General features: G+C 55.9%; 57 protein-coding genes. 47 read left to right on the plus strand and 10 right to left on the minus strand.

Annotated elements, in window-relative coordinates:
- Positions 1-602: 602 nt before the first annotated feature.
- The 3 genes from PGY33_RS10960 to PGY33_RS10970 form a co-directional block, all read right to left on the minus strand.
- Complete coding sequence (locus PGY33_RS10960) at positions 603-740, minus strand: helix-turn-helix domain-containing protein (protein ID WP_330673827.1); 138 nt, start codon at positions 738-740, stop codon at positions 603-605.
- A 242-nt stretch (positions 741-982) separates the two neighbouring features.
- Positions 983-2,038, minus strand: a complete 1,056-nt coding sequence (locus PGY33_RS10965) for a type IV pilus twitching motility protein PilT (protein WP_118761154.1) — start codon at positions 2,036-2,038, stop codon at positions 983-985.
- Positions 2,039-2,201: 163 nt separating this feature from the next.
- Positions 2,202-2,507 carry a phage holin family protein gene (locus PGY33_RS10970; protein ID WP_118481242.1) on the minus strand — a complete coding sequence of 102 codons (306 nt, stop codon included), beginning with the start codon at positions 2,505-2,507 and terminating at the stop codon, positions 2,202-2,204.
- 276 nt (positions 2,508-2,783) lie between these two features.
- On the opposite strand from PGY33_RS10970, the gene PGY33_RS10975 reads away from it, so the two are divergent.
- The 17 genes from PGY33_RS10975 to proS all read left to right on the plus strand — a co-directional run bounded on the left by PGY33_RS10975 (position 2,784) and on the right by proS (position 21,797).
- Complete coding sequence (locus PGY33_RS10975) at positions 2,784-3,521, plus strand: WecB/TagA/CpsF family glycosyltransferase (RefSeq protein WP_117751751.1); 738 nt, start codon at positions 2,784-2,786, stop codon at positions 3,519-3,521.
- A gap of 5 nt (positions 3,522-3,526) precedes the next feature.
- Positions 3,527-4,297, plus strand: coding sequence for an FAD-dependent thymidylate synthase (gene thyX, locus PGY33_RS10980; RefSeq protein ID WP_270478628.1), 771 nt, complete (start codon positions 3,527-3,529; stop codon positions 4,295-4,297).
- 30 nt (positions 4,298-4,327) lie between these two features.
- Positions 4,328-5,233: a DUF2156 domain-containing protein gene (locus tag PGY33_RS10985; RefSeq protein ID WP_270478630.1), complete on the plus strand. Its 906-nt coding sequence runs from the start codon at positions 4,328-4,330 to the stop codon at positions 5,231-5,233.
- A gap of 6 nt (positions 5,234-5,239) precedes the next feature.
- On the plus strand, positions 5,240-6,040 hold the full coding sequence (locus PGY33_RS10990) for a GNAT family N-acetyltransferase (protein WP_270478632.1): 801 nt from the start codon (positions 5,240-5,242) through the stop codon (positions 6,038-6,040).
- Between the two features lie 14 nt (positions 6,041-6,054).
- Complete coding sequence (locus PGY33_RS10995) at positions 6,055-6,606, plus strand: DJ-1 family glyoxalase III (RefSeq protein ID WP_270478634.1); 552 nt, start codon at positions 6,055-6,057, stop codon at positions 6,604-6,606.
- Positions 6,572-7,165 (plus strand): 5-formyltetrahydrofolate cyclo-ligase, encoded by a 594-nt coding sequence (locus PGY33_RS11000; protein ID WP_270478635.1) that lies wholly within the window; start codon positions 6,572-6,574, stop codon positions 7,163-7,165. The genes PGY33_RS10995 and PGY33_RS11000 overlap by 35 nt, the downstream gene beginning before the upstream one ends.
- A complete protein-coding gene (locus PGY33_RS11005; protein ID WP_270478637.1) occupies positions 7,152-8,042 on the plus strand; it encodes a CPBP family intramembrane glutamic endopeptidase in 891 nt (296 codons plus the stop codon). The genes PGY33_RS11000 and PGY33_RS11005 overlap by 14 nt, the downstream gene beginning before the upstream one ends.
- Before the next feature lie 24 nt (positions 8,043-8,066).
- The gene (gene mltG, locus PGY33_RS11010; protein ID WP_270478638.1) at positions 8,067-9,320 is read left to right on the plus strand and encodes an endolytic transglycosylase MltG; all 1,254 of its coding nucleotides are present in this window, start codon (positions 8,067-8,069) and stop codon (positions 9,318-9,320) included.
- Positions 9,313-10,545, plus strand: coding sequence for a peptidase U32 family protein (locus tag PGY33_RS11015; RefSeq protein WP_270478640.1), 1,233 nt, complete (start codon positions 9,313-9,315; stop codon positions 10,543-10,545). Before mltG ends, PGY33_RS11015 begins: the two co-directional genes overlap by 8 nt.
- A gap of 266 nt (positions 10,546-10,811) precedes the next feature.
- A complete protein-coding gene (trpS, locus tag PGY33_RS11020; protein ID WP_270478642.1) occupies positions 10,812-11,822 on the plus strand; it encodes a tryptophan--tRNA ligase in 1,011 nt (336 codons plus the stop codon).
- 18 nt (positions 11,823-11,840) lie between these two features.
- Positions 11,841-12,929 (plus strand): MraY family glycosyltransferase, encoded by a 1,089-nt coding sequence (locus PGY33_RS11025; RefSeq protein ID WP_117491700.1) that lies wholly within the window; start codon positions 11,841-11,843, stop codon positions 12,927-12,929.
- Entirely contained in the window at positions 12,922-14,070 is a 1,149-nt protein-coding gene (gene wecB, locus PGY33_RS11030) for a non-hydrolyzing UDP-N-acetylglucosamine 2-epimerase (RefSeq protein ID WP_118358843.1), read from the plus strand. Before PGY33_RS11025 ends, wecB begins: the two co-directional genes overlap by 8 nt.
- A complete protein-coding gene (locus PGY33_RS11035; RefSeq protein WP_270478644.1) occupies positions 14,067-14,861 on the plus strand; it encodes a hypothetical protein in 795 nt (264 codons plus the stop codon). Before wecB ends, PGY33_RS11035 begins: the two co-directional genes overlap by 4 nt.
- Before the next feature lie 107 nt (positions 14,862-14,968).
- Positions 14,969-16,225, plus strand: a complete 1,257-nt coding sequence (locus PGY33_RS11040; protein ID WP_270478646.1) for a methionine gamma-lyase family protein — start codon at positions 14,969-14,971, stop codon at positions 16,223-16,225.
- Between the two features lie 513 nt (positions 16,226-16,738).
- Positions 16,739-18,493 (plus strand): threonine--tRNA ligase, encoded by a 1,755-nt coding sequence (thrS, locus tag PGY33_RS11045; protein WP_270478648.1) that lies wholly within the window; start codon positions 16,739-16,741, stop codon positions 18,491-18,493.
- A 95-nt stretch (positions 18,494-18,588) separates the two neighbouring features.
- The gene (locus tag PGY33_RS11050; RefSeq protein WP_270478649.1) at positions 18,589-20,358 is read left to right on the plus strand and encodes an S-layer homology domain-containing protein; all 1,770 of its coding nucleotides are present in this window, start codon (positions 18,589-18,591) and stop codon (positions 20,356-20,358) included.
- Entirely contained in the window at positions 20,358-21,797 is a 1,440-nt protein-coding gene (proS, locus tag PGY33_RS11055; RefSeq protein ID WP_118647379.1) for a proline--tRNA ligase, read from the plus strand. Before PGY33_RS11050 ends, proS begins: the two co-directional genes overlap by 1 nt.
- A gap of 335 nt (positions 21,798-22,132) precedes the next feature.
- On the opposite strand, the gene PGY33_RS11060 is transcribed toward proS, so the two are convergent.
- The 4 genes from PGY33_RS11060 to PGY33_RS11075 all read right to left on the minus strand — a co-directional run bounded on the left by PGY33_RS11060 (position 22,133) and on the right by PGY33_RS11075 (position 25,103).
- Entirely contained in the window at positions 22,133-22,453 is a 321-nt protein-coding gene (locus PGY33_RS11060; RefSeq protein ID WP_118481227.1) for a hypothetical protein, read from the minus strand.
- Positions 22,454-22,521: 68 nt separating this feature from the next.
- Positions 22,522-24,066, minus strand: a complete 1,545-nt coding sequence (locus tag PGY33_RS11065) for a recombinase family protein (protein ID WP_270478652.1) — start codon at positions 24,064-24,066, stop codon at positions 22,522-22,524.
- Between the two features lie 12 nt (positions 24,067-24,078).
- The gene (locus PGY33_RS11070; RefSeq protein ID WP_270478654.1) at positions 24,079-24,621 is read right to left on the minus strand and encodes a hypothetical protein; all 543 of its coding nucleotides are present in this window, start codon (positions 24,619-24,621) and stop codon (positions 24,079-24,081) included.
- A 110-nt stretch (positions 24,622-24,731) separates the two neighbouring features.
- On the minus strand, positions 24,732-25,103 hold the full coding sequence (locus PGY33_RS11075) for a helix-turn-helix domain-containing protein (RefSeq protein WP_270478656.1): 372 nt from the start codon (positions 25,101-25,103) through the stop codon (positions 24,732-24,734).
- A 170-nt stretch (positions 25,104-25,273) separates the two neighbouring features.
- On the opposite strand from PGY33_RS11075, the gene PGY33_RS11080 reads away from it, so the two are divergent.
- The gene (locus PGY33_RS11080; RefSeq protein WP_270478660.1) at positions 25,274-25,492 is read left to right on the plus strand and encodes a helix-turn-helix domain-containing protein; all 219 of its coding nucleotides are present in this window, start codon (positions 25,274-25,276) and stop codon (positions 25,490-25,492) included.
- Positions 25,493-25,508: 16 nt separating this feature from the next.
- Here PGY33_RS11080 and PGY33_RS11085 read toward each other — a convergent pair whose 3' ends face one another.
- Positions 25,509-25,715 carry a hypothetical protein gene (locus PGY33_RS11085; RefSeq protein ID WP_161275136.1) on the minus strand — a complete coding sequence of 69 codons (207 nt, stop codon included), beginning with the start codon at positions 25,713-25,715 and terminating at the stop codon, positions 25,509-25,511.
- Positions 25,716-25,990: 275 nt separating this feature from the next.
- On the opposite strand from PGY33_RS11085, the gene PGY33_RS11090 reads away from it, so the two are divergent.
- Genes PGY33_RS11090 through PGY33_RS11150 form a run of 13 tightly spaced genes read left to right on the plus strand, consistent with a single transcriptional unit; the run spans position 25,991 to position 31,625 of the window.
- Positions 25,991-26,137, plus strand: coding sequence for a hypothetical protein (locus tag PGY33_RS11090; RefSeq protein WP_215705834.1), 147 nt, complete (start codon positions 25,991-25,993; stop codon positions 26,135-26,137).
- A gap of 22 nt (positions 26,138-26,159) precedes the next feature.
- Complete coding sequence (locus PGY33_RS11095) at positions 26,160-26,330, plus strand: hypothetical protein (RefSeq protein WP_158579315.1); 171 nt, start codon at positions 26,160-26,162, stop codon at positions 26,328-26,330.
- Positions 26,317-26,586: a hypothetical protein gene (locus PGY33_RS11100; RefSeq protein ID WP_195385780.1), complete on the plus strand. Its 270-nt coding sequence runs from the start codon at positions 26,317-26,319 to the stop codon at positions 26,584-26,586. Before PGY33_RS11095 ends, PGY33_RS11100 begins: the two co-directional genes overlap by 14 nt.
- Positions 26,586-26,801: a hypothetical protein gene (locus PGY33_RS11105; protein WP_270478664.1), complete on the plus strand. Its 216-nt coding sequence runs from the start codon at positions 26,586-26,588 to the stop codon at positions 26,799-26,801. The genes PGY33_RS11100 and PGY33_RS11105 overlap by 1 nt, the downstream gene beginning before the upstream one ends.
- Positions 26,773-27,081: a hypothetical protein gene (locus PGY33_RS11110; protein ID WP_270478666.1), complete on the plus strand. Its 309-nt coding sequence runs from the start codon at positions 26,773-26,775 to the stop codon at positions 27,079-27,081. Before PGY33_RS11105 ends, PGY33_RS11110 begins: the two co-directional genes overlap by 29 nt.
- Positions 27,026-27,526, plus strand: a complete 501-nt coding sequence (locus PGY33_RS11115; protein ID WP_270478668.1) for a hypothetical protein — start codon at positions 27,026-27,028, stop codon at positions 27,524-27,526. Before PGY33_RS11110 ends, PGY33_RS11115 begins: the two co-directional genes overlap by 56 nt.
- On the plus strand, positions 27,523-27,885 hold the full coding sequence (locus PGY33_RS11120; RefSeq protein ID WP_270478670.1) for a hypothetical protein: 363 nt from the start codon (positions 27,523-27,525) through the stop codon (positions 27,883-27,885). Before PGY33_RS11115 ends, PGY33_RS11120 begins: the two co-directional genes overlap by 4 nt.
- Positions 27,886-27,897: 12 nt before the next feature.
- Entirely contained in the window at positions 27,898-29,433 is a 1,536-nt protein-coding gene (locus PGY33_RS11125) for a PcfJ domain-containing protein (RefSeq protein ID WP_270478672.1), read from the plus strand.
- Positions 29,434-30,330 carry a DUF3102 domain-containing protein gene (locus PGY33_RS11130; RefSeq protein ID WP_270478674.1) on the plus strand — a complete coding sequence of 299 codons (897 nt, stop codon included), beginning with the start codon at positions 29,434-29,436 and terminating at the stop codon, positions 30,328-30,330.
- Positions 30,327-30,671 carry a hypothetical protein gene (locus tag PGY33_RS11135; protein WP_118647401.1) on the plus strand — a complete coding sequence of 115 codons (345 nt, stop codon included), beginning with the start codon at positions 30,327-30,329 and terminating at the stop codon, positions 30,669-30,671. The genes PGY33_RS11130 and PGY33_RS11135 overlap by 4 nt, the downstream gene beginning before the upstream one ends.
- Before the next feature lie 10 nt (positions 30,672-30,681).
- On the plus strand, positions 30,682-31,041 hold the full coding sequence (locus PGY33_RS11140) for a hypothetical protein (RefSeq protein ID WP_270478676.1): 360 nt from the start codon (positions 30,682-30,684) through the stop codon (positions 31,039-31,041).
- A complete protein-coding gene (locus tag PGY33_RS11145; protein WP_270478678.1) occupies positions 31,004-31,396 on the plus strand; it encodes a hypothetical protein in 393 nt (130 codons plus the stop codon). Before PGY33_RS11140 ends, PGY33_RS11145 begins: the two co-directional genes overlap by 38 nt.
- A 43-nt stretch (positions 31,397-31,439) precedes the next feature.
- Positions 31,440-31,625, plus strand: coding sequence for a hypothetical protein (locus tag PGY33_RS11150; protein WP_147359081.1), 186 nt, complete (start codon positions 31,440-31,442; stop codon positions 31,623-31,625).
- Between the two features lie 26 nt (positions 31,626-31,651).
- On the opposite strand, the gene PGY33_RS11155 is transcribed toward PGY33_RS11150, so the two are convergent.
- A complete protein-coding gene (locus tag PGY33_RS11155) occupies positions 31,652-32,050 on the minus strand; it encodes a hypothetical protein (protein ID WP_270478681.1) in 399 nt (132 codons plus the stop codon).
- A gap of 14 nt (positions 32,051-32,064) precedes the next feature.
- The gene (locus PGY33_RS11160; protein WP_270478683.1) at positions 32,065-32,430 is read right to left on the minus strand and encodes a hypothetical protein; all 366 of its coding nucleotides are present in this window, start codon (positions 32,428-32,430) and stop codon (positions 32,065-32,067) included.
- A 256-nt stretch (positions 32,431-32,686) separates the two neighbouring features.
- Between PGY33_RS11160 and PGY33_RS11165 the strand changes: the two genes are divergently transcribed.
- From PGY33_RS11165 to PGY33_RS11240, 16 genes are all read left to right on the plus strand, one after another.
- Entirely contained in the window at positions 32,687-33,481 is a 795-nt protein-coding gene (locus PGY33_RS11165) for a rolling circle replication-associated protein (RefSeq protein WP_270478685.1), read from the plus strand.
- A 204-nt stretch (positions 33,482-33,685) separates the two neighbouring features.
- Positions 33,686-34,051, plus strand: a complete 366-nt coding sequence (locus tag PGY33_RS11170) for a hypothetical protein (RefSeq protein WP_270478687.1) — start codon at positions 33,686-33,688, stop codon at positions 34,049-34,051.
- Positions 34,052-34,230: 179 nt separating this feature from the next.
- A complete protein-coding gene (locus tag PGY33_RS11175) occupies positions 34,231-34,821 on the plus strand; it encodes a recombinase family protein (protein ID WP_270478688.1) in 591 nt (196 codons plus the stop codon).
- A 135-nt stretch (positions 34,822-34,956) separates the two neighbouring features.
- The gene (locus PGY33_RS11180; protein WP_270478690.1) at positions 34,957-35,499 is read left to right on the plus strand and encodes a helix-turn-helix domain-containing protein; all 543 of its coding nucleotides are present in this window, start codon (positions 34,957-34,959) and stop codon (positions 35,497-35,499) included.
- Entirely contained in the window at positions 35,489-36,814 is a 1,326-nt protein-coding gene (locus PGY33_RS11185; protein ID WP_270478692.1) for a terminase large subunit domain-containing protein, read from the plus strand. The genes PGY33_RS11180 and PGY33_RS11185 overlap by 11 nt, the downstream gene beginning before the upstream one ends.
- Positions 36,798-37,349 (plus strand): hypothetical protein, encoded by a 552-nt coding sequence (locus PGY33_RS11190; RefSeq protein WP_270478694.1) that lies wholly within the window; start codon positions 36,798-36,800, stop codon positions 37,347-37,349. Before PGY33_RS11185 ends, PGY33_RS11190 begins: the two co-directional genes overlap by 17 nt.
- A complete protein-coding gene (locus tag PGY33_RS11195; protein ID WP_270478695.1) occupies positions 37,342-38,940 on the plus strand; it encodes a hypothetical protein in 1,599 nt (532 codons plus the stop codon). Before PGY33_RS11190 ends, PGY33_RS11195 begins: the two co-directional genes overlap by 8 nt.
- A complete protein-coding gene (locus PGY33_RS11200) occupies positions 38,933-39,154 on the plus strand; it encodes a hypothetical protein (RefSeq protein ID WP_270478696.1) in 222 nt (73 codons plus the stop codon). The genes PGY33_RS11195 and PGY33_RS11200 overlap by 8 nt, the downstream gene beginning before the upstream one ends.
- Positions 39,155-39,163: 9 nt before the next feature.
- Positions 39,164-39,511: a hypothetical protein gene (locus PGY33_RS11205; RefSeq protein WP_270478698.1), complete on the plus strand. Its 348-nt coding sequence runs from the start codon at positions 39,164-39,166 to the stop codon at positions 39,509-39,511.
- Positions 39,512-39,521: 10 nt separating this feature from the next.
- Entirely contained in the window at positions 39,522-39,827 is a 306-nt protein-coding gene (locus tag PGY33_RS11210; RefSeq protein ID WP_270478699.1) for a hypothetical protein, read from the plus strand.
- 322 nt (positions 39,828-40,149) lie between these two features.
- Complete coding sequence (locus PGY33_RS11215) at positions 40,150-41,142, plus strand: hypothetical protein (RefSeq protein ID WP_270478701.1); 993 nt, start codon at positions 40,150-40,152, stop codon at positions 41,140-41,142.
- A 24-nt stretch (positions 41,143-41,166) separates the two neighbouring features.
- On the plus strand, positions 41,167-42,222 hold the full coding sequence (locus PGY33_RS11220; protein ID WP_270478703.1) for a chitobiase/beta-hexosaminidase C-terminal domain-containing protein: 1,056 nt from the start codon (positions 41,167-41,169) through the stop codon (positions 42,220-42,222).
- 53 nt (positions 42,223-42,275) lie between these two features.
- Entirely contained in the window at positions 42,276-42,653 is a 378-nt protein-coding gene (locus tag PGY33_RS11225) for a hypothetical protein (RefSeq protein WP_270478704.1), read from the plus strand.
- A gap of 3 nt (positions 42,654-42,656) precedes the next feature.
- Entirely contained in the window at positions 42,657-44,576 is a 1,920-nt protein-coding gene (locus PGY33_RS11230) for a hypothetical protein (RefSeq protein WP_270478705.1), read from the plus strand.
- A 9-nt stretch (positions 44,577-44,585) separates the two neighbouring features.
- Complete coding sequence (locus tag PGY33_RS11235) at positions 44,586-45,620, plus strand: hypothetical protein (protein WP_270478706.1); 1,035 nt, start codon at positions 44,586-44,588, stop codon at positions 45,618-45,620.
- The coding region (locus tag PGY33_RS11240) for a hypothetical protein (protein ID WP_270478708.1) at positions 45,620-46,552 on the plus strand (933 nt) is incomplete at its 3' end. The genes PGY33_RS11235 and PGY33_RS11240, both read left to right, overlap by 1 nt.

Here is a 46,552-nt window from a genome sequence, read left to right on the forward strand (position 1 = left end):
ATCAAGGCGGGAAAGCCCTAAAATGGCTTCCCGCCCATTTCAATTTTTAGAGAAAAACGCTCCAAAATCAGAAAGAGAGCGGCCAAGCACTTTGCGGGATTGGCCGCCTTGTCCACTCATTCAGCGGGACGGCGGGTGGCGGTCAAGGCCGGGTGTAAATCCGTTCATTTCAGCCTTGACGGTTGCCCGTTGTCTTGCTGATTTTCCGGGAGTGTGGCCACAACTTCGGGACATTTTGTCCACAAGTCGGAGCGTAGGACGAGGGACGGGGGCTTTCATATACGCCCTGTCTGCTGATGAAAACAGACCTGCGCTTGCGGCTCCACGCCACACAAGCACAACCCTGTTTTCCTGCCGCTTCAAATGCCCTTGCCCTCCCCGGCGGCAACGGCATTTTCACGGCAACGCCGACAGAGCGTATAACACACTACACTTTGCTTCGCAAAGTCGTGTGCCAAATGGGGGCGTTGCCCCCTTTGGAAACCCCCACAAGAAAAGGCGGTACGCTACCCATCCACGGGGCGCATACCGCCTTTTCTTGTTATCCAGCCCTCCGGCTGTATCGGTTGAGCAAAAGTCAGCGTGGGAATGGTGTGGTATCTTTATCTAAGTGAACCCCCGCGCTCCCATTTGGATACCGCTTTGTCGCTGACACCAAGCTGTTTGGCCAGCGCAAGCTGTGTCAGTCCCAGTTTTGTCCGCAGAGCGCGGATCAGTCTGCCGGTTTTTACCTGATCCATTCGGATCACCTCCCTTGCATTCTATTATACGGAAAACGGAGGAGAATACAATGAACGTTCCGTAGAGTTGCGGAAAATTGAGAATGGAAAATTAACGTAAGAGTGAACCTGCGGCATCCTGCTTCCAAAGCAGGCGCAAAGCAAAATAAGCATAAGACAACACCGCATAATTAAAGCCGCGGCTCCTTTATGCGGTATTGCCATAAAAATCCCGCGTGAAATTCAACGCGGGATTTGTTATCTTATCGGAAGACAGACTGCGGAAACGCTTCCGGGTCGGCTGCCTTTGCAGCGGCATCGTCGATGCGGACCTCTCCGCTGCGGACGAGTTCCCCGAGCGAATCGTCCATCAGCATCATACCCTGATTGCGGCCGGTTTGCATGGTGCTGATCAACTGATACGACTTGTTCTGACGGATCAGGTTGCGCACGGCAGAAGTGCCGGTCAGAATCTCAAATGCGGCTACGCGGCCGCCCATGGTGCGCGGTATGAGCGTCTGGCAGACAATGCACTCAAGCACCTCGGCAAGCTGAATGCGAATCTGCTCCTGCTGCTCCGGCGGGAATACGTCCACGATACGGTCGATCGTACCGGCAGCTCCCTTGGTGTGCAGTGTGCCGAATACAAGGTGACCGGTCTCGGCAGCCGTGATAGCGGTCGAAATGGTCTCCAGATCGCGCATCTCACCGACGAGAATAACGTCCGGGTCCTGCCGCAGAGCTGCTCGCAGGCCGCTTGCGAAGCTGTCCGTATCCGCACCGATTTCACGCTGGTTGATCATTGAGCGAATGCGCGGGTGTACATACTCGATCGGGTTTTCAAGCGTGATGATATGGCGTGCCGCGGTGCGGTTGACATGGTCGATCAGTGCCGCCAGCGTGGAACTTTTACCGGAGCCGGTCGGTCCGGTAACGATAACCAGTCCGCGCGGCTTTTCGGCCTGCTGTATAATGATATCCGGCAGGCGAAGCTGCTCCGCAGTCGGGATTTCCATCGGCAGCAGACGCAGCGCCAGCGCCGTGTGGTGCTGCTGGCGAAACAGATTGCAGCGCATACGCACGGAATCGGCAAACGTCACCGCAAAGTCGGACTCGCCGATGGTTTTCAGCTCGTGCAGCTGATGCTCATCCGCAAGCTGCTGCGCCGCATCCTGCACATCCTGCTCAGTCAGAGGTACGTCACCGTGGGTACGCAGTTCACCGTCGATACGCAGCATCGGCGGGAGACCAACGGTCAAATGCACATCGGAGGTGTTTTTCTCCTTGGCGTAAAAAATCAGAGTTTGTAAATCGTACAAGGCGTGTCTCTCTCCTTGGTGTCCCAAAGCAGGGGACAGAGTTTATATGGGTATTGTACCGCAAATTGCCTGCCGCTGCAAGTAAGGATAAATGAAAACGGCTTCGGAAATCCGAAGCCGTTGAGATTGCTGGAACACTTCGTTCTTCTTTTGTTTGCGCGTGTTATTTCGGCGGGTCGTTTCCTTTGTTTGAACTGCAGTGTGCTATGACTTCGTTCAGATAGACCGACATGCCTGTACACAGGACACCCTGTACCACACCTTCAAACAGAGCGGCTGCCCAGTTGCCGTAGCTGGCATAGCGCGATGCGACTGACAGACAAGCCAGTCCGATCCCGCAGAACGTGAGTGCCAGAGGGATAAATTGATTGGGAAACCGCTGTATTGCCTTGAGTCCGCGTCCGATGCAGTATAAAACCGCCACCAGAACCGCGAAATCCGCCTTGATATACTGCGTCAGTTCTTCCATGGGTTCACCTCCCCTTAACAGCCTATGCGGAAAGAGAACGATGTTTGCCAAGGCATATCGCAGGGCGGCATGACCTCATGCCGCCGTTCGCAACGATCTGCACATACTTACAGGCGGCGGGCCGGGGTCAGTCCACCCTGCATGATACGTTTATCGCTATCTACTCCTCACTCTCTGCAAGCTGGACTTGCAGATTTTAGTCTGCTGCTGTATAATATAATAGATTAGGAATGTTTACCGCCAAATAAAAGGCTGGAAAATATGGGAGATACGAAGATGAATACTGCTTCTATTCTGGGCGTGCAATTTCACGCCGTTACCAAGCAGCAGGCTGTTGAGCTTGCAATGAGCAAGATCCGTTCCCGGCAGAAGGGCTACGTTGTTACCCCGAATCCGGAGATCGTCGATCTCTGCCGCCATGACGAAAAATTCATGGGCGTTGTCAACCATGCGACGCTTGTCCTGCCGGACGGCATCGGCATCATCTATGCTGCGAAGATCCTCGGTGAAAAGCTGCAGGGCAAGGTAGCCGGCATCGAATTTGCCGAGAGCCTTGTTGCCGCGATGGCCAAGGAGAACATGCGCCTGTATTTGCTGGGTGCGAAGCCCGGTGTTGCCGAAAAAGCAGGTGCGAACCTGTGTGCAAAGTATCCGGGACTGGTGCTGGCCGGCACGCATGACGGCTATTTCTCCGACCCGCAGGAGGTTGTTGACAGCATCAACGCCGCAGGCGGTGCGGATGTTGTGTTCGTCTGTCTGGGTGCGCCCAAGCAGGAGAAATTTATCGCGGACAACATGGACGATATCCACAGCACACTGTTCTGCGGTCTCGGCGGCTCGCTGGATGTGTTTGCAGGCGTTGCCAAGCGCGCGCCGGATATTTTCATCAAGCTGGGTCTGGAGTGGTTTTACCGCCTGCTCAAGCAGCCCAGCCGTATCGGCCGTATGATGAAGCTGCCGAAATTTCTGCTCATCGTTATCAAGGAGCGGCTGTTTGGCAGAAAGGGGAAGTGACAAGAATGAAAGTAAAACTGCTTGCTTACACGCCGGACCCGGAAAAGCTGGTCGCGGCTGCAGCAAAGAACTGCTATTCCTCCACGGACGTTGACAGCGTGCTGGATGGTCTGACCGAGGAAAAGACCGAGAGCTTTGTCAACATGCTTTCCGAGATCGGCCACGAAAGCCCGATCGAGCATGTGTCGTTCACCTTTGCAATCGAGGGTGTATCGCGTTCTCTGCTGGCGCAGATCACGCGCCACCGCATTGCATCGTTCTCGGTACAGAGCCAGCGCTATGTGCGTGAAAAGGGCTTCGAGTATGTTGTTCCGCCGGAGATTGATAAAATTCCGGCTGCCCGGGCAAAATTTATTCAGGCGATGGAGGACGATCAGCGTACCTACGAGGAACTGACGACCGCGCTGATGGAAGGCTACCTCAAGGATCTGCTCGAGCAGGGCGTTCCGGAGAAGACCGCCCGCAGCAAGGCTGAAAAGCACGCCATTGAGGACGCACGCTACGTTCTGCCGAACGCCTGCGCGACCCGCATTGTCATGACGGCGAACGCCCGCAGCCTCAAGAACTTTTTCCGCCTGCGCTGCTGCAATCGCGCCCAGTGGGAGATCCGTGCGCTTGCCGAGGAGATGTACAGGCAGGTATACGCTGTTGCGCCGACGCTGTTCGGTCACTGCGGACCGGCCTGCGTGGACGGTGTCTGCACAGAGGGCAAAATGTCCTGCGGCAAGGCCGCAGAAGTGCGCGCGCACTATCAGGCGCTGCGCGAGGGTAAGTAATCCTCAAATCAATCTTGAGAAAGGCATTATATGTTACCGTTTAGAGAAATTACTTTAGAAGATAAACCAACGGTCGAGCACTGCGGCTCGCATTACAACTATCATCTGTGCGAGCGCTGCTTTGTCGATCTTTTCATGTGGCGCAGCCACTACAATACGCAGATCTGCTTCAAAGATGGCTTTATGCTGGTGAAAATGTCTCCGCTGGACGGCGGGCACGACTGTTATCTTGCGCCTGTCGGTCAGGGCGACCTCGGCGCTGCACTGGATGCGCTCGAGCAGGATGCCGCTGAACGTGGTCTTCCGTTCATCATCGTCTCGGTCGCTGAGCCGATGATCGAGCGTATCGAAGCCGCTCGTCCGGGCAAGTTCACGTTCTCGCATGACAGCGAGGACGGTGACGATTATATCTACCTCGCGGAAAAGCTGCGCACGCTGTCCGGCAAAAAGCTGCAGAGCAAGCGCAACCTCGTCAACCGCTTCAAGACCGCCTATGAGGGCCGCTGGAGCTACGAGGACATGAGCAGGGACAACAGCAAGGATGCGTTCGCCTTCCATGTGCACTGGTGCAACCTGAACGGTTGTGCGCATGAGCGCGACTTTGAGGGCGAGACCTGCGCAATCGTGCAGGCGCTCCACAACTTCAACTACCTGAATCTGCGCGGCGGACTGCTCCGGCTGGATGGCGAGGTTATCGCGTTCACATTCGGCTGCAAGGCTACGCCGGATATGTTCGTGGTACAGATTGAAAAGGCCGACCACACGATTCAGGGCGCGTACCAGATGATCAACCAGCAGTTCGTACAGCGCAACTGCAATGATGTGGAATACGTCAACCGCGAGGAGGATCTGGGACTCGAGGGTCTGCGCAAGGCGAAAAAGTCCTATTATCCGGTCATGCGCGGCATCAAGTATATGGCTGTGCCTAAGGAGTAATCAGAAATGATGCGATTTGCAGAAAAGGGCGATTTTCCTGCCGTTCGCGCCCTTTGGGAAACCTGTTTTCCGGATGAGGGCGGCTTCAACGACTATTTCTTTGCGCACTTTTATAAAGAGAAATATACGCTGCTGTGTCTTGAGGGCGAAACGCTCGTGGCGATGGTGCAGATGCTCCCGTACCGCATGACGGTGGACGGCCTCTCCCGCGAGGCAACGTATATTTACGGTGCATGCACCGACCCGAAGCATCGCCGCAAGGGTTATATGGCGCGGCTGCTCGAGCGCTCGTTCGAGTTGGACAGGCAGGGGGGACGCATTGCGTCCGTGCTCATTCCGGCAGAAAAGTGGCTGTTTGATTTTTACAAACCGTTCGGCTACGAGCCGTTCTTCTATATTTCCCGCCGGGAGATTACCCGCACGGCAGGGGAGCACGAAGCACCTCGGCGGCTGACCTCGGCGGATGTGCCTGCGCTGGCGGCGCTGTATGACAAACTGGTGCCGAAATGCCGCATCGAGCGGGACATGGCGTACTGGAACGCGCAGCTTGCGCTGTTCGACACGCTCGGCGCGGGCGTGTATGGCTGGTTCGAGGATGAAACGCTCACCGGCTATGCGTTCTGCTGGGAGGACAATGCGCAGGAGCTGCTCGGCGCAGATGACGCGCAGCTGCAGGGTCTGCTGGACGTGCTGCGGCGCGATATGCTCGCCGTGACGGAGATCGGCGCGGAAACCGCACTCGGTGTATGCAAATGGCATGAAGAAGCGGATGAAACCGCTGGATATATGAATTTAATGCTCAACTGAAAGGTGTGACAAACATGGTATATGTATTACTGGCAGAGGGCTTCGAGGAAGTCGAGGCGTTGACTCCGGTCGATCTTCTGCGCCGCGCAGGCGTGGAGACCAGGCTGGTCGGTGTGACCGGTGCAACCGTGTGCGGTGCACGCGGCATCAATGTCGTAACCGACCTGTCCATGGACGAGGTTGACCTCGCAACGGCAGATATGCTGATTCTGCCGGGCGGCATGCCGGGCACAACCAACCTGTACGCGGACAAGCGTGTTACCGATGCGGTTCGCACGATGGCGGATGCAGGCAAGTACATTGCGGCGATCTGCGCGGCTCCGTCCATCATTCTGGGCGGCATGGGCCTGCTCGAAGGCAAAAAGGCGACCTGCTATCCGGGCATGGAGGACGGCATGAAGGGTTCGACCCCGGAAAAGAAAAACGCAGTCACCGATGGCAGGATCATCACTGGCTGCGGCGTCGGCGGCGCACTGGATTTCGCGTGTGAGCTGATTACCGCGCTGTTCGGCAAGGCCAAGGCAGACGAAGTTGCAGAGTCGGTCGTACATCATGTGTACGGATAAGAAAACGCTGCGGGGGCGCTATCTTGCCGAACGGGCAAGTCTGTCCGCTGCGGAAAAGCAGGCGATTGATCGCGCCATCGCACAGAACATTCTGCAAAGCGAGTTCTATCAGCAGGCAGAATGCATTTTCTGCTATGTTTCGACTGCTGAGGAGATTGACACCCGCATGGTACTCGAAAACGCGCTTGCGTCCGGCAGGACGGTCTGCGTGCCGCTGTGCGGCAAGGACGGCAGCATGACCGCGCGGAAAATCACCGCGCTCTCCGAGCTGCGGACCGGTCACTACGGTATCCTGGAGCCGTCCGACACGGCGCCGGAGATTGCACCGGAGAACATCGACCTGATTCTTGCGCCTGCGCTCTCGTGCGACAGAAAAGGGTACCGTCTCGGCTACGGCGGCGGCTACTATGACCGGTTTCTCAGCCGGACAAACGCGGTCTGTGCGGCGCTGTGTGCATCTCAGCGCATGAGCGCAACTTTGCCGCGCGAGGCGTTCGATCGCCGCTGTCATTACATTATCACCGAAAGAGAGGTGCTGCGCACCGATGAATCAAGATAAACGCACACTGCTGCCGGGCCTCAGCCTGTTTGTGTGCTTCTGCCTGCTGACAGGCATGGAAAAGCTGATCACACACTTCAATCTGCCGCCGTCGCTGATGGCGCTCGGTGAGATCGTGTGCTTCGGTCTGGCGCTTGCAATGGCGCTGCCCGGTATGGATCGGGAGCGCTTTAAGCAGCGGCTTGCATTCAAAATGCCGCGTAAGGGCGGCTGGCTGCTTATCCTGTTTATGGGCGCGGCGACCTCATTTGCCGCCCTCAGCCTGAACATGCTGGAATACCGTCTGCTGGCGCATACCGGTCTCCGGCTGACGATTGCATCCCTGCCGATGCCGCTCGGCGGTATGTCGTTTGCATGGCGGCTGCTGATCGGCGTTGTGATAGCAGCTCTGGTCGAGGAGATCTATTTACGCGGTGCGCTGTTCAGCGTATACGGTGAAGAAGTCGGTACCTCGGCGTGCCTGCTGTTCGGCGGCATCGTGTTCGCACTGCTGCACGGCAGTCCGCTTGATCTGGCGGCAGGCTTCTGCGCCGGACTGGCGTTTACCTATCTGACCTATGTGTTTGATACCGTATGGGCGGCGGTACTTTCCCATGCTGCTGCGGCATTTGTCACCGTGGTGATGCAGTGGATAGCAGATACCTATGCACCGTTCGGCATTTGGAACATCCTGCTGCCGCTGACTGTGCTCTTTTTCCTGCTGTTTGTGTTCTTAACGCTGGACACACTGGGAAAAATGCTGGCGCGCGGTTCCATTCCGCACTTTGAGGTCAGCGCCGGCTGGTACGACCTGTGGCTGCTGGTGAAAGAGCCCGGATTTATTGTGTTCGCGCTGGCATTTGCCGGTAAAATCATTCTGAATTACTGGATCGGCTGAGGCTGACCCGCAGAGAGGTGAATTATGGATAATCATTTTAACAACGATGAAACGCGGCGTGTACCGCTGCCGGGCTCGGAACCCCCGGTGCCTGAACAGTTCACGCCGGAGCATTTCGATGACGATCGAGAGCCGCAGCCGCCGCAGAAGCAGCCCAAACGCCGCCGAAGCCGCCGCCGGATGAACGCAGGCTGTGCAGGCTCGATGGTGTACATGATCGCAGTAGTCGGTGCTTCGCTGGTGCTGTCGATTGCAGCGCTGTTCATGGCAAACGACATTTTTGCCTTTGTTAAGGCGGATGCGGTCAAGGAGATCACGGTTTCGGAGAACACCTCGGTATCCTCGCTCGCCAAGGAGCTGGACGACCAGGGCGTTATCAATTATCATTCGGTGTTCAAGCTGTATCTGAAGCTCAAGCACCAGACCGATACCTCGGTTCTGGCAGGTGCGTATCAGCTGAACCCGTCGATGGACTACGGTCAGATCGTAGACGCGCTGACCAACACTGCAAGCACAGAGACCGTGCAGATTACCATCCCGGAGGGTTATTCCATCTCGCAGATCCGTCAGGTGCTGCTGGACAACCATATCTGCACCGAGGATGCACTGGATGAGGTGCTGAATGAATATTCCTTCAAGCACGATTTCCTTGAGGATGAAAAACCGGCCGCGGAAGGCTGGCTGGAAGGCTATCTGTTCCCGGATACCTATGAGGTATACAAGGGCAACGCTGCGGTAGTCGATACCATCAACAAGATGCTCAACAACTTTGGCAACAAGTACGATGCGGACATCAAGTCCGGCGCGGAGAATCTCGGCCGCTCGATGCACGATATTGTCACGATCGCCTCTCTCATCGAGCGTGAGGCACAGCGTGACGATGAGCGCGCACGCATTGCGGGCGTTATCTACAACCGTCTGAACAATTCCTCCGAGTTCCCGTATCTGCAGGTGGACGCGTCCGTTCTGTATGGTCTGGGACGCACCGGCGGCAAGCTGAGTGACGAGGATCTCAAGTCGGATTCCGAGTACAACCTTTACAACCACGAGGGTCTGCCGCCCGGACCGATCTGCAACCCGGGTCATGCTTCGCTGTACGCAGCAAGCCATCCGGAGGACAACAATTACTACTATTACGTTGCTATGCCGGACGGCTCGCACCTGTTTGCAAGCAGCTATGAGGAGCACGAGCGCAACATCGAGGCTTCTAATCAGGCACAGGCGCAGGCTGCAAACGCTTCGGCAGATACGACGACAACGGAGGCAAACGGTGAATAACACACCTGAATTACTGTCGCCCGCAGGCGATCTGGACAAAATGCGGTTTGGCATTGCCTACGGCGCGGATGCGGTCTATATGGCCGGAACGCGCTTCGGCATGCGTGCCGCTGCAACCAACTTTGACGATAACGCGTTGCGCGAGGGCATTGCCTACGCGCACGCGCACGGCGTCAAGTGCTACATTACAGTCAATATCATGCCGTCCAACCGCGACCTTCCGGCACTTCCGGCCTATCTGGAGCTGCTGCAGGACGCAGGCGCGGACGCACTCATCATCGCGGACGTAGGCGTGCTGCGCATGGCGCGCAGATACGCGCCCAAGGTTCCGGTGCACATCTCGACCCAGACCAGTATTCTTAACCACGAGGCGGCAAACTACTGGGCGGATGAAGGCGCCGAGCGTATCGTGCTCGCGCGTGAGCTTTCCCTTGAGGAGATCGCCGAAATCCGTGCCAAAACCCCGAAGGAACTCGAGATTGAGGCCTTCGTTCATGGTGCCATGTGCATTTCGTACTCCGGCCGCTGCCTGATCTCGCAGTACATGACCGGCCGCGACGCCAACCACGGCGCATGTGCACAGCCGTGCCGCTGGAATTATTCTCTGATGGAGGAGAAGCGTCCGGGGCAGTTCTTCCCGGTCGAGGAGGACGGACGCGGCACCTACCTGTATAACTCCAAGGATATGTGCATGATCGAGCACGTTCCGGAGCTGATCAAGGCCGGTATTACCTCGTTCAAGATTGAGGGCCGCAATAAAACTGCGTACTATGCAGCCTGTGTCACCGGTGCATACCGTGCCGCGATCGACACCTATAAAAAGGACCCGGAAAACTTTGTTCTGCCGCAGTTCTGCCGCGATGAGGTCAATAAGGTCAGCCACCGCGAGTATTACACCGGCTTCTACTTCGGCAATCGGGAAAACGGACAGCATTACGGCGACAGCCAGTATATCCGCGAGTACGAGGTTGTCGGCATGCCGGTCGAGTGTGACGACAGCGGCAAAGCCGTGTTCGCACTCAAGAACCGCTTTTTCGATGGGGAAGAGCTGGAGCTGATTCAGCCGGGTCAGGCGCCGTATGTGTTCCGTGCGGAGAACGTCACCGATGACGAGGGTACTGAGCGCGAGCTGTTCAACGTGCCGCAGATGCGCGTACACTTTGCGTTCCCGTTCAAGGTCAGCGAGTGGGCTATTTTGCGGAAGGTCAAAGAAAGACCGGAGTAAACAATCAATGAGGAGTTAGGAGGCAGGAATTTTCCTGCGTGCCGGCTTACCGTAGGGGCGCACATTGTGCGCCCTTTTTCGTTCCCCCTTGCAAATCGCTTGAACAGGCGAACACGGTTCGCCTATACGGCATGGTTTCTCCTGCCTCTTATCTCCTTTTTATGAATGGTTGCAACGTATGATAAATTGTGGTATCATTACAATTAAGTATGGAAACCTTTCGGGGTGAATTGAACCGAAAAATTCTAAGCAAGGGAAGTATATACATGAGCGATAACCAGAAGAAAACGATTTTCTCCGGCGTGCAGCCGTCCGGCAAGCTGACGCTGGGTAACTATTTGGGTGCTATCCGCAATTTCCCAATCCTGCAGGAGCAGTACAACTGCATTTACTGCGTGGTCGATCAGCACGCCATCACGGTCCGGCAGGAGCCTGCGGCGCTCCGCCGTGCAACACTTGAACTGATCGCGCAGTACATTGCCTGCGGTCTGGACCCGGAAAAGAGCATTCTGTTCATCCAGAGCCATGTGCCCGCGCATGCGGAGCTGGCGTGGGTGCTCAACTGCTTCACCATGTTCGGCGAGGCTTCCCGCATGACCCAGTTCAAGGATAAATCCGCCAAGCATGCGGACAACATCAATGTCGGTCTGTTCACCTATCCGGTTCTGATGGCGGCAGACATTCTGCTGTACCAGACCGATCTTGTTCCGGTTGGCGTGGATCAGAGCCAGCACATCGAGATCTGCCGCGACATTGCAAACCGTTTCAACAATCTGCATCCGAACACCTTTACCATTCCGGAGGGCTACTACCCGAAGGTTGGCGAGGGTGCCAAGATTACCAGCCTGGTTGACCCAAACAGCAAAATGAGCAAGTCCGACCCGAACCCGAACGGCTACATCCTGCTGATGGACAAGCCGGAGGATATTATGCGCAAGTTCAAGCGTGCGGTTACCGACTCGGATTCTTGCATTATCTTTGACCCGCAGAACAAGCCGGGTGTTTCCAACCTGCTACAGATTTACGCACTGGCGACCGGCAAGACCATCGAACAGGCGGCAGCCGAGTTTGACGGCAAGGGTTACGGTGAGTTCAAGCCCGCAGTCGGCGAGGCCGTTGTCGAGCTGCTGCGTCCGATTCGTGAAAAGACCACCGATCTGCTGAACAACAAGGATTATCTGGAGCAGGTCTACAAGGAGGGCGCACAGAAGGCCTCTTATCTGGCGCGCAAAACGCTGGATAAGGTTTATCGAAAGGTAGGCTTTGTCGCACGCTGAGCCAAAAGGGAGTAAACCATGTCTGAATATATTGTCATCGGCACGATTATTGCAGCGTTTGCCGTAGCTGCCGTGCTGAGCTATTTTTTCACACCGCCGGTCAAAAACTTTGCACACAAGGTCGGCGCGATCGACGTGCCGAAGGATGCACGCCGCATGCACAAAAAGCCGATCCCGCGGCTGGGCGGTCTGGCCATTTACGGCGGCTTCCTGTGTTCGATTCTGATTTTCGGGCAGCTCGATGAGACCATGCTGTGCGTCCTGCTCGGAGCGGCCATCATTGTCGCACTCGGTATTTTCGATGATGTGCTGGCGCTCGGCGCCAAGCTGAAATTCGTGGTGCAGATTGTAGCGGCAGCTATTCCGGTCTGCATCGGCGACCTGCAGATTGGTCTGTTCACCAATTTGAATCCGCTGTCGGATACGCCGTTTGTCCATCTCGGCATTCTGGCAGTGCCGGTCACGATTATCTGGATTGTCGGCATCACGAATGCGGTAAACCTGATTGACGGTCTGGACGGACTTGCGGTCGGTGTTTCGTCCATTGCGGCGATTACCATGCTTGCTGTTGCGCTGCTGACCGGCAACATGCCGATTGCCATCACGATGGCGGCGCTCGCCGGCGCGTGCATTGGCTTTATGCCGTACAACCTCAACCCGGCTAAGATCTTCATGGGCGACACCGGCTCGACCTTCCTCGGTTACATGCTGGCAACCGTGTCCATCATGGGTCTGTTCAAATTCTACGCAGTCATCTCGTTTGCGGTGCCGTTCCTGATTCTCGGCCTGCCGATTTTCGATACAGCCAATGCCATCATCCGCCGTGTGGCGGCAGGCAGAAGTCCGATGAGTCCGGACCGCGGCCATGTGCATCACAAGCTGATCGATATGGGCTTCAACCAGAAGCAGGCGGTTGCTATTCTGTACGCTATCAGCGCAACGCTCGGTCTTACCGCCGTGGTGCTCACCTCGTCCGGCGAGGTTAAGGCGATCGTGTTGCTGCTGGCGGTTCTGGCTGCAATTCTGGTAGGTGCATGCATCATTTACGGTGCGGAGCACTGGAGCAAACACGCATCCGAAAACAAGGAGGATAAAGACGATGAATAAAATCAAGGTAATGACGGTTTTCGGCACCCGCCCGGAGGCCATTAAGATGGCGCCGCTGGTGCATGCGCTCGAGCAGAATGAAAACACCGAGTCCATCGTGTGCGTTACCGCGCAGCACCGCGAGATGCTCGATCAGGTGCTCGATATTTTCGACATTAAGCCGGACTACGACCTGAATATCATGCAGCCGCGTCAGACGCTGGCGACCATTACTGAGAAGAGCCTGCACGGTCTGGATGAGGTGCTCGAAAAGGCACAGCCGGATATCGTGCTCGTCCACGGTGATACCTCGACTACCTTTGCCGGTGCGCTTGCGGCATTCTACCACAAGGTGCCGGTCGGTCATGTAGAGGCCGGTCTGCGTACCTATGATAAGTACAGCCCGTTCCCGGAGGAAATGAACCGCAAGTTGACCGGTCAGATTGCAACGCTGCACTTTGCGCCGACGCCGCGCAACCGTGATAATCTTGCCAAGGAAGGTATCACAGACGGCGTGTTTGTCATGGGCAACACGGTTGTTGACGCGATCCACATGACCGTAAAGCCGGATTTCGAGTTCCGTGATGAGCAGCTTAAGACGCTGGATTTTGAGAACAACCGCGTTGTCCTCGTTACCGCGCACCGCCGCGAGAACTACGGCGAGCCGATGGAGAATATCTGCCGCGCCATTGCCGAGCTGAGCGAGGCATATCCGGATGTACACTTCGTTTATCCGGTGCACCTCAGCCCGTATGTCCGCGAGACTGCGGAGAAATTCCTCGGCGGCAATAACCGCATTCACCTCATCCATCCGCTGGCCGTGGACGAGATGCACAACCTGATGGCACGCTGCTATCTCATCATGACCGACTCCGGCGGACTGCAGGAGGAGGCGCCCAGCCTCGGCAAGCCGGTTCTGGTGCTGCGCCGCGAGACCGAACGTCCGGAGGCCATCGAGGCAGGTACGGTCAAGCTGGCAGGCGTGGAGCAGGCCAATATCGTTAAGCTCGCGCGCGAGCTGTTCGACGATAAGGACGCTTACGAAAAAATGGCGCACGCTGTCAATCCGTACGGCGACGGAAAGACCTCGCAGCGTATCGTGCAGGCGATCGAGCAGTATTTTGGTCTGCGCGAGGACGGCCCGGCTCCGTTTAACCCGTGAAACCCGTAAAAAAAGAGAAGCACACACCGAAACACTATCTGCCGGACACTACGCCGAAGATTGCGGCTGCGGGCGCTACTGTGCTCGTGCTGTTGGTGGTGCTCAGCTTTGTGCTGTCCTCCGGCTGGATGCACGGCAGCAGCACCGGCATTATCCTGCCCGGCAGTGAGGGCGATTCGCCAACGGTTGGCACAGGCAGTGCGCTGCTCACCGGGCAGAGCGTGGATGATATTACCATCGATATCAATAACGCCAAGACCGTCATTGCGACGCTCGCACGTCCGGCGGCATACAGCAGCAGGATCGAGAACACGATCTACTATGATGGCGGCTCGGCGGCTCTGTACTGCCATCGCTATGCGCGGGATAATGTTATGCGCACGGATACACTCGGCGGTGACAATCAGGTGCAGTCTACGCTGATTCGCGTTCCGGACGGCAAGGTGTATGCGTGGAATGCAGGGGACAGCATTGCATATCAGGGCAAAGCCGGCGATTTTACCGATGATGCAGCTGCTATGCTGCCGACTTACGAGGATGTTCTGGCTGATGAAGTACAGCTGACTGCTGCCGGTCGGCAGGACATTAACGGTGAACCGTGTATTGCCGTTACATTTGAGCAGGATGGCTATCGCTGTGTATATGGCATTTCAACGGTCAGCGGTCTGCTGGCGCAGGCGTCGTTTTATGACGGCGATACGCTGACGCGCAAGGTCACCGTCAGCGAAATCAGCACGGAAACGCCGGACAGTGAATTGTTTACGCTGCCGGACGGCGAAAGCGTTATATAGAAAAAGTGGAGAGTGGAGATTGCAGAGTGGAGAGACAGCGAAACCGTTTCGTTATCTTCACTCTTAACTCTCCACTCTTCACTCTGATAGAAGGAGATTACACATAAATGCCTGAATATATTAAGATTTCACCGGAGATTCGTGCGCTCGGCCGTGAGGCTGAACGCGAGATCCGTCCGTATTTCGAGCGTCTCGAGGAGATCTGTGACCGCAACACCGAGAAGGTGCTGGCGGCATTTGCGAAGAACCGTGTATCCGACAACCTGTTTGCCGGTACGACCGGCTATGGCTACGACGACTACGGTCGTGATACGCTCGACAAAATCTACGCCGATATTTTCGGTACTGAGGCCGCACTCGTGCGCATCGGCTTTGTAAACGGCACACACGCGCTGTCCTGCGCGATGTTTTCCGCCGTCAAGACCGGCGACACCGTGCTGTCCGTCACCGGACCGGCGTATGACACGCTGCAGAACACGATCACCGGCGATTACTGCGGCAGTATGAAAAGCTACGGCATCGGCTATAAGCAGGTTGACCTCAAGAACGGCGAGCCTGACCTGCCTGCCATCAAGGCAGCGGCGGCAGATGAGAATATCAAGCTGGTATTCATCCAGCGCAGCCGCGGCTACGGCGTCCGCAAGACGCTTTCCGTTGAGGAAATCGGCGAAATCTGCAAGGCCGTGCGTGAGGTTAATACGACTGCGGCCATCATGGTCGATAACTGCTACGGTGAATTCACTGAGGAGATCGAGCCGACGCAGGTCGGTGCGGACATCATCGCAGGCTCGCTCATCAAGAATCCGGGCGGCGGTCTGGCCCCGACCGGCGGCTATATTGCAGGCCGTGCCGATCTGGTCGAGAACGCCTCCTATAAGCTGACCGCACCCGGCATCGGCGGTGAATGCGGCTGTACGATGGGTCAGAACCGCCTGCTGTATCAGGGCTTGTTCATGGCGCCGCATGTCACCATGCAGGCCATCAAGACCGCGATGTTCTGCGCAAAGGTCATGGAAAAGCTCGGCTACGAGGTAAGCCCCAAGGCAGAGGAGCCGCGTTACGACATCATCCAGACCATCGCGTTCGGTGCGCCTGACCCGCTGCGCCGCTTCTGCGAGGGCATTCAGGCCGGTGCGCCTGTCGATTCCTATGTAACGCCGGAGCCGTGGGCAATGCCGGGTTACGATGATCAGGTTATCATGGCTGCAGGCGCGTTCGTGCAGGGCGCATCCATTGAGCTTTCCGCCGATGCACCGATGCGCGAGCCGTATGTCTGCTATATGCAGGGCGGCCTGACGTATGAGTCCGGCAAGCTGGGTATTTTGCTTGCTGCAGATAAAATTACCAAGGCAAAGGCACAGTAATGGAGAATGATGTTATCCTGCATTTTTCAATTCCTCATTTTTCATGCGAAATCGGTTGACAAAGCGCGGATATGAGCGTTATAATAAATTTGTATTTATTAAGTTATAGGCAATGACGGAAATCCTGTTTTCCGAAAAGCATTTGGCAGAGAGCGTGCGCCACGGCTGCAAGCACACGCAATGCGGAGAAAACAGTACCGATTCCCGAGCCGCACAGCGGAAAACCGCAGTATGCTGTGCCGTGTCGTTCGCGTTAAGAACTCCGAGCGGCAGTCCTGCAAGGGCTGCAAGCAGGGTGGAACCGTGGGCAAGCGCTCACCCCTGAGAAATACAGGGGTGAGCGCTTTTTTGTTACTCTGCAGTAATGAAAAATTGAAAATGGGGAGTTGAGAATTGTGGTTACGCGCAAAGCGCGTCATAAAATTCCGTCCCGTGGATGGATACCTTTATTTTCTATTCTCCATTATCAATTACTCCACTCGTTATGATTTTACAAGAAAGGTCTGAATAAAAGTGTCCGAAGAAAACAAGTACACGTTTGAGAACAAGGAATACCGCGACACCTACCGTCACACGGTATCGCACATTCTCGCGCAGGCAGTAAAGCGCCTGTATCCGGAGGTCAAGCTGGCCATCGGCCCCTCCATCGACAACGGCTTCTACTACGATTTTGATGCGCCGTTCTCCTTCACGCAGGAGCACCTCGATGCTCTTGAGGCAGAGATGCGTAAGATCTGCAAGGAGAAGGAGAAGCTTGAGCGCTTCGAGCTGCCGCGCGCGGAAGCCATCAAGTTCATGGAAGAGCGCGAGGAGCCGTACAAGGTAGAGCTGATTAACGATCTGCCGGAGGACGCTACCATTTCCTTCTACAAGCAGGGCGAGTTCACCGACCTGTGTGCAGGCCCGCATCTGGACTCCACCGGCCGCGTAAAGGGCAACGGCATCAAGCTGATGAACGTTACCGGCGCTTACTGGCGCGGCGATTCCTCCAAGAAGATGCTGCAGCGTATTTACGGCACCGCATTCCCGAAGAAGGACGAACTCGACCAGTACCTCAACATGCTGGAGGAAGCGAAGAAGCGCGACCACCGCAAGCTGGGCAAGGAGCTCGGCCTGTTCATGCTGACCGAGGAAGGCCCCGGCTTCCCGTTCTTCCTGCCGAACGGCATGATCCTCAAGAACACCCTCATCGACTACTGGCGCGAGGTACACAAGCGCTACGGCTATGTTGAGGTCTCCACCCCGATGATCCTCAACCGCAAGCTGTGGGAGCGCTCCGGTCACTGGGATCACTACAAGCAGAACATGTACACCACCGTCATCGATGACGAGGATTACGCAATCAAGCCGATGAACTGCCCGGGCGGTATGCTGGTCTACAAGGCTCAGCCGCACTCCTACAAGGAGCTGCCGCTGCGTGTCGGCGAGCTGGGTCTGGTACACCGTCATGAGCTGTCCGGCGCACTGCACGGTCTGTTCCGCGTGCGCTGCTTCACGCAGGATGATGCCCACATCTTCATGACCTGGGATCAGATGAAGGACGAGATCAAGAACGTCGTTCGTCTGTTCGATGAGGTTTACTCCACCTTCGGCCTGACCTATCAGATCGAGCTGTCCACCATGCCGGAGGATCACATGGGCGAACTGAAGGACTGGCAGTTTGCGGAAAAGACCCTCGCAGAGGCTATCACCGAGATCGGCAAGGACTACGTTGTCAACGAGGGCGACGGCGCGTTCTACGGTCCGAAGCTGGACTTCCATCTGGCAGACTCCATCGGTCGTACCTGGCAGTGCGGCACCATCCAGCTGGATATGCAGCTTCCGGAGCGTTTCGAGCTTGAGTACACCGGCGCAGACGGCGAGAAGCACCGTCCGGTTATGATCCACCGCGTTGTTCTCGGCTCCATTGAGCGCTTCATCGGCGTTATCACCGAGCATTTTGCAGGCGCATTCCCGACCTGGCTGGCACCGGAGCAGGTTCGCGTTATGCCGATGACCGATCGCAATATTCCGTGCGCACAGGAAGTTGTTAAGCAGCTGACTGATAAGGGCTTCCGCGTAACCATGGACGAGCGCAACGAAAAGATTGGCTATAAGATCCGTGAAGCACAGGTTCACAAGATTCCGTATATGATCGTCATTGGCGACAAGGACGAGGAAAAGGGTGTTATCTCGGTTCGTACCCGCAAGACCGGCGAGACCACCGCTATGGAGACCGGCGAGTTTATCGAGAAGCTCGCATATGAGGTTGAGAATAAGCTGAAGTAAGTAGCAAAACGGAGAGCGGAAGCGATATTCCGTTCTCCGTCACAATAGAATAAAAGGTTCATAGAGTTTTGTCATGTATGCGGGGAGGGTGCGGCATGAAAAAATTTGTTTCCGCGTGTCTGATGGCAGGTCTGCTGACTTGTGCCGCCGGTGCGGCACAGGTCGGTACGATCGACAACAACTATCCCGGCGATACCGAAGCGCAGGCGCAGATGCTTTACGATCTCGGGCTGTTTAAAGGCACCGACAAGGGCTTTGCGCTGGAGAAATCCATGACCCGCGCAGAGGCCTCGGTGATGCTGACCCGCCTGCTTGGCGCAGAAAAGACCGCGCTGGCAGGGAACTGGAAGCACCCGTTTGCCGATGTGCCGCAGTGGGCGGACAAGTACGTCGGCTGGCTGTATCAGAACGGTTTGACTAAGGGCGTTTCCGCGACAAAGTACGGCTCGCAGCGCAATGTCACCTGCGACCAGTATTGCATTTTTCTGACCCGGGCACATTTGGATGCGGACAGCTATCAGGGTACGGCTTTTGTCGATAACGATGAGGTACGGCAGACGGACGAGGAGGGCTTTATCCGCGGAGATGCGGTTTCGCTCTCGGCTCGGCTGCTCGGTACAAACTACGCGAAAAATGGCGACGAAAGCGACTTCAGTGTGGCGAAAAAGCTAATCGACAACGGCGTTTTCACAGCGAAGCAGTTCAAAAATGCGGCATGGGACGTTCTGCCGCGTGATTACGGCAATGATTACCAGTACGATGACAAGTGGAACCTGATCGCTTCGCTGTTCGTTTGCCAGATTGCAGATGTGACAGTGGCGCAGTGTCCGATTGATGGCGTGCAGCCTGTCAGCGGTACAGACCGTTATGCGCAGAGCGATATGAGGCAGTCGGACTTAATCCTGTACCGCATGGACAGCAAGACGATGGCGCTGACGCAAGTGCTCTCGCTGCCGAAAGAAAGTTCTGTGGAATATCTCGGCAGCGCCGGAGAAACCGACTATCTGTTGGTATTCAACAAGGAAACGGAAACGTATTCGCTGTGCTCGGTACGCGGCGATACGGTCAAAACCGAACTGACTCTGACCGAAGCACAGCAGCAGCGGGCAGAACGCACTGTTTATCAGAGCGCACACGGCTGCATCATCTGCACGGACGAGACGACCGGTTATAAGCTCACTGAAACAGGGGTGGAGCCGTTGGGCGTGGCAGCGGGTATCTGCCGGCTGACGGATGACGGCATGACTGTTACGCAGAAATGTACGGCGGACGAAACCGTGCTGACGGCGTATAACTGGGACGGTCAAAAGACAGATCGCTATACCATCTCGAATGCGTATCAGTCGGATGATGCCGAGGTGCGCAAGCATTTTGCACCGCAGATATTTGGCAGTGACGGTGTGCTGTTCTGGGGCACAGCCGGGCTGTACCGCGAAGAGAACGGCCGTCTGGTACAGGTGACAGACTCTCCGGTCATCGGCGTAAAGCAGGATGCCGATGGGGCTTATTATGCTGTTTCCTGCGATAAATCTGAGCGGACGGAATACTATTCGGATGGTATCGGATACATGGCCGGTGATATGCTCGTGCGTATCGCGCCGGATGGAACGCAGACCACGCTTGCAACACTCGATGACATTCTGATCGACGAGGTAAAGACGGTCAAAAGCGGTGCTGTTCGCTTCACAATCGCTATTCCGACAGAGGGCCATAGAAGCGGACACTATACCTGCCTGTTGAAAGACGGAAATATTACCGTTCGGTCTGCAACCGATGATGTATTCTACATCTGGGGCAACGATGCGCTGGAAAACGAACAAGAGAAAATAGATAAGATTATTGCGAACCAGAAAGGTGAAGAATAATGGCAGAAAAGAAAAAACTGGTCAGCGAGATCACGTCCATGGACGTGGACTTCGCGCAGTGGTACACAGATATTGTTAAAAAGGCCGAAATGGCCGATTATTCGTCCGTAAAGGGCTGTATCATCATGCGTCCGTACGCACAGGCGCTGTGGGAGAACATCCAGCACACGCTGGACGGCATGTTCAAGGAGACCGGTCACGAGAATGTAGCAATGCCGATCTTCATTCCGGAAAGCCTGCTGCAGAAGGAAGCCGACCACGTTGAAGGCTTCGCGCCGGAGTGTGCATGGGTAACGCACGGCGGCAACGACAAGCTGGAGGAGCGTCTGTGCGTTCGTCCGACTTCGGAAACGCTGTTCTGCGAGCACTACGCGAAGATCGTCCGCTCGTGGCGCGACCTGCCGAAGCTGTACAACCAGTGGTGCTCGGTTGTCCGTTGGGAAAAGACCACCCGTCCGTTTCTGCGCAGCCGTGAGTTCTGGTGGCAGGAGGGTCACACCGTTCATGCTACCGCTGAGGAGGCTATGGAAGAGACTCTGCGCATGCTGAACATCTATGCAAAGTTCTTCGAGGAGTGGCTGGCGATTCCGGTGCTCAAGGGTGAAAAGACCGAGAAGGAGCGCTTCGCCGGTGCAGAGAACACCTACACCATCGAGGCCATGATGCACGACTGCAAGGCTCTGCAGTCCGGTACCTCGCACTACTTCGGTGACGGCTTTGCACGCGCATTCGGCATGCAGTACACCGATAAGAACAACACCCTGCAGTATATGTATCAGACCTCCTGGGGCGTTTCCACCCGTATCATCGGCGCAATCATCATGACGCACGGTGATAACGAGGGTCTGGTTCTGCCGCCGCGCATCGCTCCGACCCAGCTGGTTGTTATTCCGGTTGCGGCACACAAGGAAGGCGTCAAGGAGAAGGCAACCGAACTGTACGAGCAGGTCAAGGCAGCGGGCATCCGTGCCAAGATCGACCTAAGCGACAATACCCCGGGTTGGAAGTTTGCCGAGTACGAGATGAAGGGCATTCCGCTTCGTCTGGAGGTTGGTCCGCGCGATATCGCTGAGGGTCAGTGCGTACTGGTTCGCCGCGACACCCGCGAAAAGACCGTTGTTAAGTTCGAGGATCTCGAAAAGACCATTCCGGCGCTGTTGGAGGATATTCAGAAATCTCTGTATGAGAAGGCGCTCGCAAACCGCGAGGCTCACACATACACTGCGAAGTCTCTTGACGAGATGAAGTCCATTCTTGCTGAGCACACCGGCTTTATCAAGTCCATGTGGTGCGGCGACCTCGCCTGCGAGGAGAAGGTCAAGGAAGAGACCGGTATGCCGAGCCGCTGCATGCCGTTCGAACAGGAGCATATCGCAGATACCTGTCCGGTCTGCGGCAAGCCTGCAAACAAGATGGTTGTCTGGGGCATCGCGTACTAAGCGAAGTCTCAGAACCAAAAACTGCACAAGCCAAAAGTCCCTCATCAGTCGATGAGGGACTTTTTGCGTCAATAGAGAAACTTTTTCAGCAGATCGAACGGTTTGTGCGGCAGTGATCAGATACCGGTTGCAAAGCTGCCGATCAGGAAGCCGCCGTCTGTATTCTTAACGAGAATGAAGCAGTGGCATCCTTCAGGTCATAGATCGAATTTGCCGACGGCTTCATTTTTAACGGACAGTCGAAAACCATCGGCTTGCCGGCATACAGAACGGCGAATTTACAGCCGTCTGGGAGCAAATACTCCCAGCCGACTGCGTGTAAACGGGTAGATAGATTATCTGCAGGAATTATTGCCGCTGCAGGAATTGTTATTGCCGCAGCCGCAGCCGCTGCGATTGTCATTTACGCCGGCACTGCCGGTGAACAGACAGCCTGCCTTGTCGCTCTGCGGCGGGAAAAAGGCGTCGATGGGGAAGTCAAAGCTCGAGAAGATCTCGCACGGGTCCTGCTCACCGCCGACACCGCTGTTCGAGCAGTCGCGCCGCGGCAGACATACGTCGTAAGCGGGCATGAGCAATTGGATGTCGCGCTCAAGCCGGATGATCGAGAACTGACCGAGGGTTACGAACAGCTGATAGCCATCGTTGCTGAGCACGAGATCGTCACCGCCGAAGCACGAGCAGATTGAACGGGGTACTTCATGCAGCGCGCAGCAGCAATAACTTAAATGTTAGAGGTTTGAGGTATAGCAATTTTGGGGTGGATTGTCAGATGGAGGTCGCTTTTGGCTTTGCCGTAGACACGGACGGTTTTATGGTAGTCTATACGGCGGATTACCTGCTTTAAGAGAAGATTTTGTTCTTTTGGATCTTCCAGTGTGGGGTATACGTCCAGCACATAACGGATGAGTGGCGCGGAGTTCTTCTGCGCTTCAATGTCTGTCTGTTTATTATGGAGTTTGCGCTCGATCTCGTGCTTTGTGTTTAGCAGTGCGGTCTGATCCTGGCTGATTGCGGATTGACGCTGCAGGAAGGTTTCCTTACTGTAAACACCATCTTCGAGCAGTTCATAGGTACGCTGCAGACGGTGGTTTATATCGGTAAGCTGCTTCTCGATATTCTGCAGTGCGATTTCTTCGCTTTTCGTGTCCAGAAGGGTAGGAGAGCTGAGTTCGATCTCGTGAAGAAATTCGCGGAGAGACTGCAGGACAAGGCTTTCCACATCTTCAAACAGACTGGAGACGGTAGAGCAAGACGGATTTTCACAGCCAAACCGGACTTTATCTTCACGGCGGTATGGATGGCGAGACATCAGTTTACCGCATTGGTCGCAGTAGACCAGTCCGGCCAGCGGATTCATCTGCTGGTATTTGCGCGGTACACGCGGCGTAACGGTGTCTTTCATGCGCTGTTGGACGCTGTACCAGACGTCCCGCGGGATGATCGCTTCGTGTATTCCTTCGTACAGCTCACAGTTTTTATTGACCGGTCGCTTGGTTATCAATTTGCCTTTTTGCACGATTTTTGTGTTGACCTTCATGGCACTGGGGATAAAACCGGCATAGTGCGGGTTCTGCAGGATGGCACGGGTAGTCGCGGGCACCCATTTTTTATCGAGTGGTGTGCGGATCTTCATAGCGTTCAGTTCGTTTGCGATTTCGGAAAAGCCTTTGCCGGAAAGGTACATATCGTAGATGGTGCGGATTACACCGGCCTGCGGCTCAACCGGTCGAAGGGACCAGCCGCGGCCGTCCAGTTTGTAGCGTTCATAGCCGTAAGGCGGACGTCCGGGAACGTAGTGGCCTTCTTTCTTGGAGGCTCTCGTTCCGGCCAGCTGACGGCGGCGGATCATGCGGTACTCCTGCCGCGACATGAACAGGCCGAACTCCATCCATTCCTCATCTGCTTCCTGCGTGGGGTCGTAGGTTTTGGCGGGTGTTACGATGAGTGTGCCCGAAAACTTAAACGCTTGGGCGACGATGCCTTGATCGATCGTGTCGCCGCGCGCGAGACGAGAGGTCTCGGTGACGAGGACGCCCTTCCAGCGGCCATCCTCCACCTCGGAGAGCAGCTGCTGCATGACCGGTCGGTTCGCAATGCGCTCGCCGGAGACGATTTCACGGTATATCGCGCCGATCGGCAGGGCGCGGGACTTGGCAAGCTCCATGAGGATATGCTCGTGCCGGGCGAGGGTGTCGCCTTCGCCGTGCGCCTCTGCTTCGAGGTCGGCACGGGATTTGCGTAAATACATGGCGTATTCTATTTGCATGGTATCACTTCCTTAGTTACCAGAGCCGATATGATTGAGCAGGAAGCAGAGGACAGCAGCCACAAACGGAACAACAGCATAGCTGAGAATGGTTCCGAGGCGGCCGGACAGCAGCTTGTTTGAGGATCGTGCAACGAGCGCTTCCCAGATTCCGCTGATAATGAGCGAACAGAACAGGCCAAGAAAACCGCCTGCAAGCATGACTGCATAAGCGAACAGTGCGTCCCAGGCGTTCTGAATCGGACGGCTGGACAGGCAGTTGATTGCGGTAATGACGGCTGCGCCTGCAAAGGCGGCAAAGTTTACTTTGCGGTGCTTGATACGCAGTTCTTCGGCGAGTGCATCCGCTTTATGCTTACGGCGCACAATCTCATCGCGGGCAATCTCCGGTGTGAGTCCTTGCGGACGCTTGCGGCGGATATAGGAGCGCGCCCAGTCCTCTTTGCTGAGGCTGTTGGCATACTGGATACGTTCGATATTATCAAACTCTACTTCATCCAGAAACAGACCGGCATTTTCAAATTCTTTTTGGATATCATATTTTTCCTGTTGCATATTGATAAAATCCCCCAAACTATGTTAAAATAGTGCTGGGGGATTTCATCCGTTCGGGGGTGGGGTTCCTTTCGAGCCGTTGTCAGGTGCGTTCTGACAGCGGCTTTTCTTTATGCCTGTTTATCCACTGCAGGCTCATCACGTTTTTTATATCGGGGGTTTCCTTTCAGGTCTGCGACGTACTCGCGGACCTTTTCTTTTCCCTCATCGTTGAATGAGCGGTAGTCCGTGACAAGCTGCTGCTCGTCTGGTGGCGCCTGCGTGTACGCATTCGGGCTTTCCTCGAACATTTCAGAAAATGAGATGTTCAAAATTCTACATAATTGATTCAGGAGTTCGATGTTCGGTGTGTTTACTCCTTTGATCCAGTTTGTAACCGTTGGCTTTGATACGCCGAGCATTCGGGCGATTTCAGCCTGCGTATAATCTGACCCTTTTATATAGCGTGCAACGTTGCGCTGTACAGTTTCTCGTATTTCCATTGGTTTCACCTCCTTTCTCTTTTGAGTTAATTATATCATAACTACGAACAGGTGTAAAGGAAATGATTAAGAATAAACTAACTATTTTACAAAAAAGGTCTTGACAGTTAGCGAAGAACTAATTATACTGTAAGTACAGTTAAGCAAGAACTAACAGGGAGGTGAATGGTATGAATATATACGAAAGAATTTATGAGTATCTGATCAGCCATGGAATCCAGCAGAAATTTGTCGCAGAAAAATGCGGCTGGACGAAAGTAAAAATGCATCACCTGATGCATGGTAGTCAGCGAATGACGATTGATGAATACATTATGATCTGCCACGTGCTTGGCTTGCCGTTCGGCTACTTCGGGGATGATACGACAAACCCCGCCAGTAGCAGCTGACGGGGTTTGCGGGAAATTAGTTTGCTGCTGCGATGAGTGCTTCTGAAATAGACTTTGCGAGTACATTCAGCGCACTGGTGTTAGCAGCACAGATTTCCTCGACAAGCTGCTTGCTCTGCTCGTCTGCGGCCGACTTTTCAAGAATTGCGGAACAGTTTCGAGAAAACTCATCACCGATACAGCCGAGCTCAGCCTGCAGCCTGTCATAGATTTTGTAATCCATGCGCGATCTCCTTTCATAGAATTTCGCCATATTCTTTAGGGCTCCACCTCTTGAGACGTGCAAGGATACAATTCTATTGTTACATATTCCTTAATTGTAGTCAACAGAAACATTACTGAAAGGGATGAAACAATGAAGTACGAAGTTTGGGTCAAGCGCTTAGAACCCGAAAACGGGTGTGATTGGACGCAGTTTTGGTGTACCACCCATGATGGAGCACTGGAACGCGTTGCTGAGTGGCTTGATAAGGCTGAGAAGATCGAGGTGCATATCAAATGAAACCTTACAATGAATATCTTGCCATGACGGCAGAGCAGATCATGGCCGATCCGGAAGCACCGGAAAGCCTCAAAATCGCGGCTCGGATTGAGATAGAAAAGGCTGAGGCCGGACAGGCCGAGTACAAGCCTGCAGAAGCATAGGCTTTAGAAAGGGGTGGTTACGGTGGCAATCGTGGCTGAATATCATTATCCGAACGGTACGGTTTACATTGACGACGACTGTTACCGTGACGTTCCGCCGTATGAAATGCAGCGGCGCATTGAGCGGCTGCAGAAAACGGCGTGGGAATTACTGATGAATCAGGAACGGAGGAAGAAAGATGAAGGCAAGTAAGTTTATGATGAGCCTGTCGGCGGCGGTGTTCGGCGGCGTGATGTACATGCAAATTGCCGGTGCCTGCAGCCGCATGCAGGCGGCGGTGCTTGGAACGGCGATGCTGGTATGCATGGCAATCTGCTATGCGGATCTCTGTGCGGCAAAACGCCGCCGGGCGGCAGAGGAAGTCAAGGCCCGCAAGGCGGCCCGCGTCTCCATGGACAAGGCTGCGCACATTGCATACCGTGCCGACCTGATGAGGCAGATCCGCTGATGGACTGGAAGAAAAACCGGCAGAAATTCCAGATGCCGCATGACCGGGTGGAACGCTGCATGCGGTATGTGACGGCTGTCGAAAAGGACGAGAAACGCGCTGAGAAAGCCAAGAAGGCACGCTTTGACGCGCTGCTGCTCGAACGGTGGCAGGCTCGGCAGGAGGCTAAAAAACAGGAGGGCGGTCATGCAGAGATTCAGCGGATTGGAAATTAAGCCGTATTCTCAGCTGACCGAGCTGCCGCGTGTGCGGATCGACAGGGTGCGCGTTGAGGTTCAGCGCACCCTGTTCGGCGAAACCGAGTATCACCTGGTCGGCACGATGGGTGACGAGGGCAAGGCGTGGCCCATCTGTGCGCCGCTGACCGAGCTGCCCGACGTATGGGAACGCAAGAAAGAAATAGAAAGCGCCATCTGCATGGCGCGCCAGGAGGAACAATATGAGAGAAAAAGAAAAGACGCGGGTTATCTGGAGACACCCGCAAGGCCGGTTTGAGCTGCGGGAAACCGAGCATTACAGCCTGTTTGAGGGTCGTACATATCATACACGCGAGTGTGTATTTACGCCCGATGACGATGCGCGCGGGCTGTGCAGCGAGGTGCCGACAGGCATTTTTGTGCCGGAACTGCCTACGCCGCAGAAAGGCGTGCAGGGTCCGGTCAGCGACGCGGACGTAGACCAATGGTGCGAATGGTACAAAGCCGGCAAAAATGTTGCGGATATCGCTGAGATGGCAAGACGCAGCAAAGCTACCGTTGCGGCGCGTCTGCGCGCGCGCGGACTGCTGCCCGATCGCGTTCCGCGCGTGACGGATGAGGAAGTACGCGAAATGGCGCGGCTGTTTGCTTCCGGCCTGTCCGTGCGCGAGGTTGCGAAGGCAACCAAACGAAACATGAGAACAGTACGCGAACACTTGAGAGAAACGAGGGATATCAGATGAGTTTACATAAGATCAAGGCGGCAGTGGACGCCGCCGAGGGCAACGCCCGCCGGATGGGCGAAGTTGTGCTGATGATCGCCCAGGCGGACGAGCACGCGGCAGAGGTGATGGCGGCTGACCTCGATAATCCGGAGATGAGCCTGCAGAAATGCTTTGATGCGCTTTATGAGTATGCGAAAAAGCACCAGAAGAACGGCTTCTGGGGTTGCGTGTGCAATCGCTTTGACCCGGAGAATCCGGTGATTCAGTTCGCGGCTGACTTTTACAAGGTGGATTTGGGCGCGGCGGCAAGTGAGACGCCGGAAACCCAACCGCTTGGGCGCGGCAGTGATGATCTGGATTTGATGAGCCTGCTGTAAGGAGGCGGGATTGTGTTTGAGGTCAATGATATTCCGCCGATTGACGGCGGCGCGCTCGAGCAGCTCATTGATGAGTACGCCGAGCACAGGGAGTTCCTTTTCTTCCGGCGAAATCCGGGTGATGACCTCGACCCTTTTCTTGGGCACGAGGACGGATATGAATGCTTCTGCTCGAAGTGCAGGGAGCGCTTTGTACGGCCGCTCAAGGAAGGGCCTGCTTCGCACTGGGGCTTCTGCCCTGTCTGTCACGGCGCGGTCACTCCGAAACGGTGGGGCAGCGAGAATGCAAAATTCCTTGCTGCAGAGGCTTTCCTCTTTTCCTTCTTCCTGCACGGCAGAGGGCGCGAGGTTTGGCTCGTATCCTTACAGGTTCGGATGAACCCGCACTTTCTCGAGAGCAAATACTCCGGGCGCGAGGTGTCACGGATCGTCTTTTACGAGGGTGGTGCGAAAAAGTGGAAATTCAACTTTCTGGATGATATCCAACCGGTGAAGCGGATCGCAATGCCGACCTGGCAATATGGCTGCTACGGCGGCGCTTTCCCGGGATATCTCGCGATAAATCCGGACGAGCTGCGCGGCACCTGCCTTGAATACAGCTGCTTTGAGACTGCGAACTATGCGCTCGAAGATCTTGCGGCTTACCTCGCGCTTTACTGCCGCTATCCGGCGGCGGTCGAGCACCTTGTGAAGCGCGGCTTTATTTTCTGGCTGCGGGAGCGCGAGAGTCGCGGCGGTGCGCTCTTTCAGCGTCTCATCAACCTGCGCGCGGACAGTCCGAAAAAGCTGTTTCGAGGACTCGACCGCGCGGACCTGCGCGTGCTGCTTGACGCGAAAGCGTCGCTTCCGACGGCGCTATTTTACCGCGAGCTGAGGCGCGCGGGCGCGGCACGGGCAGACGAGGACAGCGTTTATTTCGCCATGACTGCCTCTGCGGTCCTGTGTGAGTTTTCTGAGTTTTCCGCGCTCTGCACGGACTTCGGGGAGACGCCGAAGGAGGTGCGCAGGTACATTGAGCGCCAGGCACGGCGCGCGGATCAGACGCTTCATGCGGCATTGACCGAGCTGCGGGACTATCACGGACAGCTCGACCGGCTCGGTCTTGACGGCGGTCAACTGCCGCCGAATCTGCATGAGGCGCACGCACGGCTCTCTGAGCGCGAACGGCGGCTGCTGAAACGCGGAAAAAACGAGAAATTCCGCACACAGCGGCATTTGCTGCAGTGGATGAGATGGAAGTGGGGTGGGATGTTTATCCGCCCGATCGACAGCGCCGAGGAAATTGTGCGCGAGGGCGAGGAGCAGGACAACTGCGTGGCAGGTTACGCAAACCGGCACGCGGACGGCAAGACCATCATCATGGTGCTGCGAAAATGCAGCGAACCGAGGAAACCGTGGCACACGGTGGAGATCGACCCGAAGACACTGGAATGCCGGCAGTGTTACGCCGCGCACAATCACAAGCGCACGCCGGAGGCTGCGGAGTTTATGGAGAAATACCTCGACCATTTGCGCGAGGTCACGAAAATGATAAGGAGGTCAGCTTAAATGAGCGAGAATGTTGTTGCGGTACGCTCGATTGAGATCGTAACCGCTGAAATCACGATGATCCGGGACAACGCCCGGAAGGTTTTTCTGGAAAGCGTGATTCAGATCGGCACGCGGCTTGAGGAGGCCAAGCAGATGGTGCCGCAGGGCGAGTGGACGGCTTATCTGACGGACAAGCTCGGCTACAAGCCCAGCACCGCGCAGAATTATATGCGCATTGCGCGCGAGTTCGGCGGCGGGCAGGTGAGCCTTACCGGCAAGACGGCGGCGGATGCCTTTGGACAGTTATCCTATTCGCAGATTCTGCCGCTGCTCGGCATGGCTGAGGAGGAGCGCGAGGAGATTGCCGAGGAGCACGATCTGCCGAGTATGTCGAGCCGCGAAATTGCGGCGCTTGTGAAGGAGCGGGACGAGGCCAAGGCGGAAGCGGAAAAGGCGGTGCGTGAGAACGATGCCGCGCAGGCGGCACTGTCCGTTGCCGAGGAGAACCGCGGCAAGGCCATGCGCGAACGGGATGAAGCTGTGCGAAATGCCGAGAATGCCAAGGAACGGGCGGACGAGCTGCAGGGGCAGCTTGACGCCATCGAGGACAAGCCCGCAGAGGTGCGGGAGCTGACCGAGGAGGAATTGGAGGAAATCCGCGAAAAGGTACGCGCGGAGAACGCAGAGGCCGCCAGGGCGGCAGAGGAACGCGCAAAGGCCGCCGAGGAAAAGCTCGACAAGGTGAAGAATCCGGCGGCGCACAAGGTGAACTTTTTGTTTGGCGAGGTGCGCGGACTGGTGGAACGGCTCGAGCAGGCGCTCGCGGAGCTGCATCAGACGGATGAGGCCGCCCGCGAGAAGTTCGCAAAGGTGATTGCGGACTGGCTGTGCAAGGAAGGGGATCGTCTGGCGTGAAGAAGAAAGGCAAAGGCAAGCCGCGGGGCATGAATTACGCCGATGTGCTCAAGGCGCGGCGGGATCGTTTGCAGCTGGCGATGGATGAGGCGGCGCTTTTGAACGTCGAGCAGAGCATGCAGCGGTATCTCTGGCTGATGGCGGTCAGCCTGCACGATGCTTACGGCTTCGGTCCGGAGCGCCTGCAGAAGTTTTTCGAGGCGTTTCAGGAGAACTCGGATGAGCTTGCGAAAATGCGGGCAGAGGTAGACGACGATTACGCTTTTGAAAAGCTGCGGCTGCGGGCGGAGGACGTCAGCCGGATGGATATTCGCTATTATGGGAAACTCAAGATTGATTAGGAGGAAAAATATGAATGCAAAGAGAGCGGCAAAGCTGATGCAGATCGCCCATTATTACGGCGAGGAAAAGCAGGTTTGCAAGCTGATGGAAGAATTGGGCGAGGCTACGAGCGCGGCAAGCGAGGTGCTGATGCTGCTCAGCTATCATGAGCAGGGCGGCAAAAAGCGTGATCTGACCGCGAGACTCGAACACCTTGCCGGAGAACTGGCCGATGTGGTCAATGTCACTGAGCAGATCATTCAGCTTTTTGGACTGGAAACCGATTTCAAGGTGGCGCGGCACGCGGGGATCCAGAAAACCTTGAAGAGAATCAGAGAGGAGGAACAGGCGAATGAGACACGAGTTAAGCCTGCGCGGCGGAATCTTTAACGGCGCTGTCAATCTGTTCGATGATAAGCTGCGCGGCGTGCTGAATGATCTGCTCCGGCAGAGCCTGAGCGAGGGCTCGGTGACCCTCAAGGTCGATGTGTCGCTATTGTGCGAGGCAGAAGAGGATGAGGAAGGCATTCCACACTCGATCAGCAAACCGTATTTTGAGTATAATGTGACTTCGGCCATCACACAGAAAGACAAGTCCAGCGGCGAAGTGAAGCAGCAGCTCAAGCTCCGGCGCGTGGATGGTCAGCTCGAACTGCGCGATCTTGACGAGAATACGCTGTTTGATATTGTGGAGGGTGGTGTTCAGGATGGAGCGCAGCCCGACAGAGACGGCACACCTGGTTGATTCCCATTACAGCCGGTCGTTTGGACGGCCGCCGGATAATGAAATGCGTGAGTTTATTCGGAATGCTGCCGAGCATGGTTTGACGGCGGACGAGCTGATCAACTGCATGACGGCGGCTGTGGTTACTTACGGCTTCGGCGCCTATGAGCGCGATTACCGAAAGGTTTTCGTGGCTGAGGCGCGGAAGGTTTGGAAGATGAAAAACGGAAAAGAGAAAGCCAGCCCGTGAAGGGCTGGCTTTGAGGACTATTAACTTTATTGCTCTGCCTTAAAGATGAGCGATTCGAAGTATGCGGCAAGTGTGATTTTCTGCTGTGCGGCTGCACGGCGCGCCTTTTCGATGGCGGCGGCGCTGATTGAGAGCGACAGCGGAACGCGGGTATTGTCCTCTTCGTCGATCAGGCCAAAGAGGCTCTGATACTGATCAGCATCGAGGTGCTCTTCGGCCCATTCGCGCGCTTCCTCATAGGTCAGCGGCTCTATTGCGTCCTCTACACCGCGATAGCCTTCGCGGTAAATGAAGTATTCGCCTGTGCGCTTACGGTACAGAGTCTGTCCGTAGTACACATCAGCGACCGAGCCGCGGTCGATCCGGTTCGATACCGCTTTCGCAGTATCGGTGTCGTACAATTTTCCGGCGATAATCTTTTTCATGGTTTTTCCTCCTCTTAATTCTTGGTGCGGTCGATCCACTGCTTGGAATTGGCGTCCCATACTTTATTTGCTCGGAGTGTGCTCATTACGAGATCGTGCAGGTGATCAAAATCGAGCTGACCGCCCATATTGATGACGTGCTCTGCATTTTTGAACTGCTCGCTTTCGCAGCAACAATTCAAAAAACGGCGGACCTCATCGACCTGTGCGTATGTGTAGCCCGCCAGCTTTTCGCCGTGGCCGGCATCGTAGGAGTCCAACTTGCGAATGTAGTTTTCCATATTGTCGAGGTTTGCGAAAGCCTCGTCGAGGATATCATACGCCCAGCTGCACTGCTTTTTGGAACCCTTGGTAAATGTAAGAACTTCTCGGATACTCATTTTTATTTCCTCCTTGATTGGTGGATTCTGTTCCCTTTTCTATGGTTTTATTATATCATATACTTGCAATGAAGTCAAGTAAAATACAAATTAAAATAAACTCTATATACACAAGAATTACAATGTATTTTGTGTAATCTGCTATATCTCTGAGCGCAGGCGCGGGAGCCGGCTCGGGGAGCAATATGCCCGCGGCCGGGGATCTTTATGCTTGCATAAGCCAAGGCTGCAGGGCAACCCGGAATAAAGGTGAATTATGTTATATCAAAAACAGGAGTGCAACGGTGCGCTCTATCAGATGTGTTTATATTCCATGGGCACGATGCCGGGCATGTCGCCCAGGCAGAGGGCGGGCAGACGGCGGACAACCGAGAAGGCCAAGCAGGAGATCAACCGGCGACAGCGCAAATGGCGGCTGATGCAGCTGATCAACGCCAATTTTGTGAGCGGTCGGGATCTGTTTGTTTGCTTGACGTATGCGCCGGAGGCTTCCAGAGCGCGTGCCTTGGAAAAATTCCATGCGAAGATGAAAAAGGCGTATGCCAAGATTGGCCTTACCTACAAATACATAGCGGTAACAGAAGAACATGACATGGACGGTGAGCCGGTGCGGCTGCATCACCACCTGATCCTCAGCGGTGCGCACGGTGTGCAGCTGGCCGAGGTGGTGCGTGATTGCTGGGCTTCCGGTCTGGCCGATGTGCGCACGCTGCGCGAGGGCGCGGACTTTTTCGAGGATACCGCCATCTATCTGCTCAAGGAGGATTGTCACAAGGGCAAAGGTGCGCGGCGATACTCCACCAGCCGCAATCTGACCCCGCCTGCAGAGCCGGTACGGCTGCGTTTGGGAGAGGAAGAAGAAGCGGAAGTGCCGCCCGGCGTGAAAATCATCGAGCATGTGCAGAATGCGAATGAGTTCGGCCGCTATGAGGTTATGGTCGGCCGCATTTACAACCAGGCGGCGTTTAGCGCGTGGTGGGCGGCACAGCGGCGCAAGGCTGCTCCCGATCCGTGGGAACGGCTGCGCAGGAGACGGCAAAGAAAAGTTTAAGATATCGGCGGCTGGGTCCGCCTGACAGCCTTGTAGGGGGTCTAACAATTCCCCTGCAGTTTGTCGGAGAGGTTCGGACGAATGAATACAGAACGTAATCACATTACTGTTTGTACTCTCTCAAAGGACGGAGCGCGCGGAAGCGCGTAACGGTTACGGCAGTAAGGCGGGAAATCTGCGCGGCAGGAGGTGCAGCACGGCACAATGACAAAAGACAGATTAAAACAGGTGGAAAGCCTGGTCTGTGAACTGGAAGAAGAAAGAGAACGGTTTGCGCGGGAGGCTCGGCACCACAAGCGGATCGAGGAGACTTACGGCGTTGGCTGTCTGTTTGGTCGGGATGCACTGGACGCGGCATGGGATCGGCTGCAGGCCATTGAGGCCGAGTGCCAGGATGAGCGCGACATGGTGCGGCAGTGGATCGACAGCGTTTCCGACTCCATGACCCGGCGCGCGCTGCGGCTGCGGTATCTGGACGGGAAGAGCTGGGGCGAGTGCGCCCGGCGGATGGGGTACGCAGATGAGAGCGGTCCGAGGAAGTTGGTCGAACGATATATGCGGATGGCCTGACGATGTGTCACCCGTCCGCTTTGCTGTGCCCTTCGGTGTAAAAATAGAACATGCCCAAATGGGCAGGTGTGCAGGAGCACCGAAAAACGTAAAAATAACATGGTTTTCCGCTTTGTTTTACAGTTGTAAAGCAAAGTCAAGAATACAACTTTACAAAACATCAACAAGGAGTGGATAACATGGCAAACGGAGCAAAATTAGCGTATGTGCGCGTATCGACTGAGGAACAGAACGAGGCGCGGCAGGTGGAAGCCTTGAAGCAGTATGACATTGACAAGTGGTTTATCGAGAAGGTGAGCGGCAAGGATATGAACCGCCCGAAGCTGCGGGAAATGCTGGACTATGCCCGAGAGGGCGATACAATCTACATCCACGACTTTTCCCGTATCAGCCGAAGCGTTGCTGACCTGATGACGTTGACCAAGGATTTACAGGAACGCGGCATCCATCTGAAAAGCAACAAGGAGGGCTTTGACACCATGACCCCTATGGGGCGTGCGATGATCGGTTTTATTGCAATCATCAATCAGTTTGAGCGGGAAAACATGCTGGAACGTCAGCGGGAGGGAATCGAGATCGCAAAGCGCGAGGGCAAGTACAAGGGCAGGAAAAAGACGGAGATTGAAGATATTGCTGGTGCATATCACGCCTGGGTAACACGGCACAAGAGCAAGGCAACGATCGCACGGGAAAACGGGATCAGCAGGCCGACACTGGATCGGCTGCTGAAGGAGTACGAGCGGGAGGTTATTGCGAAATCGAATAGCTGAAAACACAAGCGCTTGGGCGGGCCGTGAGGCTCGTCTGGGCGCTTTTTTTGCTGCCCGGACAAAGTTGTCCGTTTTGTCCGATTTTCCCGATTATACTTGTATTCAGCAAAACAAGATACGCGCGGAGGTGATTGGATGCAGCAGCGAGGTAGTAAGTATGACCAGAAAATCAAAGACGAGGCGCTGGCACTGATTGCGTCCGGCGTGAAAATCTCCAATGCGTCGGTGCGGCTCGGAATCCCCAAGAGCACGTTATCGGATTGGGTACATACCCAGAACGAGAGCGACGAGGACGGTGTGGCTGCACGGCGGGAGATACGCCGCAAGCAGATCGCCCGGTGCGAGAAGATCGGGGACAAGGTGCTGCGTGCGCTCGACCGCAAGGCTGAGGCCGCCGCGAAGGACACCCGGACCATCAATGACGGACTGGCAGTGCTTGAAAAAGCGGCCAAGGACGGCGTAATCGCGCTGAGTGAGGCCGAGGTGGCAAGTCTCAGAAACGTTGTAAGCGATTACACCGGCGTCGGCCTGCGCGAGCTGGCCGGAACCATGAAGGATGTTGCGGCAAGACAGGAAACGCTGGAGTCCCATCTGGCTGAGAAGGAAGAAGCGGCTCCGGAGATCAACCTGCAGCTGACGCTTGTTGATCCGGCAAAGGCGGTTAGCGATGAATCTTGATTTTCAGATCACGCCGAAACAGCAGCTGTTTATGGACACGGATGCTTTCGAGGTCCTTTACGGCGGTGCAGCCGGCGGCGGCAAGACGTTTATTCAGGCGCTGGACGCTCTTGTATACGCGCTGCGGTATCAGGGCAGCAGACAGCTGATCCTCAGACGCACATTTAAGGAGTTGGAACGCTCCATGGTGCCGCAGACGATGGAGTTGTATCCGGCCAGTGTTGCCAGCTACAACACGAGCAAGCACATTTGGAAGGTTGGCCGCTCCACCATTGAGATGGGATACATTGCAACCGAGGGCGATGTGCAGCAGTACCAGTCCGCCGAGTACGACGTGATCCGGTTTGACGAGATGACGCATTTTACCGAGAGCATGTACACCTATATGATCTCTCGCGTGCGCGGCACGAGACCGTTTCCAAGACACGTCAAATCCACCGCTAACCCCGGCAGTGTGGGACACACCAACGCCAAGAGCCGGTTTATCGATATCGGCGCTCCGATGGAGGTACACCGCTGCGAGGGCGGCACGCGGCTGTTTATTCCGGCCAAGCTGGAGGACAACCCGTTTCTGCTTTCCAAAGACCCACAGTATGAGGAACGCATGAAGAACCTGCCGCGTGAAATCTACATTGCACTGCGTGAGGGCAACTGGGATTACTACGTCGGACAGTATTTCACCGAGTTCAAGCGGGAGCTGCACGTTGTTCGTCCGTTTGAGATTCCGGCATGGTGGAGACGGTATGTTGCGATCGACTACGGCCTCGACATGCTGGCGGCGTACTGGATCGCGGTGGATGAGAACGATTATGCGGTGGTTTACCGTGAGGTTTACCAGCCCGACCTTATCATCCCGGAGGCGGCCAAGCGACTGTTGAACGCAAACTGTAATGACGATATCACGGCATGGTTCGCGCCAAAAGACCTGTGGAACAGGCGGCAGGAGACCGGCAAGAGTGTCGCCGATCTGTTTGCGGAGTACGGTCTGTATCTCTCCAAGGTGAGCAACGGCCGCGTGGCCGGATGGTACGAGCTCAAGCGCCGGCTGCAGCCTGTGCCCGATGTGGATGGTACACTCAGACCGAAATTGCAGATTTTTGATACCTGCTTGAATCTCATTCGCACACTGCCGGGCTTGCAGCACGACGAGAAGAACCCTAACGATACGGCAACCGAGCCGCACGAGCTGACGCACGGACCGGACGCGATCCGGTATTTCTGCGATGGATGCCCGCTGCCTGCGGAACTGCCGAGAGTAAGAGACGAGGATTATCTATCAACTGAGGAGGAAATGGGAAATGTATTTAGCTATTAGTGCCGTTGCGGCGATGTGTGCTTTTCTGGCGGCTGTGCAGACCCGAAACGCCAAGCGCTTGGGCGAGGATTTGCGGCAAAAGACCGTGGAAGCAGAATCCTTTCAGCTGACTGCGCGGACGATGGAGCAGAGACTGCACACCGAGGAGGCGGCGCGCATGCAGCTTGCGGACCGCATTACCAAGGTGGAGACCGCCCTGCGTGAGAGTGAGGACACGGCCTGCCGTCTGCGGCAGGAGCTGCAGACTGAGCGCAGGAAGTTCAAGGAACTGCAGGAAGAACTCGACGCTGCCAAGCATGCACACGATGCCGCTATCTGGTTTTCCCGCAACGAGGTTGATAATCTCAAGCAGGAGAACGGTAAGCTGACCGAGGCGCTGAACACCGAGCGGGAGACCGCAGAGCACTGGCGCGAGGAGCATCAAAAGGAGCAGCTCTGGCGGATGAGCACCGAGGGACATATCCTGCGGGAGCTGCACAACATCCTCAACTATGACGGCACCGCCCACGGGCAGGAGGAATTAAGCGATGAATGAGCAGAAAACCACGCTCACGGCTGACAGGGTGCAAGCCGAGTACGAAAAGGGCGTGCAGTACAACACAGGCCTCGGCCTGTACGAGGACGTCAAGCAGTGCGAGAACTTTGTGGAAGGGAAGCAGTGGGAAGGACTCAAGAGCAAGAACCTGCGTCCGATCACGATGAACGTACTCGACCCTATCGTGCATTACAAGGTTGCGCAGATCGTCTCGAACGATGTGGATCAGGAGGTTGAGCCGTTCCTTCCAGATGAGCAGGCCGAGTATGCGGCGAAAATCCTTGAGCAGAGCATTGATCGTGTGGTTGAGCGAACAAAACTGAAAAGTAAGCACCACATGGTCCTGCGTGACGCCTGCGTAGACGGTGACGCGGCACTGTATTTTTACTTTGACGCAAGCAAGCCGTCCGGTTTGGGCGGTGTGCAGGGAGAAATCTCTGCCGAACAGGTCATGAACACGAACATTCTGTTCGGAAATCCGTCCAACTCGAACGTGCAGGAGCAGCCGTACCTTATCATTGTGCGCCGCAGACCGGTATCCGAAATCCGCAAGGACGCGAAGCGGCTCGGTTGCAAGGAATGGGAGACCATTGAGGGCGAGTCCGACGGCCTGTACAAGGGCGATGACGAGCAGAATAACAGCGACAGTCTCGGCAACGAGCTTGTGCGGTTCTGGAAGTCCGCGGACGGCCGCGTGCACTACTGCCGCTCCTGCGGTCGTGTTATGATCGAGCAGGATGTGGCAACCGAAATGACGCTGTATCCGGTGGCTTATCTCAGCTGGAAGCCGAGAAAGAACTGCTATCACGGCGTGATGGAGATCAAACCGCTCATCAACACGCAGATTGAGATCAATAAACAATGGACCGCGCTTGCGCTTATGCTGCGGAATAATGCTATACCGAAATTGGTATATAACCGCAATAAGTTCCCCAAGGGATGGGACCCGGACGCGACCAGTATCGGCGTCACCGGAGATGTGAAGGACGCGCTTACCGGCGTTGCAGGCTCGATGCCGATTCCGACCGAGGCCACCGGCATTACGTCAACAATGACGGACGCGCTCAAGAGTGTAGCGGGAGCGAATGACGCCGCGCTCGGCAACGTCAAGAATCCGGAGAACAGCAGTGCGATTGTAGCGGTACAGACCGCGAACGCCGCGCCGCTGGCGCTGACCAAGATCGCCTATTATCAGTTTGTCGAGAACTACGAGCGGGTGCTCATCGACATGATGCATGCCTATTACGGCATGCGTCAGGTCAAGATCATGGACGAGGCGACAGACCCGGAAACCGGTGACACGCAGGAGCAGACCCGCGTGGAGATGTTCGACTTCGGCGCGATTCCGGTGGAGGCGCTTGACCTCAATATTCATATCGGCGAGGCAAGCTACTGGAGCCGCATTCTGCAGGTATCCACGCTTAATAATCTGCAGACGGCAGGCGTTATGCCCAATATGGTTGAGTTCCTTTCTCGTATGCCGGAAGGCTCGGTTAAGGATCAGGAAGGACTGGTCGAGGCTGCAAAGAGAGTGCAGCAGCAGGCCAGCATGCAGCAGGCATTACAGCAGGGAGGTTTGATGAATGGATAACAACAATGAGAGCAAGGCGGAACGATTTGTGCGACTGGCAGAGCCGCGCGTGAACCGTGCTTGCAAGGCAATCAGCATGATCGGCCATCTGGCGGCCAGCTCGTATGAGTACACCGAGAAGCAGGTTGAGGCCATGTTCGGTGCGATGCAGGAGGAGCTGAATGCGCAGAAGGCGAAGTTCACCAAGGTTACGGACCGGAAGTTTCGGTTTTGAGGTAAGAATATGAAGTACACAGTTGTTTTGGATTTCGATGGTGTTATTCATAGTTATTCCTCTGGTTGGCGGGGCAAGACCTGCATTCCGGATCCGCCCGTCCCGGGTATCCGAGAAGAGATTGATAAAATACGGAAGTTCTATGATGTGGTTGTTGTCTCGACTCGCTGCGATACGCAGGAAGGCATGGATGCGGTGAAAGCCTACCTGAAACAGAATGCTATTGAGGTAGATGCCATTATGAAGGAAAAGCCGCCGGCTATTGCGTACGTTGACGATCGAGCGATTTGTTTCGATGGCAAGGCGAATGGACTGCTCGATAAGATTGTTTCTTTTAAGCCGTGGACTGAAAAATAGGAGATACGACATGAAAAAGTTATTTATTTCTCAGCCGATGAAGGACAAGACCAACGATGAAATTGAACGCGCGCGTGAGCGTGCTATCCGCGAAGCGACTGAATATATCGGTGAGCCTGTCGAAATCATCGACTCCTTTTTTAAGGATGCACCGCACGACGCAAAGCCACTTTGGTTTATTGCGGAGTCTATCCGGCTTATGGCAGATGCGGATCTCGTTTATTTCGCCAAGGGTTGGGAGGACGCACGCGGCTGCATGATTGAGCGCGAATGTGCTGTGCAGTACGGCGTTCCGATTCTCGAACCTGATTATTGATTTTTCTGTTCCGGCGTTCGGACGGGCGGGAGCTGACCTCACCCGCCCCATTGATTCCCCTTATTTCTTTCTGATGGCGGGCACCCTCGTTCGGGTCGAGGGCGTCCGTCCGAGCGCCGGAATACGATATTTTCCTGCACTGCGGCGGGCGTGGGATTCTCGCCATATTATCTCGCGTCCGGGTTACGCATTCCCCGTGCGTGCAAGGATACAAGCGGGTGCACTGCTTACGGAACGGCGGTGCGTCCGCCGGAGTGCAGGAACACACGATAAACACACGGCAATGAGACGCAAGTCTTTTGCATATAGGAGGATTGTCTAAATGGATTGGAAAACCAGCAATCATATGGACGGAAGCGAGATCCGTGACAGTATCGGTTTGCAGTATTTTGCCGAGGACGGCAATACATCCGACACCGGCGCGGACATGGACGGTTTTAACGGCGACGATTTTCTTGCGGCGCTTGAAGGCAATGACGTTCTGGAAAACCAGCAGACCGCCGCCGAGGGTGCAGAGGAGACCGTGCAGGACGGCGCGGAAAACCAGCGCGCCGAAGAGCAGCAGGAAGAACCGGAGAATCAGCCGCCAGAGGGCGGCGAAGTACCGCCGGAGACGGTGGAACAGCCGGTACAGACCGTGCCGCTCGTCTACAACGGACAGCAGATTATGCTGCCTGCAGATGCAGTACAGGCGCTTACCGGTGCGCTCGGTGCGAACCCGGTCGAATTGCTCCAGAAGGGAATGAATTATGACCGGAAGGCTGAGCGCGAAATGCGCGTACTGGATCAGTACGCCGAGGCCGCCGGCATGAACCGGCAGCAGTACCTTGAACAGCTGGAGGGCGCACGCAATGAGCAGCTGCTCTCGGCTGAGATGGAGCAGTGTCGCACGGAGTTTCCGGATACACCGGACGCGGCGCTTAAAGCAATCGCCGAGGGCCGCATGGCTTCCCGGCGGGCGGCCGAAGCACAGGCTGCCGAACAGCAGCGCGCACAGCTTACCGCCATGCAGCAGCGCATTGATCAGACTGTTGAACAGGCACGAGAAGAAGCCGATGCACGCGCGTGGGAAGAATATGTTTCACTCTCTGGCGTGAAAAGTTTCGAGGAAGTGCCAAAACGCGTGCTTGAATTGGTGCAGCAGGAAGCTATGACGCCCGTTGCCGCGCACTGGCGCTACCAGGCTGAACTGAATCAGCAGGCGGTCAGGATCGCAGAGAAGAATCAGACAAACAGACAGACAAGCCCCGGCAGTGTGGCAGGAAATGAGAGTGACACCTCTGATCCGTTCCTGCGCGGACTGTTGGGACTGTGAAGCTAAAAGGAGTGACAACACTTTATGGCAATCAATCTTACGACTAAATATGCCTCTACTATTGAGAAACTGTATACCCACACCTCGTTCCTGCGCGCTCACTGCAAGGCGAACGTGGAGATGACCGGCGCGAAAACCTGCCGCGTATATATGCTGAACACCACCCCTGTTGTGGACTACACCCGCAACGGCAACAGCCGATACGGCGAGGTGAAGGACGTACAGGACACCGTTGTTGAGTACATGATGACGCAGGACAAGTCCTTTACCGGCGTTGTTGACAAGGGCGATGAGAGCGAGCAGGCTATCAGCAACAAGAGCGGCCAGTGGCTGCGTCAGCAGATTGCAGAGCAGTGCGTGCCGACCGGTGACAAGTACGGCTTTGCGCGTATTGCAAAGCTCGGCCACATTGCAGGCGTAACCGCAGAGCCGACCAAGAGCACCATTGTTACCATGGTCTACGACGCGGCAACCTACATGGACGAGAACCTCGTACCGGAAAACGGCCGCGTACTGTTTGTACGCGCTAAGGATTACCCAAAGATTATCCTGTCTGACGAGTGGCACGGCCTGGATTCGCTGGCTGGCAAGCAGCTGCCGACCGGCACGGTTGGCCAGATCGCTGGCTTTACCGTAGTCAAGGTGCCGAGCAATATGTTCCCGACAGACGTTTACATGGTTGCGGCGCAGGAATCCGCGCTGGCGTTCCCGTACCGTATCAATGACACCAAGATTCATCAGGACCCGCCCGGCATTTCCGGTGCGCTGATCGAAGGCCGCCAGACCTACGACCTGTTTGTACTGGCCAGCAAGGCGGACGCCGTTGTGGTTATCGGCAAGGATGGCAGCAAGCAGGCGTGCACCGTAGCGATCGCTTCGCACAGTGCGACCGTTACGGCGGCAGATGCGGACGAAATCTGGTACACGCTGGACGGCTCGGACCCGCGCTTCTCCGCAAACCGCATGCTGGTCGCAAGCGGAGGCACGGTTGCAACGACCGCAGGCCAGACCATCCGCGTGGTTGCGTTCGGTAAGGCCGGCAAGCTGACTTCGGATGTGGCTGAGGCTACGGATAAGTAAAGACCCAGGAGGGCGGGCGGCTGCCCGCCCTCTGTTTGTTAGGAGGTGAGAGCGTGGCGACGACTATTAAACGCATTTACACGCTGGCACTGGCGAAAATCATTGAAGCGCCCGGAACAGACGTTGACTTTGACAGCTACTCGCCGACACTGCTTGACAGCCTGCTTGTGGAGGCGTTACCGTACGAGAACGCCATCCGCGCACAGCGCGGTGACGCGGAACTGACAAGCACGCCAGAGGTCACGACGATAGACGGCACGGTGCTCGACTGGGACGACCGGATCACGCGCGTTGCGCTGCCGTGGGGACTGGCGGCGGCACTGCTGTTTGACGATGAGAACCGCAAAGCGGAAAGCGTGATGTTCCGAAACGAGTTTGTTTCGGCACTCGAGGACGCTGCGCCCGCTGTGCCGGATTACGGGGAGGAGTAAGACATGCCGCGTAAGGTTACGGTGCCGGATTTCACAGAATCCGAGGAAGGCACCAAGCACTATAAGCGCTTCAAGGGTTTGGACTACTCCACGGATGAGACCCAGATCGACGATGGACGCTCTCCGCGGGCGGTGAACGTTATCGCAGACGAGGGCGGCTTCCCTGAGCGGCGCTATGGATGGCGCACCCTGCTGCGGTTTACCGATGCGGACGGCAAAGCGGTTCCTGTTGCCGGAATCTTTCCGTACGAGAACGACAGTGACGAGGAAAACCTCACGCTCATCGTTCATGCAGGCAGCAAGCTGTATGCGGTAAAGCTGGATACTGACTACAAGGAAGTAAAGGACAGCCGCAAGGAGCTGCTGGACAAGCTGAACAGCGGCGGCCGCAGCCAGGGCTTTTACATGCACGGCAAGCTGTTCATCCTGACCGGCGAGCACTACGTTGTGTATGACGGCAAAACTGCCGTACACGCGGTAGACGACAACGCCTACTGTCCGCTGACCAGCTATCAGCGCAAGGCGACAGGCGGCGGCGAGACCTACGAGAACGTTAATATGCTGTGCAAGTGGCGCAAGAACCGCTTTATCGGAGACGGCTCGAGCACGACCTATCAGCTTGACGTGACCGGCATTGACAAGGACTGCACGCCGACAGCGGCCTACCTCAACGGCAGTGCAATCCCTGTGAAAAGCTACGATGCGGAGAAGGGCACGGTGACGTTTGAGACAGCACCGAGCGCGCCGGAGAACGCCGGTATCTCCAATTTTGAAGTGAAGTTTGCCAAGACCACCGAGGACCGGAAGAAGGTGCTCGGCTGCACCATCTTTGCGATTTACGGCATGGACGGCAGCAGCAACCGCGTTTTTGTTTCCGGCAACAGGGAGCACGCGGCGATGGAATGGTTTTCCGGCCTGTCCGACCCGACCTATTTCCCCGACATTAACTATTCTGTCGTGGGTTCGAGCGATTTTCCCATTATGTGCTATCTCAAGGCACAGGGTGAATTACTGCTCATTAAGAAGGACAACCGGCAGGAGGGCACGATCTGGCACCATTCGGGCGCAATGCTGAACAATGTGGCAACCTTTCCGCTGAAAGAGGGCGTGCCCGGATACGGTGCGATTGCAAAGTATTCCTCGGCAAACCTGAATGATGATCCTCTGTATCTCAGTCCGCGCGGCGTATATGCGCCGACTACGACGTATTACAACAACATGCAGGTGCGGCAGTTATTCTGCCGGTCGAGGCGTGTCAACCCCAAGCTGTGCAAGGAGCGCAGACTTGCGGACGCTGTAGCCGCCTGCTGGCGCGGCTGGTATGTGCTTGTGATAGACGGCTGCGCGTATGTGGCAGACGGCAATCAGGACAAGGCAGACAATGGGTATGAATGGTACTACTGGACGAACGTGCCTGCAAAGGTGCTCTGCTCGCACGAGCAGGCGCTGTATTTCGGCACCGAGGACGGCAGGGTTTGCCGGTTTAATGACGATCTCGTGGATGAGAACAATGACATTATGATGAATGCGTTCTCGGACGACGGTGCGGCCATTCACACGGAATGGGCTACCAAGCTCGACACGATGAACACGCCGATGATACTCAAGACCATGCCCAAGCGCGGCAGCGGCGTGCACCTCAAGGCGTACACGCGCAGTGCGGTTGAGATTTTGGTAAGACTCGAAACCGACCACGGAACGCTCATGAAGCGCGTGACAGCGGATCGGCTGAATTTTCATTATATCAGCTTTGAACGGTTTCCGTTCGGAACGGTGGTCAACTCCATTATCCCGTTCCTGTTCAAGCGGAAGGGCTGGAAGGCGATTCAGGTCATTCTGCAGTCCGACACGGTGGACGAGGGCTTCGGCGTACACGAAGTGGTCATCCGGTACTTTATTGCAAAGTACGCAAAGAGACAGTGAGGTGAGGACATGACGTTTGATGAAAGCAAAATTTCAGCCGAAAAGGCGGCAGAGACCGGCGTGCAGAGCCAGCCGGACGCGCTGACCGGCTCGGCCGAGGAAAACAAGAAGGTTTTCGATCTGCTGCCGCTGCTTATTATCGAGAGGCTCAACAAGCTGATCGAGGCATTGCAGGCCGCAAACAGCGCCGGACAGATCGGCGCGACCGAGTTTTCCAATGTGACCGGCGACACGGTGCAGGAGCAGCTGCAGAGCATTCAAAAGAACCTCGAGGACTACCGGGACGCGGTAAAGGAGAACGGCGCGGGAGACGTCGGCATGACACCGTTCGACGGCGTGAACGCAAACACCGTGCAGGCCGCGCTCGAGCAGCTGCAGGCTAACCTTGTGCAGTATATCAATGCTGTAAAATCCGCCGAGGGCGCGGGTAGGGTCGGCATTACGCCGTTCAAGGGCGTGACGAGCGGGACGGTACAGGCTGCGCTCGAGGAAATTCGCAGGCAGATCGACGATGTAACGGCGGGCGTTATCCCGGACTACGGCGTGACCACAATCAAGCTGGCGCTGCAGGCCGTGACCGCCGATCGACTGGCGCAGGATGTGCTTGACATGATCGAAGCGGCAGAACCGGCGCGCAGCACCAACGAACTGGACGATTACACAATGGAGACCGGCCGCTTTATCAACGCCGGTGCGGGCTGGAACACGTTCAAGTTTCGCCATCCGTTCGAGGGCGTGCCGGTCCTGACGGTGACGCCGAAGGAATTTGACGGCTTTTGCGAAATTAAGAGCGTGACTGCGGAAGGATTCCTCTATTGCCTGCGTCAGCCGAGTTTGCAGGGCGGCAGTGCGACGAAGGGCACGGTGACAACGGCTACCGGCTATATCGGCTCGGGCACCGGCTCGTCACCCAGTCACAGTCAGATCACCTATGTTTCCGGTGTGACGCTGCCGCAGGTCGTTCTGCCGACGCTCGGCACGATTACAACGGCAGAGAAGATCGAAATGGATTATATCGCTATTGAGTTTGGAGGTGACGAGTAATGATCAAGAAGATTCAGCAGGATTTCAGCTATTACTCGCATGAGTTTAAGGATAACTACCGAAAAGGCATACACCGCCTGCGCACCATCCTTGCCAGCAGGGCACAGGCACAGGCGTTCGTAAGCAACGCAGGCGGCGTTGCGGTCGTGCTCGGCTATGAGCCGGAAACGCCGGACAAGAACGCACAGGAGCTGTATGCGCTGCTTGCGGCTTCGCCGTATATCGACGATGCGGTGCAGACGTTCCTGGGAAGCATTTACGAGGCAGGCGCGGAAAGCCAGAATGTGATGTATTCGGACAGCGCTCGCTGTCTGGAAATCCTGCACGATCCGGTTATGTCTCGCTCCGCAGGCGCAGGCGCGGTAAGCGCCGGGAAATGGATCGCAACTCTGGCAGGACAGAGCTGCAATTTGTACAGGGATATGAACGCGGTTGCCGCCAGCGATATCGCTATGACGGCAGTGGCTGCAAGTGAGACTGCAATGGCGGCTGTCGTCAGCAACGCGACGGCGCTTAATGCTGTTGTAACTTCTCAGGTTGCACTCAATGCTGTTGCCGCAAGCGAGACTGCGATGGCGGCTGTCATCGGCAATGTGACGGCGCTTAACGCTGTTGTAACCTCTCAGGCTGCAATGAACGCGGTAGCTGCAAGCGAAACTGCTATGACGGCGATTATTGCGAACAGTACAGCGCTCAATGCGGTGGTGACTTCTCATGTAGCGATGAACGCGGTAGCTTCGTCCTATGTGGCTGTGGCCGCAGTCTACGAGAGCGCGGTAGCGGTTGAAGCTGTCAAGGCAAACGAAACAGCCTGGGCGACCCTCACGGGAGCCTCGAGCGCAGTTATGGGCAAGGCCGCGGCGAAGCTGGCCGGTTTGAATCCGGCGGACTATGCCGACATGGCGGCGATTGCGTCGTCCTCGACCGCTATG

It is taken from the genome of Butyricicoccus sp. AF18-9LB, assembly GCF_027684505.1.
In the GTDB taxonomy this organism is placed as follows: Bacteria; Bacillota; Clostridia; order Oscillospirales; family Butyricicoccaceae; genus Agathobaculum; species Agathobaculum butyriciproducens.

Excerpts from the sequence above, each read along its gene's own strand:
- PGY33_RS10960 (WP_330673827.1), bottom strand. The coding sequence starts at position 740 with ATGGATCAGGTAAAAACCGGCAGACTGATCCGCGCTCTGCGGACAAAA.
- PGY33_RS10970 (WP_118481242.1), bottom strand. The coding sequence starts at position 2,507 with ATGGAAGAACTGACGCAGTATATCAAGGCGGATTTCGCGGTTCTGGTG.
- PGY33_RS10975 (WP_117751751.1), top strand. The coding sequence starts at position 2,784 with ATGAATACTGCTTCTATTCTGGGCGTGCAATTTCACGCCGTTACCAAG.
- thyX (WP_270478628.1), top strand. The coding sequence starts at position 3,527 with ATGAAAGTAAAACTGCTTGCTTACACGCCGGACCCGGAAAAGCTGGTC.
- PGY33_RS10985 (WP_270478630.1), top strand. The coding sequence starts at position 4,328 with ATGTTACCGTTTAGAGAAATTACTTTAGAAGATAAACCAACGGTCGAG.
- PGY33_RS10990 (WP_270478632.1), top strand. The coding sequence starts at position 5,240 with ATGATGCGATTTGCAGAAAAGGGCGATTTTCCTGCCGTTCGCGCCCTT.
- PGY33_RS10995 (WP_270478634.1), top strand. The coding sequence starts at position 6,055 with ATGGTATATGTATTACTGGCAGAGGGCTTCGAGGAAGTCGAGGCGTTG.
- PGY33_RS11005 (WP_270478637.1), top strand. The coding sequence starts at position 7,152 with ATGAATCAAGATAAACGCACACTGCTGCCGGGCCTCAGCCTGTTTGTG.
- mltG (WP_270478638.1), top strand. The coding sequence starts at position 8,067 with ATGGATAATCATTTTAACAACGATGAAACGCGGCGTGTACCGCTGCCG.
- trpS (WP_270478642.1), top strand. The coding sequence starts at position 10,812 with ATGAGCGATAACCAGAAGAAAACGATTTTCTCCGGCGTGCAGCCGTCC.
- PGY33_RS11025 (WP_117491700.1), top strand. The coding sequence starts at position 11,841 with ATGTCTGAATATATTGTCATCGGCACGATTATTGCAGCGTTTGCCGTA.
- wecB (WP_118358843.1), top strand. The coding sequence starts at position 12,922 with ATGAATAAAATCAAGGTAATGACGGTTTTCGGCACCCGCCCGGAGGCC.
- PGY33_RS11040 (WP_270478646.1), top strand. The coding sequence starts at position 14,969 with ATGCCTGAATATATTAAGATTTCACCGGAGATTCGTGCGCTCGGCCGT.
- PGY33_RS11050 (WP_270478649.1), top strand. The coding sequence starts at position 18,589 with ATGAAAAAATTTGTTTCCGCGTGTCTGATGGCAGGTCTGCTGACTTGT.
- proS (WP_118647379.1), top strand. The coding sequence starts at position 20,358 with ATGGCAGAAAAGAAAAAACTGGTCAGCGAGATCACGTCCATGGACGTG.
- PGY33_RS11065 (WP_270478652.1), bottom strand. The coding sequence starts at position 24,066 with ATGCAAATAGAATACGCCATGTATTTACGCAAATCCCGTGCCGACCTC.
- PGY33_RS11070 (WP_270478654.1), bottom strand. The coding sequence starts at position 24,621 with ATGCAACAGGAAAAATATGATATCCAAAAAGAATTTGAAAATGCCGGT.
- PGY33_RS11075 (WP_270478656.1), bottom strand. The coding sequence starts at position 25,103 with ATGGAAATACGAGAAACTGTACAGCGCAACGTTGCACGCTATATAAAA.
- PGY33_RS11080 (WP_270478660.1), top strand. The coding sequence starts at position 25,274 with ATGAATATATACGAAAGAATTTATGAGTATCTGATCAGCCATGGAATC.
- PGY33_RS11085 (WP_161275136.1), bottom strand. The coding sequence starts at position 25,715 with ATGGATTACAAAATCTATGACAGGCTGCAGGCTGAGCTCGGCTGTATC.
- PGY33_RS11090 (WP_215705834.1), top strand. The coding sequence starts at position 25,991 with ATGAAACCTTACAATGAATATCTTGCCATGACGGCAGAGCAGATCATG.
- PGY33_RS11100 (WP_195385780.1), top strand. The coding sequence starts at position 26,317 with ATGAAGGCAAGTAAGTTTATGATGAGCCTGTCGGCGGCGGTGTTCGGC.
- PGY33_RS11105 (WP_270478664.1), top strand. The coding sequence starts at position 26,586 with ATGGACTGGAAGAAAAACCGGCAGAAATTCCAGATGCCGCATGACCGG.
- PGY33_RS11110 (WP_270478666.1), top strand. The coding sequence starts at position 26,773 with ATGCAGAGATTCAGCGGATTGGAAATTAAGCCGTATTCTCAGCTGACC.
- PGY33_RS11115 (WP_270478668.1), top strand. The coding sequence starts at position 27,026 with ATGAGAGAAAAAGAAAAGACGCGGGTTATCTGGAGACACCCGCAAGGC.
- PGY33_RS11120 (WP_270478670.1), top strand. The coding sequence starts at position 27,523 with ATGAGTTTACATAAGATCAAGGCGGCAGTGGACGCCGCCGAGGGCAAC.
- PGY33_RS11130 (WP_270478674.1), top strand. The coding sequence starts at position 29,434 with ATGAGCGAGAATGTTGTTGCGGTACGCTCGATTGAGATCGTAACCGCT.
- PGY33_RS11140 (WP_270478676.1), top strand. The coding sequence starts at position 30,682 with ATGAATGCAAAGAGAGCGGCAAAGCTGATGCAGATCGCCCATTATTAC.
- PGY33_RS11145 (WP_270478678.1), top strand. The coding sequence starts at position 31,004 with ATGAGACACGAGTTAAGCCTGCGCGGCGGAATCTTTAACGGCGCTGTC.
- PGY33_RS11150 (WP_147359081.1), top strand. The coding sequence starts at position 31,440 with ATGCGTGAGTTTATTCGGAATGCTGCCGAGCATGGTTTGACGGCGGAC.
- PGY33_RS11155 (WP_270478681.1), bottom strand. The coding sequence starts at position 32,050 with ATGAAAAAGATTATCGCCGGAAAATTGTACGACACCGATACTGCGAAA.
- PGY33_RS11160 (WP_270478683.1), bottom strand. The coding sequence starts at position 32,430 with ATGAGTATCCGAGAAGTTCTTACATTTACCAAGGGTTCCAAAAAGCAG.
- PGY33_RS11165 (WP_270478685.1), top strand. The coding sequence starts at position 32,687 with ATGTTATATCAAAAACAGGAGTGCAACGGTGCGCTCTATCAGATGTGT.
- PGY33_RS11170 (WP_270478687.1), top strand. The coding sequence starts at position 33,686 with ATGACAAAAGACAGATTAAAACAGGTGGAAAGCCTGGTCTGTGAACTG.
- PGY33_RS11175 (WP_270478688.1), top strand. The coding sequence starts at position 34,231 with ATGGCAAACGGAGCAAAATTAGCGTATGTGCGCGTATCGACTGAGGAA.
- PGY33_RS11180 (WP_270478690.1), top strand. The coding sequence starts at position 34,957 with ATGCAGCAGCGAGGTAGTAAGTATGACCAGAAAATCAAAGACGAGGCG.
- PGY33_RS11185 (WP_270478692.1), top strand. The coding sequence starts at position 35,489 with ATGAATCTTGATTTTCAGATCACGCCGAAACAGCAGCTGTTTATGGAC.
- PGY33_RS11190 (WP_270478694.1), top strand. The coding sequence starts at position 36,798 with ATGTATTTAGCTATTAGTGCCGTTGCGGCGATGTGTGCTTTTCTGGCG.
- PGY33_RS11195 (WP_270478695.1), top strand. The coding sequence starts at position 37,342 with ATGAATGAGCAGAAAACCACGCTCACGGCTGACAGGGTGCAAGCCGAG.
- PGY33_RS11200 (WP_270478696.1), top strand. The coding sequence starts at position 38,933 with ATGGATAACAACAATGAGAGCAAGGCGGAACGATTTGTGCGACTGGCA.
- PGY33_RS11205 (WP_270478698.1), top strand. The coding sequence starts at position 39,164 with ATGAAGTACACAGTTGTTTTGGATTTCGATGGTGTTATTCATAGTTAT.
- PGY33_RS11210 (WP_270478699.1), top strand. The coding sequence starts at position 39,522 with ATGAAAAAGTTATTTATTTCTCAGCCGATGAAGGACAAGACCAACGAT.
- PGY33_RS11215 (WP_270478701.1), top strand. The coding sequence starts at position 40,150 with ATGGATTGGAAAACCAGCAATCATATGGACGGAAGCGAGATCCGTGAC.
- PGY33_RS11220 (WP_270478703.1), top strand. The coding sequence starts at position 41,167 with ATGGCAATCAATCTTACGACTAAATATGCCTCTACTATTGAGAAACTG.
- PGY33_RS11230 (WP_270478705.1), top strand. The coding sequence starts at position 42,657 with ATGCCGCGTAAGGTTACGGTGCCGGATTTCACAGAATCCGAGGAAGGC.
- PGY33_RS11235 (WP_270478706.1), top strand. The coding sequence starts at position 44,586 with ATGACGTTTGATGAAAGCAAAATTTCAGCCGAAAAGGCGGCAGAGACC.